Source organism: Tepidisphaeraceae bacterium (assembly GCA_035998445.1).
Lineage (GTDB): Bacteria > Planctomycetota > Phycisphaerae > Tepidisphaerales > Tepidisphaeraceae > DASYHQ01.
Map to the genome: position 1 here is coordinate 1 of DASYHQ010000056.1, position 57,671 is coordinate 57,671.

The 57,671-nt window shown below is 64.4% G+C and carries 48 protein-coding genes (1 of these 48 running past the window's edge); 21 read left to right on the forward strand and 27 right to left on the reverse strand.

All coding sequences use genetic code 11. From position 1 onward, the window contains the following. The 4 genes from VGN72_21385 to VGN72_21400 all read right to left on the reverse strand — a co-directional run. A partial coding sequence (locus VGN72_21385; GenBank protein ID HEV7301902.1) for a hypothetical protein occupies nucleotides 1-210 on the reverse strand: 210 nt, incomplete at its 3' end. Nucleotides 211-314: 104 nt separating this feature from the next. Further along, nucleotides 315-653: a hypothetical protein gene (locus tag VGN72_21390; GenBank protein ID HEV7301903.1), complete on the reverse strand. Its 339-nt coding sequence runs from the start codon at nucleotides 651-653 to the stop codon at nucleotides 315-317. Between the two features lie 276 nt (nucleotides 654-929). Then, the gene (locus VGN72_21395; protein HEV7301904.1) at nucleotides 930-1,262 is read right to left on the reverse strand and encodes a hypothetical protein; all 333 of its coding nucleotides are present in this window, start codon (nucleotides 1,260-1,262) and stop codon (nucleotides 930-932) included. Between the two features lie 112 nt (nucleotides 1,263-1,374). Next, nucleotides 1,375-1,767, reverse strand: a complete 393-nt coding sequence (locus VGN72_21400) for a hypothetical protein (protein ID HEV7301905.1) — start codon at nucleotides 1,765-1,767, stop codon at nucleotides 1,375-1,377. Nucleotides 1,768-2,307: 540 nt separating this feature from the next. Between VGN72_21400 and VGN72_21405 the strand changes: the two genes are divergently transcribed. Further along, nucleotides 2,308-2,547 (forward strand): hypothetical protein, encoded by a 240-nt coding sequence (locus VGN72_21405; protein HEV7301906.1) that lies wholly within the window; start codon nucleotides 2,308-2,310, stop codon nucleotides 2,545-2,547. A 142-nt stretch (nucleotides 2,548-2,689) separates the two neighbouring features. Here VGN72_21405 and VGN72_21410 read toward each other — a convergent pair whose 3' ends face one another. The 4 genes from VGN72_21410 to VGN72_21425 form a co-directional block, all read right to left on the reverse strand. Next, nucleotides 2,690-2,905 carry a hypothetical protein gene (locus VGN72_21410; GenBank protein HEV7301907.1) on the reverse strand — a complete coding sequence of 72 codons (216 nt, stop codon included), beginning with the start codon at nucleotides 2,903-2,905 and terminating at the stop codon, nucleotides 2,690-2,692. Nucleotides 2,906-3,068: 163 nt separating this feature from the next. Continuing rightward, complete coding sequence (locus VGN72_21415; protein HEV7301908.1) at nucleotides 3,069-3,437, reverse strand: hypothetical protein; 369 nt, start codon at nucleotides 3,435-3,437, stop codon at nucleotides 3,069-3,071. A gap of 294 nt (nucleotides 3,438-3,731) precedes the next feature. Further along, complete coding sequence (locus tag VGN72_21420) at nucleotides 3,732-4,022, reverse strand: hypothetical protein (protein HEV7301909.1); 291 nt, start codon at nucleotides 4,020-4,022, stop codon at nucleotides 3,732-3,734. Between the two features lie 56 nt (nucleotides 4,023-4,078). Next, entirely contained in the window at nucleotides 4,079-5,260 is a 1,182-nt protein-coding gene (locus VGN72_21425) for a phosphoglycerate kinase (GenBank protein HEV7301910.1), read from the reverse strand. A 184-nt stretch (nucleotides 5,261-5,444) separates the two neighbouring features. On the opposite strand from VGN72_21425, the gene VGN72_21430 reads away from it, so the two are divergent. The 3 genes from VGN72_21430 to VGN72_21440 all read left to right on the forward strand — a co-directional run bounded on the left by VGN72_21430 (nucleotide 5,445) and on the right by VGN72_21440 (nucleotide 7,931). Further along, entirely contained in the window at nucleotides 5,445-5,651 is a 207-nt protein-coding gene (locus tag VGN72_21430; protein ID HEV7301911.1) for a hypothetical protein, read from the forward strand. Between the two features lie 476 nt (nucleotides 5,652-6,127). Further along, the gene (gene hisI, locus VGN72_21435) at nucleotides 6,128-6,514 is read left to right on the forward strand and encodes a phosphoribosyl-AMP cyclohydrolase (GenBank protein ID HEV7301912.1); all 387 of its coding nucleotides are present in this window, start codon (nucleotides 6,128-6,130) and stop codon (nucleotides 6,512-6,514) included. A 223-nt stretch (nucleotides 6,515-6,737) separates the two neighbouring features. Beyond that, the gene (locus tag VGN72_21440; protein HEV7301913.1) at nucleotides 6,738-7,931 is read left to right on the forward strand and encodes a hypothetical protein; all 1,194 of its coding nucleotides are present in this window, start codon (nucleotides 6,738-6,740) and stop codon (nucleotides 7,929-7,931) included. Nucleotides 7,932-8,124: 193 nt separating this feature from the next. Here the strand turns inward: VGN72_21440 and VGN72_21445 are convergent, their stop codons facing one another. Continuing rightward, nucleotides 8,125-9,978, reverse strand: a complete 1,854-nt coding sequence (locus tag VGN72_21445) for a DUF6798 domain-containing protein (GenBank protein ID HEV7301914.1) — start codon at nucleotides 9,976-9,978, stop codon at nucleotides 8,125-8,127. 207 nt (nucleotides 9,979-10,185) lie between these two features. Between VGN72_21445 and VGN72_21450 the strand changes: the two genes are divergently transcribed. After that, nucleotides 10,186-10,530 carry an ATP-dependent Clp protease adaptor ClpS gene (locus VGN72_21450; protein ID HEV7301915.1) on the forward strand — a complete coding sequence of 115 codons (345 nt, stop codon included), beginning with the start codon at nucleotides 10,186-10,188 and terminating at the stop codon, nucleotides 10,528-10,530. A gap of 317 nt (nucleotides 10,531-10,847) precedes the next feature. After that, nucleotides 10,848-11,708: a UTP--glucose-1-phosphate uridylyltransferase GalU gene (gene galU / locus VGN72_21455; protein HEV7301916.1), complete on the forward strand. Its 861-nt coding sequence runs from the start codon at nucleotides 10,848-10,850 to the stop codon at nucleotides 11,706-11,708. Nucleotides 11,709-12,710: 1,002 nt separating this feature from the next. Here the strand turns inward: galU and VGN72_21460 are convergent. Beyond that, nucleotides 12,711-13,670: a trypsin-like peptidase domain-containing protein gene (locus tag VGN72_21460; protein HEV7301917.1), complete on the reverse strand. Its 960-nt coding sequence runs from the start codon at nucleotides 13,668-13,670 to the stop codon at nucleotides 12,711-12,713. A 149-nt stretch (nucleotides 13,671-13,819) separates the two neighbouring features. Further along, nucleotides 13,820-15,592: a DNA polymerase/3'-5' exonuclease PolX gene (gene polX / locus VGN72_21465; protein HEV7301918.1), complete on the reverse strand. Its 1,773-nt coding sequence runs from the start codon at nucleotides 15,590-15,592 to the stop codon at nucleotides 13,820-13,822. A gap of 23 nt (nucleotides 15,593-15,615) precedes the next feature. Here polX and VGN72_21470 point away from each other — a divergent pair, with 23 nt between their 5' ends. Then, nucleotides 15,616-16,722: a Nif3-like dinuclear metal center hexameric protein gene (locus VGN72_21470; protein HEV7301919.1), complete on the forward strand. Its 1,107-nt coding sequence runs from the start codon at nucleotides 15,616-15,618 to the stop codon at nucleotides 16,720-16,722. A gap of 200 nt (nucleotides 16,723-16,922) precedes the next feature. Further along, complete coding sequence (gene hflX / locus VGN72_21475; protein ID HEV7301920.1) at nucleotides 16,923-18,284, forward strand: GTPase HflX; 1,362 nt, start codon at nucleotides 16,923-16,925, stop codon at nucleotides 18,282-18,284. A gap of 596 nt (nucleotides 18,285-18,880) precedes the next feature. Here hflX and VGN72_21480 read toward each other — a convergent pair. Further along, on the reverse strand, nucleotides 18,881-19,849 hold the full coding sequence (locus tag VGN72_21480) for a hypothetical protein (GenBank protein HEV7301921.1): 969 nt from the start codon (nucleotides 19,847-19,849) through the stop codon (nucleotides 18,881-18,883). Nucleotides 19,850-19,967: 118 nt separating this feature from the next. Here VGN72_21480 and VGN72_21485 point away from each other — a divergent pair, with 118 nt between their 5' ends. The 3 genes from VGN72_21485 (at nucleotide 19,968) to VGN72_21495 (ending at nucleotide 23,228) form a co-directional block, all read left to right on the forward strand. Then, nucleotides 19,968-20,990, forward strand: a complete 1,023-nt coding sequence (locus VGN72_21485) for a methyltransferase (GenBank protein HEV7301922.1) — start codon at nucleotides 19,968-19,970, stop codon at nucleotides 20,988-20,990. A 264-nt stretch (nucleotides 20,991-21,254) separates the two neighbouring features. Then, nucleotides 21,255-22,889 carry a glucose-6-phosphate isomerase gene (gene pgi / locus VGN72_21490; GenBank protein ID HEV7301923.1) on the forward strand — a complete coding sequence of 545 codons (1,635 nt, stop codon included), beginning with the start codon at nucleotides 21,255-21,257 and terminating at the stop codon, nucleotides 22,887-22,889. Between the two features lie 114 nt (nucleotides 22,890-23,003). After that, a complete protein-coding gene (locus tag VGN72_21495; GenBank protein HEV7301924.1) occupies nucleotides 23,004-23,228 on the forward strand; it encodes a hypothetical protein in 225 nt (74 codons plus the stop codon). Between the two features lie 525 nt (nucleotides 23,229-23,753). On the opposite strand, the gene VGN72_21500 is transcribed toward VGN72_21495, so the two are convergent. Further along, nucleotides 23,754-24,488, reverse strand: a complete 735-nt coding sequence (locus VGN72_21500; GenBank protein ID HEV7301925.1) for a hypothetical protein — start codon at nucleotides 24,486-24,488, stop codon at nucleotides 23,754-23,756. A 944-nt stretch (nucleotides 24,489-25,432) separates the two neighbouring features. Between VGN72_21500 and VGN72_21505 the strand changes: the two genes are divergently transcribed. Next, on the forward strand, nucleotides 25,433-26,722 hold the full coding sequence (locus tag VGN72_21505; GenBank protein ID HEV7301926.1) for an SMI1/KNR4 family protein: 1,290 nt from the start codon (nucleotides 25,433-25,435) through the stop codon (nucleotides 26,720-26,722). Nucleotides 26,723-26,736: 14 nt separating this feature from the next. Here VGN72_21505 and VGN72_21510 read toward each other — a convergent pair whose 3' ends face one another. The 3 genes from VGN72_21510 to VGN72_21520 all read right to left on the reverse strand — a co-directional run bounded on the left by VGN72_21510 (nucleotide 26,737) and on the right by VGN72_21520 (nucleotide 28,072). Further along, nucleotides 26,737-26,874 (reverse strand): hypothetical protein, encoded by a 138-nt coding sequence (locus VGN72_21510; protein ID HEV7301927.1) that lies wholly within the window; start codon nucleotides 26,872-26,874, stop codon nucleotides 26,737-26,739. A 214-nt stretch (nucleotides 26,875-27,088) separates the two neighbouring features. Next, nucleotides 27,089-27,658, reverse strand: coding sequence for a transposase (locus tag VGN72_21515; protein ID HEV7301928.1), 570 nt, complete (start codon nucleotides 27,656-27,658; stop codon nucleotides 27,089-27,091). A 195-nt stretch (nucleotides 27,659-27,853) separates the two neighbouring features. Next, nucleotides 27,854-28,072, reverse strand: coding sequence for a hypothetical protein (locus VGN72_21520; GenBank protein ID HEV7301929.1), 219 nt, complete (start codon nucleotides 28,070-28,072; stop codon nucleotides 27,854-27,856). On the opposite strand from VGN72_21520, the gene VGN72_21525 reads away from it, so the two are divergent. Beyond that, a complete protein-coding gene (locus VGN72_21525) occupies nucleotides 28,065-28,379 on the forward strand; it encodes a hypothetical protein (GenBank protein HEV7301930.1) in 315 nt (104 codons plus the stop codon). The genes VGN72_21520 and VGN72_21525 overlap by 8 nt on opposite strands. After that, nucleotides 28,369-28,503: a hypothetical protein gene (locus VGN72_21530; GenBank protein ID HEV7301931.1), complete on the forward strand. Its 135-nt coding sequence runs from the start codon at nucleotides 28,369-28,371 to the stop codon at nucleotides 28,501-28,503. Before VGN72_21525 ends, VGN72_21530 begins: the two co-directional genes overlap by 11 nt. Before the next feature lie 313 nt (nucleotides 28,504-28,816). Here VGN72_21530 and VGN72_21535 read toward each other — a convergent pair whose 3' ends face one another. Continuing rightward, nucleotides 28,817-29,548, reverse strand: coding sequence for a PEP-CTERM sorting domain-containing protein (locus VGN72_21535; protein ID HEV7301932.1), 732 nt, complete (start codon nucleotides 29,546-29,548; stop codon nucleotides 28,817-28,819). Nucleotides 29,549-30,166: 618 nt separating this feature from the next. On the opposite strand from VGN72_21535, the gene VGN72_21540 reads away from it, so the two are divergent. Both VGN72_21540 and VGN72_21545 read left to right on the forward strand, forming a co-directional pair. Next, a complete protein-coding gene (locus tag VGN72_21540; protein HEV7301933.1) occupies nucleotides 30,167-31,354 on the forward strand; it encodes a hypothetical protein in 1,188 nt (395 codons plus the stop codon). Between the two features lie 223 nt (nucleotides 31,355-31,577). Next, nucleotides 31,578-32,825 carry a hypothetical protein gene (locus VGN72_21545; protein HEV7301934.1) on the forward strand — a complete coding sequence of 416 codons (1,248 nt, stop codon included), beginning with the start codon at nucleotides 31,578-31,580 and terminating at the stop codon, nucleotides 32,823-32,825. Between the two features lie 204 nt (nucleotides 32,826-33,029). Here the strand turns inward: VGN72_21545 and VGN72_21550 are convergent, their stop codons facing one another. The 8 genes from VGN72_21550 to VGN72_21585 all read right to left on the reverse strand — a co-directional run bounded on the left by VGN72_21550 (nucleotide 33,030) and on the right by VGN72_21585 (nucleotide 43,164). Continuing rightward, nucleotides 33,030-35,357, reverse strand: a complete 2,328-nt coding sequence (locus VGN72_21550) for a glycosyl hydrolase (GenBank protein ID HEV7301935.1) — start codon at nucleotides 35,355-35,357, stop codon at nucleotides 33,030-33,032. Between the two features lie 50 nt (nucleotides 35,358-35,407). Next, nucleotides 35,408-36,289: a prepilin-type N-terminal cleavage/methylation domain-containing protein gene (locus tag VGN72_21555; protein ID HEV7301936.1), complete on the reverse strand. Its 882-nt coding sequence runs from the start codon at nucleotides 36,287-36,289 to the stop codon at nucleotides 35,408-35,410. Between the two features lie 95 nt (nucleotides 36,290-36,384). Beyond that, nucleotides 36,385-38,199 (reverse strand): glycoside hydrolase family 2 TIM barrel-domain containing protein, encoded by a 1,815-nt coding sequence (locus VGN72_21560; protein ID HEV7301937.1) that lies wholly within the window; start codon nucleotides 38,197-38,199, stop codon nucleotides 36,385-36,387. 92 nt (nucleotides 38,200-38,291) lie between these two features. Beyond that, nucleotides 38,292-39,101: a type II secretion system protein gene (locus VGN72_21565; GenBank protein HEV7301938.1), complete on the reverse strand. Its 810-nt coding sequence runs from the start codon at nucleotides 39,099-39,101 to the stop codon at nucleotides 38,292-38,294. Between the two features lie 82 nt (nucleotides 39,102-39,183). Then, nucleotides 39,184-39,939: a PEP-CTERM sorting domain-containing protein gene (locus tag VGN72_21570; GenBank protein HEV7301939.1), complete on the reverse strand. Its 756-nt coding sequence runs from the start codon at nucleotides 39,937-39,939 to the stop codon at nucleotides 39,184-39,186. Nucleotides 39,940-40,029: 90 nt separating this feature from the next. Further along, on the reverse strand, nucleotides 40,030-41,043 hold the full coding sequence (locus tag VGN72_21575) for a LacI family DNA-binding transcriptional regulator (GenBank protein ID HEV7301940.1): 1,014 nt from the start codon (nucleotides 41,041-41,043) through the stop codon (nucleotides 40,030-40,032). Between the two features lie 306 nt (nucleotides 41,044-41,349). Then, the gene (locus tag VGN72_21580) at nucleotides 41,350-41,814 is read right to left on the reverse strand and encodes a hypothetical protein (GenBank protein ID HEV7301941.1); all 465 of its coding nucleotides are present in this window, start codon (nucleotides 41,812-41,814) and stop codon (nucleotides 41,350-41,352) included. Nucleotides 41,815-41,958: 144 nt separating this feature from the next. Continuing rightward, nucleotides 41,959-43,164, reverse strand: coding sequence for a pyridoxal phosphate-dependent aminotransferase (locus VGN72_21585; GenBank protein HEV7301942.1), 1,206 nt, complete (start codon nucleotides 43,162-43,164; stop codon nucleotides 41,959-41,961). A gap of 288 nt (nucleotides 43,165-43,452) precedes the next feature. Between VGN72_21585 and VGN72_21590 the strand changes: the two genes are divergently transcribed. Then, entirely contained in the window at nucleotides 43,453-44,022 is a 570-nt protein-coding gene (locus tag VGN72_21590) for a phospholipase D family protein (GenBank protein ID HEV7301943.1), read from the forward strand. A gap of 806 nt (nucleotides 44,023-44,828) precedes the next feature. Here VGN72_21590 and VGN72_21595 read toward each other — a convergent pair. Together VGN72_21595 and VGN72_21600 are read right to left on the reverse strand one after the other, a co-directional pair. Next, nucleotides 44,829-45,404: a hypothetical protein gene (locus tag VGN72_21595; protein HEV7301944.1), complete on the reverse strand. Its 576-nt coding sequence runs from the start codon at nucleotides 45,402-45,404 to the stop codon at nucleotides 44,829-44,831. Between the two features lie 773 nt (nucleotides 45,405-46,177). Next, nucleotides 46,178-48,568 (reverse strand): cache domain-containing protein, encoded by a 2,391-nt coding sequence (locus VGN72_21600; protein ID HEV7301945.1) that lies wholly within the window; start codon nucleotides 48,566-48,568, stop codon nucleotides 46,178-46,180. A gap of 475 nt (nucleotides 48,569-49,043) precedes the next feature. On the opposite strand from VGN72_21600, the gene VGN72_21605 reads away from it, so the two are divergent. The 4 genes from VGN72_21605 to VGN72_21620 all read left to right on the forward strand — a co-directional run. Further along, complete coding sequence (locus VGN72_21605; GenBank protein ID HEV7301946.1) at nucleotides 49,044-50,036, forward strand: hypothetical protein; 993 nt, start codon at nucleotides 49,044-49,046, stop codon at nucleotides 50,034-50,036. A gap of 155 nt (nucleotides 50,037-50,191) precedes the next feature. After that, on the forward strand, nucleotides 50,192-51,460 hold the full coding sequence (locus VGN72_21610) for a PilT/PilU family type 4a pilus ATPase (GenBank protein HEV7301947.1): 1,269 nt from the start codon (nucleotides 50,192-50,194) through the stop codon (nucleotides 51,458-51,460). A gap of 324 nt (nucleotides 51,461-51,784) precedes the next feature. Beyond that, entirely contained in the window at nucleotides 51,785-54,688 is a 2,904-nt protein-coding gene (locus VGN72_21615; protein ID HEV7301948.1) for a family 16 glycoside hydrolase, read from the forward strand. 374 nt (nucleotides 54,689-55,062) lie between these two features. Continuing rightward, on the forward strand, nucleotides 55,063-57,671 hold the 5' portion of the coding sequence (locus VGN72_21620; GenBank protein ID HEV7301949.1) for a DUF6537 domain-containing protein. 1,333 nt of this gene lie beyond the right edge of the window; 2,609 of the gene's 3,942 nt are visible here — the first part of the coding sequence; the start codon lies at nucleotides 55,063-55,065; the stop codon falls past the right edge of the window.

Here is a 57,671-nt window from a genome sequence, read left to right on the forward strand (position 1 = left end):
TTCCCGCGCTACCTTCGGATCTCGCGGCTCCATTCGGATCTGCACGCACACGTATGGGAACGTGAAGATGAAGACGCTTGCAATGCCGATCGCCAGCCCCAGCACACCCCCGACCAGTGCCCACCCGATGCCGTATTGCCATCCCGTCGCGGCTCCGACCACAGAGCCGAGCGCCGTGCAGACGAGGATGCTGGCATAGAACAGGTTCATCGCCCCCGCAGCATAACGGACCGACGTTCAATGGCCGGCCCGGCACCGACCAAACCTAAGACAACGAGGACCGTTCCGCCGGGCCGGTCCATTCCAGCGGCTGGTTATTCGGCTGCCGAGCGGCCGTCGACTTTGAGCAGAAATGGTTTGCCAGATTCGCGCGGCCGCCAACCATAGGACAACGCGGCTCGGACCAGTCGTTCTGCATCTTTCGGGCTAACGGGCCGCTTCAGCGTTCGGCCCATGTAGAACTTCGACTCCTGCTCGGGAACTCGCTCGCCGAACAATCCGGTGACACAAAGGCGCGAGCCGTTCTTCTCGGCATGCTGGACGATGAGGGACAGCGCGACGCGACCATTCGTATCGCTCGCGGCTTCGGAAACGACGTACCGGAACCGTTCGCCGTCGATCGTGAGGTTGTTACTGCCCGTGTGTTTGAGCACCGATGCCTCAGCCGACTAACGGACAGACATTCACTGGCCGGCCCGGCGCCGACCACGCTTGCGGATCACGAGGACCGTTCTGCCGGGCCGGTCCAGTGCAATAGGCGAGGAAAAGGGACATCCAGAATATCCACACAGGATCGTTGACGGGCCAACACCGCGAACGGATATTCTGGATGTCCCCTTTTCTGGTCCGTCCGAATCAAAGACTCCCGACCCCTTATCTATCACCCGACCCCTTATCTATCACCCCTCACCCTGGATGTCCCCTTTTCCTCACCCTGCAGCTGGTGGCGATTCGACGACTGGGAATCCTTTGCCAGCCGACCGCCGCCGCCGCCGCAGCAATTTGATCACGAGCCAAGTGACGCAGACGATGATTGAAACTGCCATCGGGAAGACGATGGATACGCCGTTGAGGATGAAGTTGTACCGGCCCACGAGCAGCGTGACTTCAGGCGTTTGATCCCCGTACGAGATGTCGAACGAGAACCATTTCGGTTGCCCCGCGTCCCATTCAACCGACGGGCGCAATACCCAGACCGCGACCAGCAGCAGAAACAGAACGGCGGCTATGGCCGCAATTGCATCCAAGGCGCGACGGAGCATCGGAGCTTCCCTCTGCAAGCTAACGGATCGACGTTCAGCGGCCGGGCGGGCACCGGACGCACTATCAAACCACGAGGACCGCGACGCCCGCCCGGTCCGCTGCAATGGGTGGTTATCTGCCGGCCGGGCCGCCGAAAGTCTGGTTGAACGAGCCTGCCATGACCATGTCTCTTGTGAGCAGAAGACAACCGAGGCCCACGCACATGACGAACAGGTGGGACAGCGTCGTCACGACGCGAGATTGGAGTCGCGTTTGAACGGCGACACAAGCCGCCGCGACGGAGATCGGCACGACCGCAAATACGAGCGCCGGGGTCGCGAGCAGCGCCCGCATGCCGAGCGGCAGCAAGTGTGTCTTGCCCCGTGTCAGCATCTCTACGCGGCCCTGAGACTGCCACAGCTGCCAGCACACGGCGCAGGCAATTATTGTTGCAGCCACCAGCGCTGCCCAACTCAGCCAATGGAGAAACCGCTCTTCCACTTCAGTAACACGTTCGATGCTCACAGGCCTCCCCGGCAGATAACTAGTGATTGACCTGACCGGCGCGCGCCGAACATCGTGCCGCGGTCGGCTATTAGGCGCACGCGGCAACTGGCGGTCAAGCGGGGGGTTAGGGGCGGGTGGCATGGCCACGCAGTGGGGGGTCGCGGGAGCGTCGGGTCGAGGTCCCGCGTGGCCATGTCCTTCCTGCTGACCTCAGGCATGGCCACGCTCGGACGGCCTCGTCCGACTGACGCCAAACGCAGGCGTGGCCATGGCACCCGGCGGTCACGCCAGTTCCGCCTCCGGTAAGACGAAGGTGACGCACATCGAATCCGAGTAATCGATCTGCGTCACCTTTTCCCTCCGCGTCACCTTTTCCGTCTCCGACGATCTCCCGAGCGCGTGGCCATGCCACCCGCCGACTAGACGTCCGTCATCGGAGACGGCGCGTCCGTCATCGGAGACGGCGCGTCCGTCATGGGGGTTATTCGGACGTGGGGTGCGGCGGATCAGGCGTGATGTGCGAATAATGCGGGTGGGACGTGGACGCGGGGCGGCGGGGTGTGCGGGCGAGGAAAAGGGGACATCCAGGGCGAGACGTACTCGAGCGATCCGGGCGACTGGGAATTCGCCGGCGCCGCCACGCGGGCGAACTTCACGTTCACGCTGCCCGAGGGCATCGCGCCCGGCACGACCGTGTGGACGTGCGCCGCATGGGTGAGCCGCCGCCAGCAGGCGGGGATGCTCAGTTTGCCGGCATCCACCCGCGTGCAGTTCGGCGGCGTGCAGAAGGCGGCGTGAGGGCGTGACGATTACCGTGCCACCGTGACGCGTGAGCCAGTTGCCACAGGTCGCGGTACGCCGAGACCTGTGGCCTTCGTCTTTGTCCGGCGAATTAGCCACAGGTCTGCGAGTACGCCGACCTGTGGCACCCGGCTGGAAGCTAGCGGTCGCGCAAGAGCAATGGCAGCACAATCGCACCAAGCCCAAAAAAGACGAGGGCGAAGCAATCGATATCCTCTTGGAACTTCATGGCGTCCCCGGCAAACGTTGCGGAGATGCCCGCGCATGAGAAGAAGACCGCGTAGGGCAAGAAGTTGATCCGACTTCGGGAAGGTCGCGGGTTCGGCGATTCGTAATCGAGCGGGTTACGCTGCATAACAGACATCTCGTGCGCACAGTAAACGCTTTCCACGGCGAGCGGCCGGGTGCCACGGTACGGTACTCCGTGCCGTGCTTGGGGTCGATGGCACGTCGCGCACGGCACGGCGAGTACGCCGTACCGTGGCACCCGGCCGAGACCTGTGGCACCTGGCAGGCGGTCACTGGTCGGCGTTGGCGATGGGGTGGACGTTCTGCACCTCAAACGCCCGGCGCTCCGCGACGGGCGGGCGGTCCACGAAGACGGCTGCGACGAGGGCGCCGATCCCCATGGCGTGGAGGATCGCGAGCCCGTAAGAGACCATCACAACCGTCTGGCCTTGGATGCCGGCAACGGTGCTCAAGTACGCGCTCAGGGCCGGGCCCGCCCATCCGCATACGAGCATCAGCCCCAGCCCAATCGCGGCAAGGGCCGCCGCGCGCGGCGCACGCCGCCGCCACCTCGCTGCGAGAATGATCCCGCCGATGAGGACGACGAGTTGAAGCGCGATCGCCAGGTATGCCAGGATGGCGAACAGGTACGATTGCATGAGGACCCGTCCGATCAGCGAGAGGGTTGACGCATCTGCGCCGCACCGCCGTTGATTATCCCGTGCGCGTTCCATGCGACGGAAGGCACGGGCGGGCAAGCCGCCCGTGGCACCCAGGTTGAACGCGTTCCGGTGCTGGTTAATCCAGCAGGTTCAGCGTGCTGAACTCGCCGCTTTCGAGGAACTCCAAGGACGCCCCGCCGCCGGGAGGCATAAAGGGGTCGGGAGTCATTGTTCCACCGCATTAAAGACTCCCGCCCCCTTTATCTCCCCGTGCCGACTTGTGGCACCCGGCTACTTGACCATAAGTCGGTACCAAGCCACGTACAACCCGCGCGCCACGATCAAGCCGAGACCGATGCAGAACAAGAACGCAGCCCACCAAACCGCAGTAAATGTGGTGACGCGAATCGTCGCGATTTGGCCGCCGTGCTTCAGGTGGCGGGCCACATCGGGGAAAATCATGGTGGCGACCACATCGGCAAAGTCGCGGCCAACGTAGCAGAAGACCACCATAGACAGGATGAGGAACGCAAAGCCGACGACGTCGTCGGAGGACTTGGTTGGTTCGGGAGTACGTTCCATCACATCAACCCTGCAAATCAAGGCGATAGGCGAGGACGCCACGTCGCCCGGCTTCACTAGTCCAGTAAATTCAACGTGCTGAACTCGCCGCTTTCGAGGAACTCCAGGCTCGCCCCGCCGCCGGTCGAGACGTGGCTGACTTTTTCGCTGAGGCCCAGTTGTTCGACGGCGGCGGCGGAATCGCCGCCACCGATGATGGTGATGGCGCCGTTCTTCGTCGCGGCGGCGCAGGCTTGGGCGACGGCCTTGGTGCCGGCGGCGAAGGGCTTTTTCTCGAAGACGCCCATGGGGCCGTTCCAGATGACCGTCTTGGCGCGGGCGATCTCGGCGGCGTACAGGGCGGCGGTCTTGGGGCCGATGTCGAAGCCTTCCATGTCAGAGGGGATGTTGCCCTCGACGATGCGCGTGACGGCGTCGTCGGACATCTTGTCGGAAATGACGGTGTCGACGGGGAGCTTGATCTTGCCGGCGGCCTTGGCGAGCAGTTCCTTGGCGAGGTCGACTTTGTCCTTCTCGACGAGGCTCTTGCCGACTTCCTTGCCCTGGGCCAGGAAGAAGGTGTAGGCCATCGCGCCGCCAATGAGCAGCGTGTCGGCCTTGGACAACAGGTTTTCGATGACGGCGATCTTATCGCTGACCTTGGCGCCGCCCATGATGGCGACGAAGGGCTTTTGCGGGGTGGTGATGGCTTCGCCGAGGAACTTGAGTTCCTTTTGGATGAGGAAGCCGATGACGCGCGGGCGGCCGGTGAGGGCCTGGGGGACGCCGAACGTGCTGGCGTGCTCGCGGTGGGCGGTGCCGAAGGCGTCGTTGACGTAGACGTCGGCCAGCTTGGCCAACTGGGCGGCGAACTCGGGGTCGTTCTTCTCTTCCTGCTTGTAGAAGCGCAAATTCTCGAGCAGCGCGACCTCGCCATCGCCTAGGCCGGCGACGGTCTTCTCGACGTCGGCGCCGATGCAATCATTGGTGAAGTGGACGGGCTTGCCCAGCAGCTTGGCCAATCGCTCGGCGGCGGGCTTCAGGGAGAACTTGGGCTCGGGGCCACCCTTGGGCCGGCCGAGGTGGCTCATCAGAATGAGGCGGCCGCCGCGGTCGAGGACGTTCTTAATGGTCGGCAGCGCCTGGGCGATGCGGCGATCGTCGGTGATCTGGCCGTTCTCCAGCGGGACGTTGAAGTCCACCCGCATCAGCACCCGCTTGCCCTTCACATCCACATCCGCAACAGTTTTCTTTGCCATTTTGATATCTCCGAGAGTGTTTTACCTAAGCGCGGCGATGCTACGGGGCGGGCGGGGCAAGTCAAGTTAAGGCGGGGTGAGGATGGGGTGAAGGGGTGAAAGTGGAAATCGCCTTGTCACCGCTTCACCTTGCCCCTATCTCTCCGCGACGCGCTGAACGACAATGGTCGCAACAGGAGCAGACATGGCGACTCTCGATGAATTGCTGCCGTTGATCGATGCGCTGTCGGCCGATGAGAAGCGGGCGCTGGCGGAACATTTGTCGCGCACGGCCGCGGGAAAGCCGGCGGAGAAGGCGCCGGCGAAGAAACGCGTCATTACGCATCCCAGCGGGCGGGGTGGTGCGCCGATGGCGCGGATCGTGATGCCGAACAAGCGGCCGGGGAAGTAACAGGTTGGGGCGGCTTCATCGGGTTCCCTCTCCCTCCGGGCGAAGGTCAGGGTGAGGGCGGGTGTTGCGGGAGAGCGTCGACTAAGCACGCGTTGTCCCACGTTCGGGTCCTCACCCCGGCCCTCTCCCGGCGGGATAGGGAGAGACTTGCGGACCAAGTAAAAGTTCACCTGCATTCCTTCGTGTCCGCCTTTGCGTTCTTCGCGCCTTTGTGGCTCCCTGTAATTGGGTCGCGGCTCCGCCGCGTGGCAAAGACAGAAGACAGAAGAGACACAGGCAAGAATGCCTGTGCCACAGAAGAGAGGCAGAGAGAATACGGGGGAAACGAAGACGGGGGGAGAGACAGGCAGGAATGCCTGTCCTACAGAAGAGGTGGTTCGACAGGGTCGGACCGCCTTCCCCCTCCGCACTCCGCAATCCCCCCTCCACTTCCACCGTTCCTTCCCCTCCGCCGCCGTCGGGCTTAAACTTCAGGCATGGACCCCCTGCTAGACACGCTGAAGTACGATGCGAACGGCCTGATCCCCGCGATCATCCAGGATCACGCGACCGGCCAGGTGCTGATGTTCGCGTTTATGAACCGCGTTTCGCTCGAGAAGACGATCGAGACCGGCCAGACGCACTTCTTCTCGCGCAGCCGAAACAAGCTGTGGCTGAAGGGCGAAAGCAGCGGCCACACGCAGGACGTGAAGTCGATCGCGACCGATTGCGATAAGGACGTCGTCCTGATTAAGGTCGAACAGCACGGGGCGGCGTGCCACGACGGGTACTACTCCTGCTTCTATCGCCAGCATGAGAAAGAGGGCGATTGGAAGATCATTGGCACGAAGGTGTTCGACCCGGAGAAGGTGTATACGAAGTAAGGGCGCGACCCTCCGGCCCCTCTCCCGGTACTCCGGGAGAGGCTGGGTGAGGGTGATTCGAATGACTAGCGAAACAAGAATGACCAATGACAAAATCCGAATGACCAATGAATGACCAAGCACCAATGTCCAGATGAAAACCGCGTTCATCGGTCATTGGTCATTGGGGCTTGATTGGTCATTCGGGTTTGGTCATTGGTCATTTATCGGCACCCCCTCACCCATGTCTTCCTCCGCCGATTCCAACCACGACCTGCCGCTTGCCGCCGGCCGCGATGGGGCGTCGCTGGTGTTGCCGTGGCTGACGGCGGCGTGGTTGGTGTCAATCGTGTTCGGCGCGGTGCTGCTGCCGCTCGTCGGTTCGCCGGCGGGCAACGAGATGACGCTCGACCGGGCGTTGTTCGTCGCCACCAACGCCGCCACGCTGACCGGGTTCGGTGGCGCGGGGATGGATACGCTGAACGTCATCGGCCGCAACGTGCTGCTGATGCTGACGGCCGGGGGCACGATCTACACGCTGACCGTCGGTGGCACGCTGCTGTCTCGCATCCTGCGCCTGCCGTACACCGCGTGGGACCTCTTCTGGGTCGCCGCGATGGCGGTTGGGGCGATCTTCCTGCTGGTGACGATCGCCACCCCCAGCCGATCGGTCGAGCTGATGCAACAGCTGTCGCTCGGCGGTTTAGGTAACTCTGGATTGATCGTCGGTGGGCGGCCACCCGCGGTCGACCGGCCGATCGTTCACCTTATCGTATTGCCGCTGGCGGTACTTGGCGGCCTTGGTTTGCCGGTGCTGCTGAACTTATGGCACGCACTGCGCCGCCGCGAGGCGGTTCACCCGTACGTAAGTCTCGTGTTGCGCCTGACGGCCGGCGCGTACCTGCTGGGCTTTGCGATCATCTTCGCCTGCCACCTGCTCGACGGGCGGATGGGCACGTCGATGGTCGTGTCGTCGTCGGTGGCGTCGCTGGACGCGCGATCGCTGGGGATGGGGTTCGAGTCGATCTCGAATTGGCCGCGGACGGTGCCATGGGTGCTCATGCCACTGATGATCCTCGGCGCAGCGCCCGGCGGCACCGCCGGTGGCATCACGCTGCTGGCGCCGGTGCTGCTGTGGATTGGCCTGCGTCGCACGTTCTCCGGCGAGTCAGCCGGGCGAGCATTCGGCATCGCCTGCGTGTGGCTGGTGATCTATACCGTCGCCCTCAGTCTGACGACGCTCGGCCTGGTCGCGACCACGCCGCAGGTCGGGGGCGATCGATTGCTGTTCATGGCCGTCAGCGCCGTGGGCACGGTTGGGCTGTCACACGAACCGGTTTCGATCGTCGGCCCGCCGCTGCACGTGCTGACCCTGGCGATGCTGTTCGGACGATTGGCGCCGTTAGCGGTGATGGCTTGGCTGGATGATCGCGATTGATGTGCGGCTTGGGGTCGCGGCGTACGCCCTCCACCCGTGGCATGGGCGTCTCGCCCATGCATGTGGCTGGAACGAGTGTCGCTATTGATAGCAAATAGCGCCAACGAAGCGGCAACTAACTAAACAAGTCTTTCGGCCTCAACGCGGTCATGGGCGAGACGCCCATGCTACGTTCGGATGCGGATCAACCGATCTACTCGCGGGGCGACAGGTCGTACACGAAGTACGCATCGCCCGGGGCCGTGAAGACCGGCTTCCCACCCAACGCTTCATCGAACGATCGCGTCGTCACGATATACCGCGCGCCCCATTTCTCCGCGGTCGCCCGCAGATATTCCGGCGGCAGGTCGTTGTAGATCCGCCGGATCTCACGCAGCGTCGCGGGCATGGGCGTGGACAGCGTGCGCAAATCGTCCAGATCCAGCACGCTTTCCAGCCGATCGCGCCATTGCGGCAGTTCGGTCGACAGTTGCGGCACGCCCTTGAAGTTCACCACGATCGCCCGCCGGGCAGCCAGGCGGAACGTCTCCTCGTCCGGCGGCACCAGGAAGACCGCATCGGGTGGCGTGCGCTTACGCGCCCAAGCCGTCACGGCGTTCATGCCCGCGTCGGGCCGGGGAATCAGCAGGCCATAATTCTCCGGCGACCAGCCGAACAGCGTCAGCGATCCCAGCGCCAGCAACGCCGCCCCGTACACTTGCTGCCGGCGATAGATGTAGCGGTCGACCAAGATGGTGAGGAACGGGATAAGCGACAGCCCACACGCGATCACCATCGGCCGGGCGTTCAGCGTCTGGAAGAACGGATCGTCGATCAGGAACCGCTGGCCGTCGGTGAACCGCAGCGTCGCGTAGATCAGTCCCGCCGGCAGCGCCAGCGCGACGAGCGGCCGCGACAGTGCCCACAGCGGGCGCACGTGGCTGATCCAGATCGCCACCGCGATGCACAAAAACAGCTGCGGGTAGATGCTGAAGCGGAAGAGGCTCATCTGCACTAGCCGCTCGTCGATGAACGTCCAACCGGCGAAGTAGAACGCCGCGCCCAAGATCGCCAGGAACAAAATCGTCAACCGCGTGCCGCGCAGCCAGGTAATCGGCACCACCCCGACCGCCCGCCCCACCTGTGTCGCGCGCCACGCCGCCCACATCGCCGGCAGGATCGGCCAGGCGCAGGCGATCCACATCGCCTTTGGCCAGCTTAGCGGGTCGTAGTGATGCGGGTGGCGCAGGTGGACGTACAGGTCCAGGAACTCCTGCAGCGGCAGCTTCGCGCCCGTCTGCGGCATCGCCCGCAGAGCCAGCAGGATGCTGACGCCCGCCGGGACCAGCGCGACGAGGGTGGAGAAGATCTTCGTCCAGTTCAACGATTGGAAGACGACCGGATCGTGTACCGGTTCCAGCCGGCCGCGGAGGGTGTCCCAGGCGTCCCAGAACAGAATGGCGAGCCAGATCACCGGCGCGACCACCGCATAGTTCAGGTGAAACGCCGCCGCGATGCCAAACCCCACCGCTGCGGCCATAGGCCGGTTCAGCAGCCACAGCAGGATGCCCCACAGCAGCGCGACGCTGGAGATGTTGCTCGGCAGAAACGCGCTGTCCTGCAAAAACCCGTACGCCCCCAACGCCGCCCCACCGCCCGAAGCGTAAACGAACAGCACCGACAGCATGTACGCGAATCGCCCACCCCCTGCCCGGCGGGTCAGCAGGAACCACGCCGTGTGCAATAGCACGACCAGCCCGAGGTAGCCGAGGAGGAACGCCGTCTGAATGTTCGACCACAGCAGGCGCGTCAGCAGGCCGAACAGCGCATGGTATTGAAACGTCTCGGTGGTGAACCAGTCGTTGGCCAGCGTCGACCGGTTCATCTTGTGCAGGCCGTCGAGCAGGTAGACCGTGTGATTGCTCAGCCCGAACTGGTAGTACCCCAGCACCAGCGTCACCACGACACCGTACGCGATAGCGAACCCATCGGCCCAGCTGAACCCCCGCCGCTCGCGCAACGGGTCGTCGACCAAGGAAATCTGCGGATTGAGATAATGTGATTCCAAGCGGGGCGAACAATAAAGGCTCGCCCCGCACGCCGCAACGTTCGCGATGAGTGGGAACAGGCTTGGTAACGGAACTCAACGGAGGATGAACCGCTGCCGACCACGGTCCACCGACAAATAACATTTCAAAGTCCGATAAATACCTTTGCAATCGCACGGCCGATTCGCTTTGCTAGGGGTTAACCCACTTCGGCAGGGAAGGTGAGCATGTCACACGCGGATACACCCACAACGCAAGTGAAGTCGTCGACGCAGGCGAAGCAGACGCCCAAGTCGTTGCCGCCGTACAAGGTGGTGTTGTTGGACGACAACGACCACACCGTGGAGTACGTGATGGTGATGCTGAAGCAGCTGTTCGGCATTCCGCAGGAGGCCGGTTACCTGCTGGCGATGGAGGTCGACGCCAACGGCTGGGCGGTGGTGGTGACGACGCACAAGGAGCGCGCCGAGCTGAAGCGCGAGCAGATCCACGCCTACGGCCCCGACCACGCCGTCGCGACGTGCAAGGGCAGCATGAGCGCCTACATCGAACCGGCCGACGCGGGCGCGTGAGGGAAAGCGTGAGGACGTCGCGTCTCTTGCGGCCGCCTTGACCGTGGCATGGGCGTCTCGCCCATGCTCGAAAAAAGGTGAGAAAGTTCATTTGTGGCCTACGACTCCGTCGGCAACGTCTGCCACAAATAGTGACACCCGTGCTGGCCACACGCATGGGCTCTGGCGCCCATGCCACGGGCATGCCTCGGCGTCCGGATCGGCCAACCTTGCGGTTTATGACGACGGCGTGACGCGCGCATTTCACCACTCAACCCGCCGCCGATCGGCAATACCCATCGCATCACGGCGGTGTCGCGGGTAGATTCCCACCACGTATGAACATCACGAAAGCCGTCATCCCCGCTGCCGGGTTCGGAACCCGCATGTTGCCCGCCGCCAAGGCGGTGCCGAAAGAGCTGTTGCCGATCCTCGATCGCCCGACCATCCAGTTCGTCGTCGAAGAGGCGGCCGCCGGTGGCATCGACGACGTGCTGCTCATCACCTCGCGCGACAAGCGCGCCGTCGAAGATCACTTCGACCGCAACAAGGAACTCGAGGACCGCTTGAAGGCCGGCGGCAAGGAAGCGCTGCTCGCATCGCTGGCGAAACTGGCCAGCGTGAAGGTGCACTCGGTGCGCCAGCCCGACCAGCGCGGCTTGGGCGACGCCGTCTACCAGGCCAAGCGCCACGTCGGCAACGAGCCGTTCCTCTGCCTGCTGGGCGACACGATCTTCAGCGGCGACGTCGGCCCGGCATCGCAGTTGGTCGAGGCGTACAAGGAGTTCGGCACGAGCGTGATCGGCGTCGAAGAGGTGCCGCCGGAGAAGGTGGACCGCTACGGCATCGTGGGCGGCGAGATGGTGCGCGACGGCGTGCTGCGGTTGAACGCGCTCGTGGAGAAGCCGTCGAAGGAGAACGCGCCGAGCCGTTACGCGATCGCGGCGCGCTACGTGCTGTCGCCGCGCATCTTCGACGCGCTGGAACGCACTCCTGCGGGCAAGGGTGGCGAAATTCAACTGACCGACGCGATGAAGTTGCTGCTCGCCGACGAGCCGATTCACGCGGTGGTGCTGAAGGGCAAGCGCCACGACATCGGCAACCCGGTCGACTGGCTGAAGACCAACCTGCTCTACGCGTGGCGCGACGCGAAGCTGCGCGAGCAGATCGAACCGATGCTGCGCGAACTCCTGCGATAGCGCGGCGTACTGAATAAGAGATTGCGCCGAACGCAAAAGAAAGTGTTGACCGATTGAGAAACCATTCTATGCTGTAATGCATAGTTGTTTCGAACGGATCGAGAGCGGTGGCTCCCCTCGATCCGTTTTTTTATGCGCCGCGCGAACGACGTGCGCGCCCGCCGACACGATGCACGTCACGTCTTGCTGCTTCGCACGTCTCGTTGTGAAGCCCACGTGACGAAAAGATAATCGTCTTCTCGCAACCGTCATTCACCCCATCGTCATCCTGAGGTACTCCGGAGGATCTCCCCCCGTATTCACTTTGAACAGGAAGAGATCCTTCGGAGTACCTCAGAGGGTATTTATTCAGTTTGGTCCCCTCTCCTGGTACTCCGGGAGAGGGTTAGGGTGAGGGTGATTTCGATCGACGGAACTCGTCAGCAGTTCGAAAGCACCCTCACCTAGCCTCTCCCGGAGTACCAGGAGAGGGACCGGAGCGAGCTCGCCGCTCTTGATAAACACCCTCTCAGGATGACGCACGTGGCTCCTTCGGGGCGGGATGCGCCGCTCCGGCCGTGGCATGGGCGCCAGAGCCCATGCATGTGGATTGGAAGAGGAAGTACGATTTGGTTGTTGCCGCGCCGACCAAACCGTTGAAACAAAGTAACTCTTCCGGCCTCACCACACGCATGGGCGAGACGCCCATGCCACGGTCGGAGCGGACGCGGCGTCGTTATTTAACACCCTCTGAGGTACACCGAAGGATCTCTTCGTCTCACGTAGCACGGGCGGCCCGCCCGTGGAGCCGCGGTACCCCGCGGTGTCGGACGGTACGCCGTCCGAAGCAAAGCGCGTGAGCGATCTCCTATCCGGTCTTCTCTGAAATCCGTTCGCTGGCGCGATTGCTTATTCGGATGGAGTACCATCCGACGCGTCGGCGTACCGACGCCATGGGCGGGCCGCCCATGCTACGGTGAAGTCCGCGCCGAAGCGGCGGCGGCTCCGGCGAGTAGCATGCCGTTACTCCTGCGGGCGTTCATGTTGTGCGTTCAACTGCATCGCGCTTTGGGCTGGGTCGGTCTCGCCGGGGGGCTTGGCGTAATCTTTGCCGAGGAACTGGCGGAGTTGTTCCAGCGTGACGGCCGGCACGCGATGGATCGCAGAGTTTCGCTCGGCCAGTTGCACGCCGATCACCTGGTTGCCGAACAGCACGGGACCGCCGGGCGTTGCGGGGTGCTTGGTCGCCTCGATCGTCCAGGGTGCCTTGGCGGACGGGCGCTCGGCCTTGCAGTCGGCGAACTCCAGCGTCACCTCGAACAAATTCATGCCGAAGTAGCCGCACGTGCGCATCTCGCCGCCGCTGTTGATCTTGGCCGCATCGAAGCTGTCGGCGAGACGGAGGGCCTTCATCGGTGGCCCCTTCACACGCAGCAGCGCCAGGCCCAGCTTGTCATCGGCGCGAACCAGTTCGAACGGCACGGCGTCGCCACCGCGATCGGTGAGTTGCGGGTTGATCGCATCGACCACCACGCGCGCGCTGGTGACGACGAGGTCGGGCGCGACCGGAAATGCCACCGCGCGCTCGTTGCGTAACTCGACCTGCCGACCAACGTGGGACGCGGGGTTGTGATTCTCCACCGACGCGTTCACGCCGCCCGGCGTTGCATCCACCGGCGCGGTCGCGGCGTCCGTGGGCTCGGTCGTGGTGTCGGTGGGTTCCTCGGTGGGCGCCTCGAACTTCAACTCTCCGAGCGGCGTGGTAAAGGGCTCGGCCTCAGTCTGCCCGGCGATCCACTCGGCGACCTCGGTGTCGGGGATGCTCGTGCGCTTGCCCTCGTGTTCAACGATGTAGACGCCGTCCCCCTCCTCCACCTTCCCGTTCACCCGGCGGCCATCCTTCAACACGAGCGTATCCGCCAGCGCCACACTGGCGCATGCGACAACCACGGCAACAAACGACATCAACGAACGGCGGTACATAACGGCATCCTTCCCGAACAACGGGCAACGCGGTCGGGAGTTCATCAGGCGTCCCCAGTGCAGCGCGCGGCAGGCTCCCCAACCCGTACTACATGGGAAGACGCCCGGCGTTGCAAGTCGTTACGTTAAGGATGCGTTAAGACGGCCAATTACCGCTTTTTAGCGATGAACGACATTAAATCATGAACTTCCATGCAATTGATTACGCTGCCCACCGTCGTGCCCGCTCGGCGGGCGACGTTGATGCCGTAGATCATCTCGGTCAAGCCGCTCACGCTGTGCGCGTCGGTGTTGATCGACAGCATCACGCCCGTCTCCAGCGCGGCCCGCGCGTTCACCTCGTTCAGGTCCAACCGCGGATAGCCGGCGTTAATCTCCATGGCCGTTCCGTTCTTGGCGGCCACCGGGAACAGCTGCGCGAAGTCCAACGGCAACCCCTCACGGCTGTTGATCAACCGGCCGGTCGGATGGCCGATGATGTTCACGTAGCGCGTGTCGATCGCCCGCTTGATGCGGTCGGTCGCCTTCTTCGAATCCTGCTTCAGCGACACGTGCGGGCTGGCCACCACGATGTCCAGTTCCTTCAGCACGGCGTCGTCGAAATCCAGCCGCCCGTCGACCAGAATATCGACCTCGCAGCCGGCTAGCAGCTTGATGCCCTTGATCTTGTCGGCCACCTTGCGAATGGCGGCGACGTGCTTCAACAAGCGATCAGCGGTTAAACCGTTGGCGATCACCTGACTCTTGGAATGGTCGGTGATCGCCAGGAACGCGTATCCCATCGCCTTGGCAGCCTCGGCCATTTCTTCGATGCTGTTGGTGCCGTCGGACGCCGTCGTATGCGTATGAAGGTCGCCGCGAATGTCGGCCAGCTGAATCAGCTTCGGCAGCGTGCCGGCCTCGGCCAGCGCCACCTCGCCGCGGTCTTCGCGCAGTTCCGGTTCGACGTACGCCAGGCCCAGCGCCGCGTACACGTCGGCTTCGGTCCTGCTCGCGATCGGCGCGAGCTTCGGCGCCTCGGCCGTCTTCTTGGCAGCCTTTTCGTACTTCGCCAAATCGTACAGTCCCCACTCGCTAAGGGTCATGCCCTTGTCGAGCGCCCGGCCACGGATGCGCACGTTGTGGTCCTTGCTGCCGGTGAAGTAGAGCAGCGCGGCACCGAAGTTTTCTTCGGGCACCATGCGCAGATCGACCTGCAACCCACCGGCCGTCAGCACACTGGCCTTGCTGGCCCCTTGCCCGAGGATGTGCTGTACCTCCGGGAACGCCACGAATAGCGCCGCGATGGCGACCGGGTCGGCCTTGTCGGTCAGCGCAGCGACGATGTCGACGTCGCCGATCGTCTCTTTCCGCCGCCTTAGGCTTCCCGCGACCTCGGCCCGGGCAATGCCCTTCAGCGCCCGCACGCGCTCGATCAGGCTCTCGCCCATCGGCAGCGCCTCCACGATGCCCACGCGCCCCTTCGCCTGGGCCCGCAGCGCGATGCCCTGCTTAATCGAGTCGATCTTCTTGGCGCCAATGCCCTTCAGCCCGTCCAGCTTGCCCTCGTCGATCGCCCGCACCAGTTCTTCCTGGTTGGTGATGCCGCGCTCCTTCCAGAGCAGCGAGATCGTCTTCGGCCCCAGGCCCGGAATCTCCAGCATCGGCAACAGGCCGGCCGGCACGCTGGTCGAGACTTCCTCGAAGTCGACACTGCGGCCGTTGCGGATGTAGTCTTCAATGATCTTCCGGCTGGCCGGGCCGATGCCCTCCAGGTCCTTCAGGGTGCCGTCGTCGTGGGCCTTCTTGATGTCGAAGGTCATGTCGTTCAGGATGCGCGACACCTTCGAGAACGCGATCGCCTTGAAGACGCTTTCCCCTTTGATCTCCATAACGGCGGCCATGATGCGGAAGATTTCGGCTAGGTCGTGGTTCAGGGCCATAACTCCAGTGTACAGTCTGTCGCATGCGCCTCCACGACCTCGTCATCACGCTAGACGAAATCGCCCCGATTCGCTTTGCCGAAACGTGGGACAACGTCGGCCTGCTCGCCGGCGATCCGCAGCAGAGCGTCAGCAAGGCGATCCTGACGATCGACTACACCCCCGCCGTCGCCGCTGAAGCGACCGCGATCGGGGCGGACGTGGTGATCGCGTATCACCCGCCGATCTTTACACCAGTAAAGCGACTGACGGCCAACTCGTCGTCCGGCCTGGTCTTCGATGCCATCCGACGAGGCGTGGCGATCTACTCGCCGCACACCGCGATCGACGTGGCGCCCGGTGGCACCAACGACATGCTGGCCGACGCGCTCGGACTGCCCGCGGACGACCGCCAGCCGCTGCGCATCGTTCAACCGAAGGCCAATCAGTACAAGCTGGTGACGTTCGTGCCGAAGGATGCGCTCCCGCGCGTTAGCGAGGCCCTTTTCGCCGCTGGCGCGGGGCATATTGGCAATTACAGCCACTGCAGCTTTCAGATCGACGGCCGAGGCACGTTCGTGGGTGAAGAAGGGACGAACCCGACCGTCGGCCAGTCCGGCCGATTGGAAACGACCGCCGAGGTGCGGCTGGAGACCGTCCTGCCCATCGCGCGCCTGAACGATGCCCTGACCGCCCTTCGCGCCAGCCATCCCTACGAGGAACCCGCGTTCGACCTCGTGCAGTTGGCCGCACCACCGGAGAAGACCGGGCAGGGCCGGATCGGCAACCTTAAACAGCCCGTTGCGCGCCGCGAGCTGATCGAGCGCATCAAGACCGCCTTAAACCTCGATCACCTGCTGATCGCCGGCCCGACCGATGGCGACGCGACCCGGCTGGCCTGTTGCGCCGGCAGTTGTGGCGACCTGCTCGACGACGCGATCGCCCAGCACGCCGACCTCTACCTCACCGGTGAGATGAAGCACCACGAAGCCCTCCGCGCCGCCGCAAGCGGCATGACGGTCATCTGCACCCTGCACAGCAACAGCGAGCGGGCGGTGCTGCGGCGTATCCAAGCCAAGTTGCGCGACGCGCTGCCCAACTTCCCCACGCACGTCAGCGAACACGACCGCGACCCGTTCGTGATTGTGTGATTCTCTTACCCCTCTCCCGGTACTCCGGGGGAGGCTGGGTGGGGGTGATTTCCGATTCCATTGAAACAGATCCTTCGCTCCAATTTTTGCCCGCTAGCCCATCCGTCGCGCATCCGCATACAATACCCACCAACGATCGACCGCCGTCGCACCTGCGCGTGCGACGAACGGCCGACGAGCAACGAAGGAACCACGAAACCTTGGCTGAACTGAAACGTACCGATCTCTCCGTCCGCCAGGAGCGGGCGATCCTCGTCGGCGTCATCCTGCCCGGCACGACCGCCGACCCGCGCGATCCGCTGGGCGAGCTGGCCTCGCTCGCCAAGACCGCCGGCGCCAAGCCCGTCGCCACGCTGCTGCAGCGGCGCCAGCGCGTTGACCCCGGCACCTATCTCGGCAGTGGCAAGGCCCTCGAGATCGCGCACCTGGCGATGGAACACAAGGCCAACGTCGTCCTGTTCGACAACGAGCTTACCCCCAGCCAGATCGGCGCCCTCGAGAAGATCATCAACGAGGAGGCCAAAAGCCCGCGCAACCAAGGCATCAAGGTCCTGGACCGCAGCGAGCTGATCCTCGACATCTTCGCCACCCGCGCGCAAACGCACGAGGCCAAGCTGCAGGTGGAACTGGCGCAGCTGCAGTACACCTTCCCGCGCCTGGCCAAGATGTGGGGCCACTTGGAACGCATCGCCGGCAGCGGCGCGGGCATGGGCATCGGCGCGCGCGGTCCGGGTGAAACGCAGCTGGAAACCGACCGCCGAATCGTGCGCAAGCGCATCGCCGATTTGCGCGACGACATCGGGCAGATCCAGGAGCGCAAGACGCGGCTGGTGTCGGAGCGCACGCGGCACCACTTCACGGTCTGCGTCGTCGGCTACACGAACGCCGGCAAGAGCACCCTCTTCAACACGCTGACCGCCGCCGGCACTTACGCCGACGACAAGCTGTTCGCCACGTTGGACACGAAGACGCGCGCCTGGAAGCTGGAGAAGGGCACCGAGGTGCTGTTGAGCGACACGGTCGGCTTCGTGCGCGACCTGCCGCACAACCTCGTCGCGTCGTTCAAGGCGACGCTGGAAGAGGCCGTGAACGCCGACCTGCTGCTGCACGTCTTAGACGTCGGCCATCCGCACGCCGAGCAGCAGTTCAAGAGCGTGCACGACGTGCTCGACGAGATCGGCGCCAAGGGCAAGCCCGAGGTTCTGCTGCTGAACAAGATCGACACGCCCGAGGGCGAAGAGGCCATGTCGTTCTGGCGCGCGCTGCACAGCGACGCGATCGCCATCAGCGCCAAGACCGGCGCCGGCCTCGACAAGCTGCACGAGGCCGTCTACCAGTTCGTGCGCGGCCAGCAGGTCGACGTGACGCTGGAGGCCGACGTGACCAACGGCAAGCTGCTGGCCTTCCTGGAGAGCAACACGCGCATAAGCGACCGCCAGTTCATCGACGGCGACGGCCGCGTGCAGGTCCGCACCATCATGGGCCGCCAAACCCTCGCCGACCTCGCCCGCAACGGCCAGATCGACATCAAGACCGTCGAACCCGCCGGTGAGGTTCGGTAAGGCGCGTTGTCTCGCGGCTGACAGTCTCCCTCTTCTGTAGGACAGGCATTCCTGCCTGTCTCTCCCCCCGTCTTCTGTGGCACAGGCATTCTTGCCTGTGTCTCTTCTGTCTTCTGTCTTTGCATTGGTGGGGCAGACATTCTTGTCTGCCCCGCGGCGGCAGCCGTGATCCACTGATGAGGAGAGGGAGCCACGAAGGCGCGAAGGACGCGAAGGCGGGCACGAAGAGATGCAGGTAAAATTGAGGTGGGCCAGTAATCCTCCCCCTCTCCCTCCGGGAGAGGGCAGGGGTGAGGGCCCGAAGGTGGGATGAACTTGTGCTTAGCCGAAGCTCGCTCGCCTAACCGCCGTCACCCTAGGCACTGTCTGACGGATCGCGCACTGGCGAAAGGTATGTCATCCCGACGGGAGCCTTGGCGACCTGAGGGATCTCCCACTGGCGTGAATTGCTCGTCCATCGAGATCCCTCAGGTCGCCTTAGGCTCCCTTCGGGATGACAACCACACGTATGGGCGCTCACTATGATCCGTCAGACAGTGCCTAACGCTCTCCCCGGAGAGAGACGGAACCAGCCCGCATCCCGCAAATCCCACCCTTCACCCCGGCGGCCGCCACAGCGTCCACGTCACCGTCAGGCTTCCCGCCGCCAATTGCTTTGCATCCCAGATCGGCGTGATGAACTCCAGTTCGACATACCCGCTGCCCGCCGGTTCGTCCGGCTGCGTGTAGAGCTGCGCTCGCTCGGCGGGATCAAGCGGCCCCTCCTTTGGCGAGAACGCCGCCTGCTGCATAAAGAACGTATCGCCGATCTTCACGCGCATCTTGTCGGCTTCAATCCCCACCTTCGCCGACGTCGGCGGGCGCGTGAAGATCACGTCGCCCAGCCCGATGGGCGACGGTTGCGGCGCCGGCCAACGGCCTTTGAATTCCTCAAACGCTTTCGGATAAACCGCGCTGTTGAGCCCCCCCGGCGACCGCGCGAAGAGCGGCGTGACGATCACCTCGTCCACCACGGGCAACTGCGTCACCGTCCACAGCCCCACGCCGTGGGCCTTGGCGGGGTCCACCACTTCCACCCGGTTGACGACCGTCATGCGCGGCTGCCCCTGCACCAGCGACAGTTCCCGCACGATGCGCACGCCGTACGCGTCGATCACCGGCGACGTCATCACCAGCCCGTCCTTCGTCGTTCGCACCGTGTACGGTTCCTTCGGTGGATCGCCCGGCGGTGGCCACGCCTTGCCGTTGCGCTTCTCCCAATCCGCCTGCGGCCACAGCCACACCTTGTCGCCGCCCCAGTTCTTCCACGCGTCCTTGCTCAGGTCCGATTGCGGGTTCACCCACAGCACGTTCGGCCCGCCGATAAAGCGGAACTCGGTGATGCGCCCCTTGGCCGGCTCGACGATCACCTCGATCATGTCGTTCGCCAGCCGAACCACCTGCTGGCCATCGGGGCTCGTCAACGTAGTCGTCTGCACCGCCGGGGCACGCTGTGCGCACCCCGCGCCGGTCACGGCAAGCACGGCCAGCAAGGGGATGGCGATGAAGTGGGTGAGTTGTTTCATGACGGCCGACACTATACCGGGCCCCCCATCGCTGACGCGAACCGAACAAACTGGCAGCGTCCCGACTAACGTTCGGTATCCTTCCGACACCTCTCATGCACAAGGAGCCAGAACAACGATGAGCCAGACCACCCCCGCCGACGTTCCGCCCGCCCAAGCCATGCTGCAATTGATCGGCGGCTTCTGGGTGTCGCGCGCCCTCTACGCGGCCGCCACGCTTGGGTTGGCAGACCTGCTGAAGGACGGCCCCCGGTCGGCCGACGCGCTGGCCGCCGCCACGGGCATGAAGGCCCGGCCGATGTATCGCCTGCTGCGCGCCCTGGCGAGCGTGGGCGTTTTCCGCGAGCGCGCCGACGGCACGTTCGAGCTGACCGCCGTCGCCGCCACGCTGCGGTCCGATGTGCCGGATTCGCTGCGCGCCACGGCGATGTCCGAACTGGGGCCGTCGCACTACGGCGCGTGGGGCGAGATCCTGCACAGCCTGAAGACCGGCGACCCGTCGTTCGACCACGTCCACGGGATGCCGGTCTTCGAATGGTTCGGCCAGAACCCCGACCGCGCCAAGATCTTCAACCAATCCATGACGGAATTCTCAACGATGGTCGAGGCGGCGGTCGTCGAGGCGTACGACTTCTCCGCCTGCGGCACGATCGTCGACGTCGGCGGTGGGCACGGTTCATTCCTCGCCGGCATCCTGAAGAAATGGCCGTCGCTGCGCGGCATCGTCTACGACAGCCCGCAGGTCGTCGCGGGCGCTGCGCCATTACTGGCCAGCGCCGGATTAACCGACCGCTGCACAACCGCGGCCGGCGACTTCTTCCAATCGGTGCCGGCCGGTGGCAACACCTACGTGATGAAGCACATCATCCACGACTGGTACGACGACCGCTGCCAGGCCATCTTGGGCCACTGCCGCAAGGTGATGAAGCCGGGCGACCGCGTGTTGATCGTCGACCAGGTGCTGCCAGGCGGCAACGAGCCCTCGATCGGCAAGTTCACTGACCTAGTCATGATGATCATGCCCGGCGGCATGGAGCGCACCGCCGCCGAGTTCGAATCGCTCGTCACCCGCGCCGGCCTCCGTTTCGGCCGCATCGTGCCGACGAAGTCGCCGGTCTGCGTGGTCGAGGCGTTCGCTTAACCGCGAGGGATGTCCGCTTCCTGCCGTGGCATGGGCGTCTCGCCCATGCATGTCAGCAGAAGAGGGGACTCGATTTACTTCAATTGCTCTTAAACGTCTCCTCAACCAAAAAAGACTTTCTCCTCCGGGCCAGTGCATGGGCGAGACGCCCATGCCACGGTAAGCCGATCTCGCACGCGCACCCTCGCCCCTTCGCGTCTCGGCCGCTTCGCGGTAATCTGCCTCGCTGGATCGTCAGACGAAACAACAACCACGAGGCCCGCTATGTCCATCGCCCCCTTCACGCAGCGTCCCGCTTACACGGCTTTGAAGAAGCACCACGACGCCATCAAGGGCCAGCACCTGCGCGAGCTGTTCAAGTCCGACGCCTCGCGCGGCAGCCGAATGACGCTGGACGCCTGCGGCCTCTACATCGACTACTCCAAACATCGCGCGACGGATGAAACGCTGAAGCTCCTCCTCCAACTCGCCCGCGAGAGCGACCTCGAAGCCCGCCGCGACGCGATGTTCGCTGGCGAGCGGATCAACATCACCGAGGACCGGGCCGTCCTTCACACCGCCCTTCGCGCGCCGCGCAGCGCCACGATCAACGTCGATGGGAAGAACGTCGTGCCCGATGTCCACGCCGTGCTCGATAAGATGAGCGCCTTCGCCGACAAAGTTCGTTCGGGCGACTGGAAAGGCTTTTCGGGCAAACCGATCAGGAACATCGTCAACATTGGCATCGGCGGGTCCGACCTTGGCCCCGTCATGGCGTACGAGGCCCTTCGCAAATACAGCCAGCGAAACCTGACGTTCCGCTTCGTCTCCAACGTCGACGGCACTGATTTGCACGAGGCCACCATCGACCTCGATCCGGCTGAAACGCTCTTCATCATCGCCAGCAAGACCTTCACGACTCAAGAGACCATGGCCAACGCGCAATCTGCCCGCGCGAAGTTCCTGAACACCGCTAAGGACGAATCTGCCGTCGCCAAGCACTTCGTCGCCCTCTCAACCAACGCCGCCGAAGTGAAGAAGTTCGGCATCGACACCGCCAACATGTTCGAGTTCTGGGATTGGGTCGGCGGGCGCTACTCGATGGAATCCGCCATCGGCCTCTCCACCATGCTCGCGGTCGGCCCCGACAACTTCCGTCGGATGCTCTTCGGCTTCCATCAGATGGACGAACACTTCCGCACCGCGCCGCTCGAGAAGAACGCCCCCGTGCTGCTCGCGTTGCTCGGCGTGTGGTACGTGAACTTCTTCAACGCCCAGACGGTCGCCGTCCTGCCGTACGACCAGTACCTGAAGCGCTTCCCCGCGTATCTGCAACAGCTGACCATGGAGAGCAACGGCAAGAGCACCAGGCTCGATGGCCAGCGCGTGAACTACGAGACCGCCCCCATCTACTGGGGCGAACCCGGCACCAACGGCCAGCACTCGTTCTACCAACTGATCCACCAGGGCACGAAGCTCATCCCCTGCGACTTCATCGGCTTCGCCAACACCCTCAACCCGCTCGGCAACCACCACGACCTGCTGATGGCCAACATCTTCGCCCAGGCCGAAGCCCTCGCCTTCGGCAAGACCGCCGACGAACTGAAGGCCGAGCAGACGCCCGCCGATCTCATCCCCCACAAAACCTTCGAAGGCAACCGCCCGTCCACGGTCATCCTCGCCGACCGCCTCACCCCCGAAATCCTCGGCTCGCTGATCGCCCTCTACGAGCACATCACCTTCACGCAAGGCATCCTCTGGTCCATCGACTCCTTCGACCAATGGGGCGTCGAACTCGGCAAGGTACTGGCCAAGCGCATCGTCCCCGAACTGGAATCGAAGGAAGCGCCCAAGCTGGAACACGACAGCTCGACGAACACCCTCATCTCCCGCTACCGCAAACTGCGCGGGCGGGCGTAGTTCGCCTATCCACGGAGAAAGCGAACGCGAAGGCGCGATGGCGCGAAGAATGCCGCGAAGGGTGGGCAACGCGGCATCCGTCGTCGCAAGTGGCAGAAGCGGGAGAAGTGAACAGTGCGTCCCACCCGAATCCTTTACTTCGCCGTGGCAGGCGTCTGGGCCTTCGCCGTTGGCTTCTTAGCGTGGATCGTGGTGGCCGTGCTCACGTCACAAATGTTCAAAGAGGTGGAAGGCTGGCAGAGCGCCGCGCCGCTACTACTTCAACTCGCGGTATTTCTTGCCACATCCATCTGGGCGTTCCGAAACTACACGAAGGGAATGCGCCCGCCCATGACTTAAAGCAATTCCGCTCCGGCCCCCGTTAACCTAGCCACCTTGGCTAATCGCCAAACTTGCGTTCTTGCCCGTCTCTCTTCTGTAGGACAGGCATTCCTGCCTGTCTCTCCCCCCGTATTCTCGCTGCCTCTCTTCTGTGGCACAGACATTCCTGTCTGTGTCTCCCCCCGGGCTTCTCGTCTGTCTCCTGCATCGGACGGGGCGGACATTCTTGTCTGCCGCGCGGCGCTAGGCGCGATCACACAAGGGGAGCCACGAAGGCGCGAAGGCGGACACGCAGAATAAGGTTCAACCCCAGAGGACACAGAGAGCACAGAGGCAGACACAGAGCCAAGCCCTCTTCATTGGGATTTGGGCCCTGGTCATTTGTTTGGCATTGGGGCTTGGGAGTTTGAATTCGTGAATACGGGGGGACAGAAGACGGGGGGAGAGACAGGCAGGAATGCCTGTCCTACAGAAGAATCCCGCACACCCCTTCGCGGCCGCCTTCGCGTCATCGCGCCTTCGCGTTCTCCGCCGCCCCCTCCCTCATGCCGCGCTTTGAAACCGCGGCGCCTGGTCGAACCGGATCGGTGTCTCGCAGGCGAAGACCGTGCTGACCGGGTTGCTGAAGGCGCCCGTTTCGCCGCGGCGGGTGACCCAGCGGGCGACGAAGGTCATGCGGTCGCCGAACGATTGGGCGCGGGCGGGCACGGTAAAGCGGTGCCGCGTGAACGTGCCGACCAGCCGCCAGTTCAATTCGATGTCGCCCGGCGGATCGCCGGCGGCCGTGCCGAGGGGCTGGATGAACTCGAACAGCTGCAGGCCCACCGTGTCGCGCGGGCGGGCCGTGCGATGGCGGTGGCCCGAGTGGACCGCCGTCAGCGTCGTCTCGCCATGTCGCCCCGTGACGACCGTCAGCACCGGTTTGCCATCGGGTGGACCGACGTGGCGCACGCGCCGCTTCGCTGGCCGCAGTCCCAGGTTCACCTTGAGCGCCGGCGCCAGCTCTGAATCGCTTCGCAACCGCTGGGCCATCGGTCGCACGATGCGCTCGGCCGCCCGGCGGGCGATCGTTTTCGTCAGCACCATGGCCCGCGTGCGCGTGATCGGCTCCCGGGCCGCCACCAGCGCTAGCCGGTACGTTCGCACCCGGTCCGCGACCTCGTCGGCCCCGGCCTGCGACACGCGATAGGCCGCTAAATCGCGCAGCAGTTGTCGCGCGAAGCTCTTCATCCAGATCGCCGCGTGCAGGTCCTGTTCCGGAATGTAATCGGCACCCATTCGACTCGCTCCCATCCGCGCCCGCGCGCACCGGCCACCGCCAATCGGTAGTGGGCCAGCCAGGCGTGGCACGGGCTTTCAACCCGTGTCTTCAATCGCCCCATGGATTGAAAACCCATGCCACCTCAAACCGATCCACCGGCCAGCGGCCACGGTTGTCTTATCGTCGCAATTCCTTGTTTAGTGCAGTTTTCGAGATGAAAACCCCGGTTCGCTCGCCGCCCCACCCCCGCGGCTGATCGTCCGCGCCCCGTGCGAATGTCCGCCGACGCCTCGGCCAGTTGTCGCAAACGCCCGCGGACATTCGCCGCACCCGCGTCCAATCTCCCGAGCCCCCGGCGGACCTCCGCCCGCGCTCCGTCCAACTTCCCGCCACTCGCGTCCAACTTCCCCAACCTTGTGCGGACATTCGCCCGCCCCCCATCCAACTTCCCCCCACCCCCGCGGATATCCGCCCGCCCCCCGTCCAACCGCCCAACATCTCCGCGCACATCCGCGGACCTCTCCACCAGTCCGCCGCGCGGCCCGTCCATCCCGCCTCGATCGCCAGCCGTTCTGCTCCCGAGACGCCCCACCCTGTCGGCCCGCCGATCCAACCGCAATTCCCTCCGATCCCCTCTCCCGCGTCCCCGCGCGGGAGGGCCAGGGATGCGGCCCCACCGCACGCCCCCACGCGTCTCCACAATTGTCGCCCCTCCCGCCCCCCGCTACAGTCGCGACACCCAACGCGCGACAGCGGCGACTACATCGGGTTCTGGGACTTGAAATCCGACCCGACGTACCACGAGCGAATGGCTGATAAACAAGCTATCTACGCGAAGCATGGGTTGAGGTTGATCGAGTTGGTATACGGGGAGATCGAACGGCTGGAGGATGTGCCGCCGTGGATATTGTTGAGGTATGGTATTGAGAGTGCGTGACAACGTGCGTAGCTGGGCGCGAGCATGAACCACTTCGACTGGAAGACATTCCTACAGCAATGGAGCACGTACATGCTCGCCTCGTCGTGGGCGGACGAGCTGACTGCGGACGTGCGCTTCTCCAACTGGCTAGGGGTCGCAGGAGCGACGGAGCAGGAGTTGGCCGAGATCGAAGGCCGGCTGAAGATACCCCTTCCACCCTCCTACCGATCGTTCCTGCAAACGTCGGACGGCTGGCGCCGAACGTCCCATGCCATTCAGCGAATGCGCCCGGCGCAGGAGCTGCATTGGTTTCGTAAGGAGAACAAGGATTGGATCGCCGCGTACACCGCGCCGTCAGTCTATGGTGAGGCCGAGCCGACCCCCGATGCAGAATACTTTTCGTACGAGACCCCGCAGGACTTCCGCCCGAAACACCTGCGGGAAACGCTTCAGATCAGCGACGTCGGTGATGCAGCCGTCTACCTGCTGAACCCGCAGGTGATCGACAAGGATGGCGAATGGGAAGCGTGGTTCTTCGCGAACTGGCTGCCGGGCGTACATCGCTATCGCTCGTTCCTCGAGATGATGCAGGCCGAGTACCACGGTTTCGCTGGCATCGAATGGAAACAACCCGTTGGCATTCTCGATGGGATGCCGGACGAGTTCGTCGGTTCGCCCGGCGCGCCCAAGCGAAAGAAGAAGCTGCGCCGCGCGACACGCGAGCCGAAGGTATTGGGCAAGCGGCTGTCGGAATGGACCACCGAAGAGTTGGTGCAGATGCTGGCGATCGACGAGCCGCACGTTCAAGAAGACGCTGCCGAAGCGCTGGGTAAGCTGGGTGACCCGACGGCGGTGGGACCGCTTTTGACCTTGGCCAAAGGGGACACGAGCAACGCGAGCATCCACGCGCTTCACGCAGCGGTGAAGCTGGCCCCCGACGAAACGCGGGACGTCCTGCTTGATGCGATTCGGCAGCGTTCCTTTTTCACGCTCTTCTCCGCGGCCACCCTTTGCGCCGAGCTACGAGAGAACCGTGCGCTGCCTCTCTTGATCGATATCCTCCGTGATCCGGATTCCCGCGCAACGCATCAGACGGAAATAGCAGGCCAACTGATTGCAGAGTTCGGAGAAGATGGGATGCGCGCGCTCTCTGAACTACTGGCTGACGACGCGCCATACGTGCGTCGCCGTGCCGCGGGTGGCCTGCGTTACACCAACAACGCGAACGCAAGGACGCACCTGAGCGGCGTGCTGCAGGATCCCGATCCTCAGGTACGCGAGATAGCCGAGACAGGGTTGAAGGTGCTCCCGCCGCTACGTGGCGGGCGCTAAGGACATGCCTTGGTTTACCCCATCTCCTCCGGCAGCGGCCCCGCCCTCGCCAATCGATACGCCGCGACCCCCTTCTGCCGCACGAATTCCGGCGTGAGGTTCACGCCCGCCGAGAAGCGGACGATCGGGAAGCTGGCGTGGCCGGGTGCCACGGTACGGTGCTCCGTGCCGTGTCTTGCCCCGCCCGCGGAAGGCACGGCTTGGAGTACCAAACCGTGGCACCCAGAAAGGCGTCGCGGGCACGGGGTCGGGTGCCACGGTACGGTACTCCGTGCCGTGTCTTGCCCCCCCGCGGAAGGCACGGCTTGGAGTACCAAACCGTGGCACCCGGAAAGGCGTCCCGGGCGGTGAGCTACTGAAGTTCGGTCAGAACAGCGAACGGTCGCCGCGTGGTACGAGGTCGAACGCGATCGGGGGATGCCCCGGCTCGTCCTGATCTGCGTAGGCCCGGGCGCTCGACCACACCCATGAGACCGAATCGGTCGTCAACCCACGCCGGATCGGGTTGCGGTGGACGTAGGCGATCTTCTCGATCAACTCGACGCCGAGGACATTCCGATCGTACCCGCCGCCCGGCTGCCAGAAGTGGGCGCGGCGGCCGTCAGGCGCCTGGAGCTTCGAAAGGATCGGCGCGTTCAGCGCTCGCCAGCGGGCGAACACCTCGGCCGCCAGGGGGCGTTTCAACGCCTGAAGGAACGGCGTCAACGGCTGGCCGCTTGGTTGGCAGACGATCAGGTGGAGGTGGTCCGGCATCACCACCCACGCGATGAGCCGAACCTCGTGCCGCAGCGTGGCGGCACCGAGGTGGGCGACGAGGCGGTCTTTGATGCGGCCATTACTGAACAGGGGCAAGCGGCGGTAACACGAGAAGGTGAGGAACCGGGCCGTGCCTGGGACGTCGCGGCGGCGCATCGTCTTTCGCGGTGGCAGGTCCATGAAGTCCTGAGCATCATACCGGAGGCTGGAAATATCAAACCACGACGGGGTGCCACGGTACGGTACGCCGTGCCGTGTCTTGCCCCCCCGCGGAAGGCACGGCTTGGCGTACCAAACCGTGGCACCCGGAAAGGCGTCGCGGGCAGGGGGCCGGGTGCCACGGTACGGTACGCCGTGCCGTGTCTTTTCCGTCGATCAGAGCACGGCTTGGAGTACCAAACCGTGGCACCCGGCGCAGTTCACCTTCTTCACGATCGCCCGCATCAGCACGTTGGCGACGATTTTCTCGGTCTCGGTCCAGAAGCGGTCGACCCAGCCTGCCCGGGCGATGGCCGATAAACGGCGGCGGTAAGATCGACTGGCGAACAATGGCGAACGGGCGGCGCGGTGGCCGATAGTTGCGGGTATGGGCACGCGATCAAACAAGCGGGACCGCAAGGGGCACGTCGATCCGTTTCACGCACGGCGGACGCGCTTTCGCGCGGCGCTGGGGGCGGTCGGGCTGTGGGACGCGTTCGCGGCCATGCCGTGGTTGGCGCAAGAGCAGTTGATGAAGATGAAGTTCGCCGACCCGGTGGTGGAGTTCGACGCGAGCGTGCCGGCCGACGACGCGACGGCGATGCGGCCGGCCATGGAAGCCAGGCTGCGCGCGGCGGCGGTCGCCAACCCGTACCTCCGCAAGGCGATCGACCGCGATCGGCGGGAGCTTTATGCGGCTTGAGGCGGCCAAGCTGCTCGAGGACATCCGCGTGGCCGCGTCCGACGCGTCGGCGTACCGACGCCATGGGCAAGTTGCCCATGCCACCGTCGAAGCGGTCACCGCCTTGTTCCCAAACACCCTCTGAGGGTTTCCGCACGGCACGGTGGGTGACGTGGGTGGGTGACACGGGTGGGTACGCCGACCTGTGTCGTAAGGCTAGCGGACAAAACCTCGGCGGGATGCGTCGCGCCTGTCATCCCGATGGGAGCCTTGGCGACCTGAGGGATCTCCCACGGCCCGCACCCTCAGTCGGTCGAGATCCCTCAGGTCGCCTTAGGCTCCCTTCGGGATGACACGGGTGCACCGTCGCGCAACGGGGTTTTGTCCGCTAGCCTTTAGCATTCCCCGCTCGCCTCGCCGGTTGGAGTACCCGCCTGTGCCGCCCGATCCGGTTGGATTTACGCGGTGGGCACCTCACCGGTGGGAACGACGACGGCGCCCGGTTGCCGGCGGCGCAGCAGCGCGAGGCTGGACAGGGCGGCGAGGGCGAGCGCGGCGGGTTCGGGGACGGGCGCGGCGGCGAAGTGGGCGGTGAAGACGGCGTCGGCCTTGAAGTCGCGCGGGCTGTCGGACCAGGCGGTGGTCGTGAGCGCGGCGAGGTCGCTGCCGTTGATGGCGAAGACGTGCCGCCCGCCCTCGTAGGTGTTGCCGGCGGTGGCGGCCATGGCGCCGTAGTCCTCGATGCCGTCCAGCACGGCCGACGAGCTGAGGAACGCGACGTACTCGTTCACCGGCGTTAGCGCCAGCGCCCCGACGCTGGCGACGTAGGTGGCCGGCGCGCCGGAGTGGGTGACCTCGAGGGTGCCGCTTTCGTACAGCACGCTGCCGCTGGCCTTCTCGCCGTCCCACGCCATCAGGTAAAAGCGGAAGTAGCTGCGCCCGGGCCGAGGGGCGGCCGGGTCGAGGCGGAGGTCGAACGAGAAGTCGGTCAGCACGCTGTCGGCGGGCGCGATGAACGTCTGGCCCATCGTCTGGACGTCCCCCTCGCCCCAGTACCCGAAGTAATCGAACGGCGCTGCGGCGATCGGCCCCGTATCGATGGTCGTGGCCGCCCCCGCGCGTTGCTGCGCCACAACGCCACCCAACACCGCCGCTGCGACGAGGGTCGTCCGTAAGAACTGCTGCTTCATCTGAGTCTCCCGGAGAGAAATGCACCCGCCGAAACCGGCTGCCTCCCCACGTGTGGGCAGCCGCCGTGAGAATAACAAGGGCGCGACGGAGACTCCAAGGAATATCTGAGAGGAGATGGATTATCGCTCGTGGTGATTCGTTGAACGCGCGAGCCCGGATGCATCGGCACCGCGCGGCAGCGCGACCCCGGCCGCCGTCGGGCGGGATGGAGATTCCGCCATGAGGCTCGAGGGTCGACGCGACGGCGAGACGGGATCGGAATGCCGCCGGGAGTGGGACCGGGGCGGCATCGGCAGGATTGCGATCCGGGCGGCGCGACGCGGCGGCGCGACGCGGTGCGGTGGAATCCTCATCCCGCCCTACGGAACCATTACGGGCATCGAAACGCCCGCATCAGCACGTTCGCAGCGATTTTCTCGGTCTCGGTGCAGCGCGAGCGCGGGGGACGGCGGCCTTTGGGCACGTCGCGCGATGGACCCCCGTCCTGCCAAACGGGGCGTTCAACCGGCGGCCGACGGTTGACCCGGCCTGCCCGGGCGGTGGCCGATAAACGGCGGCAGGCAGATCGACTGGTGAACAATGGTGAACGGGCGAGGCGGTGGCCGATAGTTGCGTGTATGGGCGCGCGATCAAACAAGCGGGACAGGAAGGGACACGTCGACCCGTTTTACGACCGGCGGGTGCGCTTTCGCGCGGCGCTGGGGGCGGTCGGGTTGTGGGACGCGTTCGCGGCCATGCCGCGGCTGGCGCAAGAGCAGTTGATGCAGCGGAAGTTCGCCGACCCGGTCGTCGAGTTCGACGCGAGCGTGCCTGAGGAGGACGCGACCGCGATTCGGCCGGCCATCGAAGCCAGGCTGCGCGAGGCGGCGGTCGACGCGACGGCGGGATCGCTGAAGGTGCGCGACTATTACGCGATCCTCACCCTATGTCGACTGTTGGCGGAGCAACCGCTGAATCCCAGGACGCCGGACGAGGTGCGGCGCTTCTTCGCGCAAGCCCTGCCGGTGCTGCAGGAGGTCGAACGCACGCAGCACCTGCCAATCGCCCGCGCGATGTTCGAAGCGGTTCACGCCCCGGTCGTCGGCCGCAGCCGATTGGACGGGCGGCTGTTCACGGCGCCGCTGGAGTTCAGGACGACGCCCGCCGGCAAACGGCAGGTTCGCATCGTCGTGCGCGCGACGGACCCCCAGATGCGCTACGTGACGCTGGACGGCGAGCGCCGGCCAATGTATCGCGTGACGACGGCGAGCCCGCACGACCACTTGCAGTGGCTCTCGTGGACGGCCGAGCAGTTCGGCAAATCGCCCGGCGCGCCCGAACGCCCGGTGTACGTGCAGTCGCACGCGCTGCGCGCCCTGCAGCAGCGCGCCAACCTGCCGGCCATCGCGCCTTACCTGCACGCGTGGTTGTGCCACGCGATGGAGGAAGCGAAGGTGATCGATCGCATCGGCGACGACCTGCTCGTGGAACTGCGCGTGGACAAGTACCGCTTCGGCTACTTCGTCGTCTCCGTGCTGCCCGACCTGATCGCGGTGCGCACGTTCCTGTTCCTGACGATGGAGGGCACGCCCGAAGCCCGCAACCTGCGGCGCGAACTGAACCTGTCGCGCCGCGATGTGGACTGGCTCGGGCTGGACAACCTGAACGCGTTCACGCAGACCGACCTGCGCAACGATCAGGAACTGCGCCGGATGCTAAAGCGGTGCGGCTGCGGGCACTTGTTCAAAATGGATGAGGAACACTTCTCGCCCGAACCCAAACCGTTCGCCACGGAAATGCGAAAGTACCTGCGATTGGCGGCGTAAGGGGGTGGCGGAGCGCCCGACCACGCTCGCCGCTTGCATCGGTCGTTCCGCCGGATTGACGCCCGCGTCACGTCATTTATGATGACGCGCACGGCGATTCAGGGCGCCGCCTGTCCGCGGGAAGGACCGAGTCCACCTGGCTGCACAATCTAACGACGGTTCGCGCGAACCTTCTTTCAGCCCACGCATGCGGATAACGGGCAGCACTTGAAAGGAGATCGCCATGGCCGCTCGTCATTTTCCCGTTCGTCCGAATCTGGATCAGCTGAAACATCAGGCGAAGGACCTGCTGCGCGACGCGCTCGCCGGTGAACCGGCCGCGACGGCGGATTTTACGGCGTTTCACCCGCGGAGCATCAAGGCAAGCGAGGCGAAGCTGGCGGATGCGCAGCTCGTGTTGGCGCGGGCGTACGGCATCGCATCGTGGCCGCGGCTGGTGCTGGCGTGCCAGATGACCGCTGCGATTCAGCGCGATGATGCGGACGCCGTTCGCGCGTTGATCGTGAGCAATCCCGAGTTGCTGCACGAGGACGCGCGCGGCACGCCGGGCAACTGGGGCCCGCCGATGTCGTACGCGGCCAACCTGGGGCGCGATCGCATCGTGCAGATGCTGGCCGACATGAACGCGACCGACCTGCAGCACGCCTTCGACCGCGCGTGTCTTCAGGGCAAGATTCAGACCGCCCGCTGGCTGTTGAACCGCGGGGCCAGAATAGAGCGCGGCATCGCGATGGGACCATGCGAGACGCAGAACGCAGCGGGACTGAAGCTGCTGATCGAACTGGGCGCGGAGATCTGCGATGGGGATGGCGACCGGTTGGCGCCGGTTGCGTTGCTGCTGCAAACGTACAGCCGCAACCCCGCCGGCAAGCACGAGTGCCTGGAACTGCTGGCCCGCAATGGCTTCGAGCTTCCCGACACGCCGGTGATGGCGCTGCATCGCGGGCGGATTGATCTGCTGGAAGCCCATCTGCAGCGCGATTCGCAGTTGCCGCATCGGCGGTTCGGGTATCGCGACGTGTACCCGCTGGAGCTCGGCTGTCACGCGGACACGTCACTTGGCCTGCACGGCACGCCGTTGGACGGCACCACGCTGCTGCACATGTGCGTGGACTTCGACGAGATGGAGATCGCCCAATGGCTGATCGCCAATGGTGCCGACGTGAACGCGGCCGCCTCCGAAGACGCCGACGGCTTCGGCGGTCACACGCCGTTGTTTAACGCGACCGTCTGCCAGTCCTACCGCGTCGGCCGCAGGAAGGACGACGCATTCGCGGCGCTGCTGCTGTCGCACGGCGCGGCCCCCAACGTTCGCGCGTCGCTCCGCAAGCGGCTGCGCTTCGTGAAGGACGAATCGACTCACACGTTCCGAGACGTCACCCCGCTGGCCTACGGCCAACAGTTCCACGACCAGGACTGGGTGAACAAGGCGGCGATGAAGACGATCGCGGAACGAGGGGGAGGGGTCTGAGGTTCATCTGAAAGAGCGAGGCGCCCGCTCCGACCGTGGCATGGGCGTCCCGCCCATGCTCGTCATGAGGCTGACGACAGAATTAGTTGCAGCGGCATGGTCGGCGCAGCAACCCGCAAATGAAATCGCTCGTTCCAATCGACACGCATGGGCGAGACGCCCATGCCACGGTCAGAGCGGGCGCGACACCGCCGTCCCACACCTTCACTTCACAACAGCCGACGTCAGCGCCTGCGGCTTGGCGGTGATCTCGCCGATGGGCTTGCCGTTCTCGTAGACGGTGACCGATTGCTCGGCGGCGTGCGGGTTCCAGACGACGGCGGTGCGGGTGTTGGTCTCTTTGTTTAGGAAGACCATGGACGTGGGAGACGACGTGTGGCAGGCCCAATCGACCAAGCCTAGGCCGCGCATGGAGTGGGCCATGTAGTACATGATGGCCATCTCCTTGGCGTCGCGGGCGATCTTGTCGCCGGGCTCGTTCCAGAGGTCGTCCAGTTGCGCCGCGGCCCAGGCGGGGTCGTACATCAGCACGTAGCCGAGCATGACGCTGCCGAGCGCGGGGCCGAACGACTTGATCGTGGTCTCCTTGTCCTGCTTGCGCACGTCGGCGTGCATGTGGTCGTACATCTGCCGCGCGAAGGCGGGATCGCGCACGAGGTACGACAGCGCGGGCGACGCGGGGATCCACTGGATGGCATAGACCCACGAGGCGTCGCCGGTGAAGTAGGTGCCGAAGACCTTCCCGCCGCCCCAGACCATGCCGGTGGCCTTGTGCGGCCACTCGGGCGGGAAGACGTCGCCGTGCGGGTCGAACCAGTATTCCATGAGAGCGCGCGACTCGGTGGCGTAGCCCATCGCGCCGGCGGCGAGCATGTCCTTGTCGCCCAGGGCTTGGCCGAGCATGATGAGGCCGGCGAAACTTTGGGCATCTTCCGATGACGATTCCTGGTTGTTTCCCCCCGGCGAACTCGTGCCGCCCGCCCAGCCGTGGCCGGCCCAGAGGTCGAAGTTGCGCATGAAGGGAAAGCGCGTGTCGGCGCGGTCCCAGTTGGCGTATTCCTTGGCCACCAGCGTGGCCATGGGGCCGTAGTCCTTGGCGAACTGCGGGTCGTGCGCCGCCAGCAGCGCGGCGGCCTGCGTGAAGTAGCCGTAGTGGAAGTGGTGGTCGTTGAACTCTTCCGATCCGTAGCTGAAGTTCTTGCCGACCAGCCCGCGCCACTTGGGATACCACATGAAGTAATGTGCCGTCTCGCCGGGCTCGTAGGTGAACCAATCGACCATGGCGGCGCGCAGGTTGGCGATGAACTTCTGCTGAAGATCCGCGTCGCCGATCTGCTGCGACATGAGGATGTCCTGCCCCATGCGCAGGATGTCCTTGCCGCCCCAGTAAGTGTCCTCGCCGTACTTCGGGTTGGCGGCCAGCGTGTCGAGGTACCACTTCATGCGGGCGGGGTCGTACGGGTTCGCCTCGTCGCGCACCTGCGGCGCCGGCAGGTTGGGGACGATGCCGTTGAACGGATAATCGATCGTAAACGTGCTGCCGATGCCGCACTTCAGCGGCCCGCGTGGGCTGAGGTACGTGAAGGCGGGCGACAACTTCAGGTCGTTGGTCGTGTTGCGCCAGTGGTGCGGCAGCCAGCCTTGAATGACCTGCGTGTTCGTGCCCTTCAGCGCTTCGGCCTCAATCGTCCACGTCGTCTTCACCGTGGCCTTCTCAGGGCTGTACTCCCACGAGACGGCCGTCTTGCGTGGAATGGCGAAGGCGTGCTGCGCGACGACCGCGATGTCCTCCGCCGCCAGCAGCGGGCAGACGACAAGGTATGAGCCGTTGCCGCCGGCGAACTGAATTTGCGGGCCATCGGGCGTCAGCGTGAACGACGTGCCATCGGGCGCGAAGATGCCGAACCGTCTGCCGCCGATCTCGAAGCCGACGCAGTCGCCCTTGACGTTGCCGGTGATCGGCTTGCCGGTGCGGTCGAAGTACTTTGCCTGCCCGGCATTGCGCAGCGACAGCGTCGGTTGCAGCCCGGCGAACTCGAACCAGGCGCACGGCATGCCCTCGCCAAGCGTCACATCGATGTACTGCGACGCGTCGTCACCGGCCATTCGGAACGAGACGAGCCAGTCGCTCCAGTCCTTCGCCTTGGCGGCGGTGGGCTTGAAGTTCGCGGCGCTCACCAGCAGGGGAAACTCGCTGGCGGGATCATTGCCCGGCGGCTGCCAGCGCGTGGGGAAGAACAAATCGATCCCCTGATCGCTCGTGTCCACCTTCATCGGGTACGCCCACAGCGACCGCGCAAACGGCGTGACGAGCAGCTGCGTCCACCACTTGTTCGTCGGCAGCGCGCGGTCGCCCTGCTCGACGACGAACAGCTCCCGCCCTTCCATCTTTTTGGCGCCATCTAGCGCATCGGCCGGTGGCGCGACGGCGTACGAGCCGGCGCCCACTTGGACGGCCTCTTGCGCGTGAAGGTTGCTGGCGGTGGCGCTGATCAACATGACGAGGACAACAAGGCGGGATAGACGGGCCATGGACAACCGATACCTTTGTTCGAGCCAGACGAAGTTGGGTTTACCTGCAGCTACTTGTACGACAGCGTGGTGTTGACGTTGCTCTTCAAGAGGTCGCACTGGCCACCGACGCCGCCGACGCTCGCCTTCTTCAGCTTGCGCGATTCGGCGTGGCCGTCCACAAAGAGGAAGTTGGCGCTGTTGTTGGCCATGTGGCGCCAGCGGATTGAGCCCGCGGCGTCGTTGTTCCATATCGTGGCGGCCTCAACATTTGGGCCGGGATCGATCGACTGAGCATTGTTGGCGTTCGGACTGTCTTCCAGCAGCAGACTGGCGTTGGCTACTCCAATGCCATATCCATCGTATTGGTGGCCGTCGATGCACCAAGCAGTGGAAATCGACCGCCATTCGTTCTCGGCCACCTGTGCGCTATCCATGATCAGCACGATCTCAGCAGAACGCTTTACCCTCGTGATCTTCGAGGGCACGCGAACGCCGCCTGGTGGGCCTGCTACTGCGGGGTCAGGCGTCAAAGGCCCGGTTGGCATGAGTCGCGGGTGAGCTGCGTAATGCACCGTCATACCGATGGAGGCAGGTACGTCGATCGTGTCTTTGTCGATGAACAGTTTCCGCGTCCCCGCGTCCCTTTCCTGATCAATGTACCGGTTGCCCTTGCCGTTCAGGGTATTCAACAACAGCACGGTCCAGTCGGTGCTCAGATCGCCGGGATTAGTTGCTTCGTAGTAGTAGCTCCAGGGCAGCGAGCCCTTGTTGGCGTTCGTGTACATCGCCATGGCCAGGCCCATCTGCTTCATGTTCGACAGGCACGCCACGTTGTTGGCCGCCCGGCGGGCGCGGTTCAGCGAGGGCAACAGGATGCTGATCAGCACGGCGATGATCCCGATCACCACCAACAGCTCGACCAGCGTAAATCCGCGATTGCGCTTGTCCATGTCCAACCTCGCTGCGTAAGAGATGAAAAGGCGGCGGCCACGACCTCCCACAGTCGATGTGCCGCCGCCTACTTCCTCGGTCGTCTCGGTTTCGTTTACTCGAACCGAATGTCATCCAGGTAGAACGTGACCGGCTTGCCCTGCCCGGCCAGCGTCCAGACGAATCCCGTCTTGATCGTCGACAGGTCCTTGCCGGTCAGATCGATCTCGTATTCCTTCCAATCCTTGGTCAGCGTGACCGGCGCGATGCCCGACTCGCTCGAGTCGTTGAAGGGCTTGTCCTTGAGGATGCCGAGCTTGAACTCGACCTTCTCGCCGCCCTCTTCGCCGCGCGCCCAGAAGCTCAGGCGCTTGGCGCCGGTCAGGTTGAATCCGCCGGGCAGGTCGCCCCAGTCGTTGGCGGGGCTCTGCCAGACGACGCCACCGAAGTTGTCGGAAGCGCGGTACGTGAACTTCATGCTCGTCGTGCCGCTGTGCGGATTGTTCGTGTTGCGCTCCTCCATGGCGATCGCGTCGGTGTTGCCCATCCAGCCCGAGGGGATGTAAGGCACCGTCGGCTGGCTGTCGGCATAAACCACCAGCGGCAGGTTGGCCTTGGCCGCGGCGGGCTTGGCAGCGTCGCCGTTGACGTACAGCGACGTGTTGGCGACGGCGGCGCCGTTGTGGTCGTCGTGCACGACGGCGTACAGCCAGTAGGCGCCGCCGTCGGTGGGCATCTTCAGTTCCACCTCGCGCTCGCCGTTCTTCACGATCGCATCCGGGAACGACGGCGGCGAGACCTGCGCGTCGCCACCGGTCTGATACTCGCCGTAGTCTTTCGTTAGCCGCCACTCGATCTTCAGCGGGTCGCCTTCGGGGTCGGTCACGTCAACCTTCGCCTTGATCGTCTCGCCCGGTTCCACGCGGGCGGCCCCAACCACCTCCACCGGTTTGATCTGCGGACACCGGTTAGCGGGCTTGTTGCCGCCCCACAGTTCCGTCATCGTGTCGGTGGCTTCCAGCCGGCTGCCATCGGGCATGAACAGGCCAAACCAGGTGGCGCTGGCCTCCTGCTTGTTTCCCCAGGTGAAGGCGTACCCGCCGAGGCAGAGCTTGTCCTTCTCGGCCAGGATGGTCTTCTCGTAGGTGGCGCGGTACTGATCGGCCTTGGCGGTGCTGGTGAGCTCCTGCGGTGCGCCCCACTCGTTCTTGCCGACTTCCCACGTGCCCGCCGGGCCGTACTCGGTCATGATGAATGGCTTGGTACCGCCAGCGGCACGGTAGCGCTCGGCGATGGATGGGCCACCGCCGTACGAGTTGATGCCCATCACGTCCACGCTCGGGCAAAGCTTGTGGAACAGCGGCACCCGCTTGCCGCCGACTTCGGCGAACACCGACATCGTCGGGTGGTTCGGGTCGAGCTCCTTGATCATCTTGGCGATGTCCTCGACCGCCTCGTAAATTAGTTCGTTGTCCGCCTCGGCATACCCTTCCATCTCGTTGCCGATCGCCCACATCAGCACCGCCGGGTGATCCTTGTACTTCATCACCGCCTGACGGGCGCGCTCCTTCTGCTCGCGCACTTGCTTGACGCTGTTGTAGTCAAACCCGTGGCGCTCGTGCCCCAGCCAGATGCCGACGGTAACGGTGAGGCCGAGTTTCTGCGCCTCATCGAGCTTGGCGTCGATATCCTCGGCCCCCCACGTGCGGAACGAATTCCCGCCGCACTCTTTGAGGAAGGGTTTGGAGGCATCGCCACCCGCGCCTTCGATGAAGTAGGGTTGGCCTTCGCGGATGAGCTGGTAGTTGTCGCCGGACTTCTTCAGTTCCACCTTCGTGGCGGCGGCGTCGGCGGTACCACAGGCGGCTAGCGCGGCCAACCAAGCGGCGTGGGTCAGGATCGTTCGACTGATACGTTTGGACTGATTCATGTAGTGACTTCCAAAGGTGATTGTTTCAGATGCTGGAATAGAATCCGCTTCAGCGGATGAGACGGTTGTGCGGCCAAGCGCCGTTAACGCGTTTAGTAGTACGACGAGATGTTCCGCCACCGCAGCGAATCATTCGTGGCTGTCGTTGGCCGGGGGAAGCTGCTGGCGTGGCCATCGACGAAGAGGACGTTGGTGAAGCCAGCCTTAAGGCTCCCGTGGCGGTAGCGAAGTTTGTACGTCGTGGTGTTGTCGGAGTCGCTCCAGAACGGCAATCCAACGCCGTGGGCGCCACCCGAAGTGGGATCGGTGACTACCCGGTTGGCATTGGCTGGGTTATCGATGATGCCGCCATAGGTGTACTTGTCCGTGTACTCCAAGAACCCCGACGCCGTCAGGTCCGGCGGCGGCTGGCTGCTGTCCCCGATCGCGATCACCTCGGCCGACCGCTTGATCTGCGACACCTTGCGAAGGCGTTCGTTTGCCGGCGTTGGCGGGGTCAGCGACAGGTGAACCCCGCGGTTCGCGCCATAGCTGCGTGGGAACTGAACGCTGACACGAGGCGAGGCGCCACAAGTCCAGACCGTGCTGTTCTCCTGATTTGGGAGGTACTTCTTCAGGATGCCCTCCATTCGATCTGCCTGCTGGCCGGAAGGGTCATAGTTGCCCTTCGAGTCCACCCGGTAACCCGGCGCAAAGCAAGGGAACAGGTAGCCCTTGTTATCGCTCGAGTACAAAGCAGATGCTTGGCCGATCTGCCGCAGCTGGCTCAGACAACTGACCGTGACGGCCGCCGCGCGCGCCTTGTTGAGGGCCGGCAACAGCATCGAGATCAACAGCGCGATGATTCCGATCACCACGAGAAGTTCAACGAGCGTGAACGCGTAACGTTTGGTGCGTGACATGACGGCTCCGACTGCGAGAGGTGTACTGCTAAGACAAGGCCGGCGGCCCGCGGTTGGCGGGCCGCCGACGGAAGAGGGACGCTTAGTGAGCGGCACGCTTGCGACGCAGGGCGGCCAGGGCGCCAAGGCCCAAGACCGACAAAGCGGCGGGCTCGGGGACGGCGGCGACGCCGTCATCAAAGACCACGTTGTCGAAGTTGAAGGTCGACGTGAACGTCGAGTTGGCACCGACCACCGTGTACAACACCAGTTGCGCCGCCGTTACGGTATTACCGAAATCGGTGCCGGTCGGCACTGCGGCGGTGGTGAAGCTGACGGTTTGGTACTCGGCATTCTTCGAAAGAGTCAGGAAACCGCCTTCCTGTACGGCTCCACCGGCACCGTTCACGAACCGATATCGAAGCTGCGCAAGTCCTGACGTGAACGTGTCGACGGGAACTTGGATATCGAGACCGAACGTGTAGGTAGAGCCAGCGACCGCGGGAATGTTGAACTCGGACGAACGGATTTCGCGGATTGTGCCAGCGCCATCTCCGCCCGACAATTGCACGCTGAGCGCGGCAGTGGTCGATGGGTTTCCGCCCGTCGCTGTCCGTCCGATTGAACCCGTCCCTGGGCCACCGGCGGCCGTGACCGTGTAGCCAGCAGCGCTGGTCTGCCCGGTCGCCGTATTCAGCAACGGCGCTGAACCGTCAGCCGTCTCGAAGCCAGCATTTGCGGCATAGTTTGCCGCCGACACCGGTATGGCCATAGCGACAACCGAAAGCGACGCGAACAGAATCGTGCTGCGAACCATATGTTTCTCCTCCTGCGGACTTCGCGTGTCGATGACACGCACTTGATGTGGACCATGGTCACAACGGACCATCGTTGGACTGCCCGCCCTGCCGCTCTAACGGCCGGGCCGACCTCATTGTCTTCGGGTCTGTTAGTTTGTTGAGCCTGCGCCAGGCGGCGCCGTCGAACCGTGTACTTCCAGCCAAGTGCGCATCGCCTTTTGGACGACGGGCATATCACCGGCGCTGGTGGCCAGCAGGTGACAGGCCGCGAACGCCTCGCGGCCGAGGGCCTCGGCGTCCTGGCAGACGGCCGTCAGCTCGGGGGTTAAGCCGTAGCGCATCTGCGTGTCGTCGAACCCGACGATCGACAGGTCTTCCGGCACGCGCACGCCCGTGCGACGCGCCTCGCTCAGCAAACCGACGACGGCGGCGGCGTCGGTCATGAAGACGGCGGTCGGCGCATCGGGCAGCGTGCGCAGCCGCCGCAGGGCCTGGGCTCCGGGCTCGCGGTGGGCCGGCACGCGTAGCACCAGCTTCGGGTCGAACTCGATTCCGGCGTCCTGCAGGGCCTGCGTGTAGCCGGCGACGCGGTCGGCGTGGTCGGAGTCGTCGACGATGTTGATGCAGATCGCGATCCGGCGATGGCCGAGATGAATCAAATGCTCGACGGCCTCGCGGCTGCTGTCGCGCGAACAGGCATAGATGTAGTTGACCTTCGGGTTCTCGAACCGGTCGGCGACGACGACGGCGGGAAAGCCCTCTTCGGCGATCGCCTCGCAGACCGTGCGGGTCGCGAGCGTCGTTCGCAACACCGCGCCGCGCACACCCTTGCGCAGGAACATCTGCGTGTACGTCTCGCCCGGCAGGCGCGCCCGGCGGGCGTCGAGGATCAGCAGGTCGTAGCCGTGTTCTTCCATCCCGCACGACATGCCGTACATCAGCGCCGCGTCGAACGGGGAGCCGAGCGACGATTCACCCGTGTGGACGAACGCGATGTTGCTGGTCGACTTGCGACCGACGTTGGCGACGTATCCGGCCTCGTTGCTGGCGGCAACCACGCGTTCGCGGACGTCCTTGCTGACCATCGGGTGATTGTTCAGCACCCGCGACACCGTGGCCGCTGAGACGCCCGCCCGCTTCGCGATGATTCTTACGTTTGCCACAGATTTGCCTTCGGAACGGGACGGATATGAAACTGTTTCTGTGACAACATACACCGGCTTTTCACGAAGGCAAATCAGAATTTTTGTTTTGCGGTGGGGTATAAGCCTTCGCGAGCGCAACCGTATTTTTTACCGATATTTGGCGATTTTTAGCACTTGGCGCGAGAAATATCAGGTTGTGGCCGTGTGATAACGATGGGTAAAGAGGAATGAAAGAGGCCACGATTCACTGAAACATGTTTCAGTGAATCGTGGCCTGTCAGGGCGTGTATCGGTATCGCGATCGGCGCGTGGCCGGTCGGGAGGTTAGATGGCGATCTTTGACGGCACGTCGTAGATCGCGCCGTTACGCAGGATCTGGACGCTCTGGATGCGCGGCTGGCCGTTCACGGACTTCGGAATCGTGTTGCCACGGCCATCGTAGAACATCTTGAAGTTCAGCGTGCGCAGGCGGCCAGCCTCGATCTTCGGGACGTACACGACGTACTTGCCGTTCACCCAGACCTCCACCTCGTCCCACTGCTCGCTCGACAGGTTGGTCAGCTGGACGACCTCCAGCGTGTAGTCGAGCCGAGCCACCCCGTCGGCGGCGCCGGCCTTGGGCAGGTCGGCCTTGAACGGGTGACGGTTGGCGGCGTCGGCGCTGAACTCGGCGGGCTTGCGGTTGAGCGCCGGGTCCGAATTGGCGAAGAACGTCGCCTGCTTCGTGCAACCCACCATCGCCACCGACAACCCGACGAACGTCAACGCGACCTGCAACATACGGCTCATTGTGAATCTCCTGCGAGTACAACCATCCAATAACATGGGCCGGTAGACCAACCCATTTATGTTATCGGACGCAGGCGACCCGAATCTTCAATCCACTGGCGGCGCGAATGGAAAACCGTTTGGGCGCTGTCATTCGGCACTCCCCTACCCGAGGGTCTTCAACCACGCTTCGATGCGGTCGATGCCCTTGTCGATGTTCTCCATGCTGGTCGCGAAGCTCAGGCGGACGTGCGTCTCGAAGCCGCTGTCGTTGCCGGGAACGACGGCGACGTGGGCCTGCTCCAGCAGCGCCGCGCTGAAGCTGACGGCGTCGGTGATCTCGGCGTTGCCCGCCTTCTTACCGAAGTAGGCCGAGACGTTCGGAAAGCAGTAGAACGCCCCTTGCGGCCGCACGCAGGTGACGTTGGGCAGCTTGCTTAAGCGCTCCCACATGTGCCGGCCACGCTTCTCGAACTGCACGCGCATCTGCTCGACGCTTTCAGCGGCCCGGGGGTCGGTGAGCGCCAGGGCGGCGGGCATCTGCGTGAAGCTGGTGATGTGGCTGGTCATCTGGCTTTGCAGCTTGTTGATCGCGTCGATGATCGGCTTCGGTCCGCCGATATAGCCGATGCGCCAGCCGGTCATCGCAAAGCTCTTGCTGTGGCAGTTGAAGGTCAGCGTCTGGTCGAGCAGGCGATCGTCCAACGCGGCAAAACTGACGAATTTCAAGCCGTCGTAGACCAGCTTTTCGTAAATTTCGTCTGAAAAGACGACGACGTTCGGGTGCTTCACCATCACGTCGGCCAGCGCCTTCAGTTCGTCGGGCGTGTAGGCATGACCGGCCGGATTACTAGGGGAATTGATCACGACCACCTTCGTCCGCGGCCCGATCGCGCGCTCCAGTTGCTGCGGTGTGATCTTGAAACCGTTCGCCTCCTCGCCGCGCACGACCTTCGGTGTGCCACCGGCCAGCTTCACCTGTTCGGGATAGCTGACCCAGAACGGCGACAGGATGACGACCTCGTCGCCGGGGTTCAGGATCGCCATGAACGCCATGTACAGGCAGTGCTTGCCCCCGGCACCCACGGTCACGTTCTCGGGCTTGTACGGCAGCCCGTTCTCCTTCTGGAACTTGTCGGCAATCGCGGACTTCAGTTCGGGGAACGAGGGGGTCGGCGTGTACTTGGTCTGTCCCTTATCCAGCGCGGCCTTGGCGGCCTCCTTGATGAACGCGGGCGTGTCGAAGTCCGGCTCGCCGGCACCGAACCCGACGACGTCCACCCCCGCTTTCTTCAACGCGTTCGCCTTGGCGGTGACGGCCAGGGTGATCGATTCGGACACCAGCTTCATACGCTCTGCAAGGGCAACCATTTGAGGCTCCAATGTTGGGAAATCAGCGGCGGGAAACGGTATCGGGGGGGCGGGAAGAAGGCAAATGACCAGGCCCGGTAGTATGTCCGTTTGAATTGAGACGGGTCTTTACCCCCTCTCCCGGTACACCGGGGGAGGGCTGGGGAGGGGGCCTGTTCTCTTCTCTTACCATGACACGTGCGACGGCGCAGCCCTCTGACCGTTTGGGATTTGGAGCTTGGTCATTTGTTGGTCATTGGGCTTGGGATTTTGCATTCCGATCCTTCCAATCCAGCCGATACCACCCCAATGCCCCTGCGCCTCTCACTGAGCCCGGAAACCGTCGCCGGTCAGGCGGAACTGATCTTCGATGGTGACCACCTCCAACGGGTCGTGCTGGAGGGGATCTTGACCGCGAAGGTCAGCCTGGCGATCGCGACGGCGGACTTCAAGGCGATGCTGATCCCGCGGCCGCGCGAACGGCGGGCGAAGTCGATCGTGCAGCACCTGCGCGCCCTGGCCGACCGTGGCGTCGAGATCCGCCTGCTGCATGCCGGCACGCCATCGTCGGCGGCGCTGCGCGAGCTGAAGGTCGCGCTGCCGCACAACCTCACGATCCGCCGCTGCCCGCGCCTGCACGCCAAGACGGTCGTCGTCGACTGCAGCGCGATGTACCTCGGCAGCGCCAACCTCACCGGCGCCGGCCTAGGCGCCAAGGCCGACGGCCGACGCAACTTCGAGTGGGGCGTGTGGACGAGAAGCGGGTCGATGATCGACGCCGTGCTGGCGCAGTTCGACGCGTTGTGGGAAGGCCACCACTGCGAAACCTGCAAGCGCCGCGACGTCTGCCCCGTGCCGCTGGAAGAGCCGGATCTGTAGGACCTGCGAGTAGTCTCGCGTTGCAGTTCTTCTGTAGGACAGGCATTCCTGCCTGTCTTTCCCTCGTCTTCCTCTCTCCCCGTATTCCTACTTCTGTGGCACAGGCATTCTTGCCTGTGTCTCCCCCTGTCTTCTGTCTTGGGCGGGACGGACATTCCTGTCTGACTCTCTTTGCGTTGCGCTCCCCTAAAGAAAACGTAAGAGACGCGAAGTCTCGAAGGCACGAAGGAAGCGCGAAGGAAACCGCAACCCGATGCCCTGGCGGCGGTTTGGGCAAGCGAAAACGCGAACTTGTGCACCATTGTGCACCATTCTGCACCATCGGGTGATGGGAATGGGGTCTGGCCACGTCCTCGGCACGTCTATTCATATGTCAAAGAGCACACTATCCATCTCTACGCCCGCGCTGCGCGATTAAGTCGAGTTTGGCGCAACGCCCTCTGTTTTCTTCGTGTCTATCTTTGCGTCTTCGTGCCTTTGTGGCTCCCCATATTGGGTCGTGGCTCCGCCGCGTGGCAGGCAAGAATGTCCGCGCCACCAAAGACAGAAAATAGGCAGAGAGAATACGGAGGGATAGGAAGACGGGGGGAGAGACAGGCAGGAATGCCTGTCCTACAGAAGATTGGAGAACGTGTGGAGTGGAAAAGCTGATACCGCTCCACCGTTATTATACGGTAGAGGGGACTGGACGCGTGCGCCGAACAAATCGTAGCAATGTTAGAAAGAACGACGGCCCTCCCGTTGTGGGAGGGCCGTCGTTTGTCGGTGTTCGTTCGCGGGTACGCGTGTCGCACCCTTAGCGAAGCTTACATTCCCGGAGCCGTCACGCCGCCACCGGCCTTGGCGGTGTTGTACATGGTCTTCAGCTGCTGATAGCGGGGCTTCAGGGCCTCAGGCATCTGGGCCTGCATGCCCTCCAGCTTGGCCATGGCTTGGTCGGCCATTTCCATCTTGTTTTCACGAACATACTGCGTGGCCTGCGTGATGAGGGTCTCGGCCTCGTTCTGCGCGCTGGCGGCGGTGCCGGTGACGCCCGTGGAGTCGGCGGGGCTGTCGGCGGCGGCGTCCTTGGCTTCGCTGCCGGCGTTACGCACCTCGGTGCCGGCGTTGATGATCGCCTGACCAGCACGGTCGGCGGCATTGCCCGCGGCATCGACGGCGCCCGACGCCGTGTTCGCCGCGCCCTCGCCGGCATTCTCCACCGCATTTCCGGTCGCGTTGGCGGCGTTGTTCATGTCATTGGTGGTGTTCTCGGCCGCAGGCGCCGGTGCAGGCGTGGTCGGCGTCGCGGGAGTTACCGTATCGGTGGTCTCCGATCGATCACAGCCAACAATAGCGGCCAACGACAACGCTGCGGCAACGGCAAGATAATTCTGACGCATAAGGTCCTCCAAGGGAGTTTGAGGGTTTCGTTCGTCCTGTTCCCAATAGGCTATGTCGCTCGGGCAGATCTGGGCAACGGGAAATCCCGTAAATTGCGGAAATGGAGTCCTGGCAGCGGACACATGTAGGATTCGCCGCGGAGACCGTGAAATACGCGGAGACAGAGGAGAAGGCGGAGATCTTGCCTCCCTGTCGAGGCACAGGCATTGAGCGGCTCTGTTGAAAAGAGGGTTGAACGCCAAGACGCCAAGGACGCCAAGCGAAGAAGCGCGAAGAGAATCCTCTTCTCTCTTCTTTCCTACCTTGGCGTTCTTAGCGTCTTGGCGTTCAACGACGAATGTTTTCCACAGAGCGCGTTGAGCCCATCATGCTGAGAGATTTCTCATTTCATCTGTAGCGGGCGCAGGAAACGTTGTTTTCCCGAAGAGAGCGGTAGCGACCTGACCCATCTCGACAGGACGAGCACTTATCCTCATGCCGATCCCTCAGGTCGCTACCGCTCCCGTTCGGGATGACAGTGCCTTGATCCCCGACGAATGAAGTGAAAGTGCTCTGGGTGCGGGTGATTTCGTTCTTCCCGAGTCGACAGCCGCTCAAAATCACCCTCACCTAGCCTCTCCCGAAGCATGCGGGAGAGGGACCGGAGCGGTGTCGCCCAACGGCTGGACGTCGAAGCGCCTCCACCTTCTCCACCCCTCTCCGCGTCCTCCGCATCTCCGCGGTTCGTGTTCTCCCAACCCCGGTGGACGATCGGCGTGCCTGCGCAACAGAACTAGTCACTGACCGGCGTGGGGCGCAGGTGCTGATGGATGGTTTCCACCAGCTTCGCGGGATCGAGCGGCTTGGTGAGAAAGTCGGAACAACCGGCCGCCAGGCAGGCGGCGCGGTCGGAATCGCGGGCGTGGGCGGTGAGCGCGATGATCGCCGTGCGCACGCCGGCGGCGCGCAGTTGCGCGGTGGCTTGGTAGCCGTCAACGCCGGGCATCTGCATGTCCATCAGCACGAGGTCGAACGGTTCGACCGACGCCGCGGCGGCGTTGAACGCGTCGATCGCAGCAGCGCCGTCCCCCACCGCCGTCACCGTGGCGCCGAGCCGCTGGAGGATCATCTTGAACATCAACTGGTTGGCCGGCACGTCCTCGGCCAGCAGGAGGCGCAGGCCCTTCAGGTCTTGCTGTACCTGCGGCGCGGCCGTCGCGCAGGGCATGGGATCGGTCATCATCGCCACGCCGTTCAGTGAACCGGGATCGATCGTGACGCTGAAGGTCGATCCCCGGCCGGCCTCGCTGGTAACGGTGATGTCACCCCCGAGCATGCGCGCCAGTCGCTGCGAGATCGCCAGCCCCAGCCCGGTGCCCTCGTAGCGGCGCGACGGCGAGGTATCGACCTGCCCGAACCGCTGGAACAGGCCATCGATCTGCACGGGCGTCATGCCGATGCCGGTGTCGGTCACGTCAAACCGCAACTGCGAAGGTAGTGACGACGGCGCGTCCTCACCGTCATTGGACGACTGCCCGGCGGGCGACTGCACAGTGGGCGACGGCTCTGTGGGCGGTGTTGCGGCAGGTGACGATGTGAGGCGCACGCGCAGCGTGATGCCGCCAACCTCGGTGAACTTGATCGCGTTGCCGACCAGGTTGATCAGGATCTGCCGCAGGCGCATCGGGTCGGACTGGATGAACCGGGGCACGGGCGCGTCGCACGCGACCGTGAGCGACAGCCCCTTCTCGGCCGCGCGCGGGTGCAGTTCGGAGACGACCTCGTCCAGCGTGCGGGCGACGTCGACGTCGCCCATGCGGATCGTCAGCCGGCCGGCCTCGATGCTGGCCAGGTCCAGCACCTCGTTGATGATCGACAGCAGGTGCCGCGCGCTGCGATGGATGACGCCGAGGTGCTGCTGCCGTTTGCTTGCCGGCAGTTCGGGGTCGGACAGCACGTCGGCGTAGCCGAGGATGGTCGTCAGCGGCGTGCGCAGCTCGTGGGACATATTGGCCAGGAACTCGTCCTTGGCGCGGCTGTGGGCGTAGGCGGTCTCGCGGGCGGCGCGCAGTTCGGTGTTGCTCTTGCGCAGCTGCTGCGTGCGCTGCGCAACGCGGTCCTCGATCGTGCGGTAGGCCTTCTGCAGGTTGGCGGCCATGCGGTTAAACGCGCTGGCGAGCGTGCCGATCTCGTCGCGGCGCCCCTCGGCGACGGGGACGTCCCAGCGGCCCTCGGCGAGCGCTACGGCGGCGTTGGCGATGTTCAGCACCGGGCGCGTCACCCGCGTCGCCAGCACCCAGGTGAGCGCCGCCACCGTCGCGCTGGCCAGCACCGCCGCGATCAGCCCGAACATGCGGATGCGGTTGCCCGCCGCCAGCACCTCGTCCTCGCGCTGCATGCTGACCACGCCCCACCCGTTGCTCGCGCGGGCCGCCTGCGACAGCCATCGCACGCCCTGCGAATCGGTAAAGGCCAGCGCGCCGTCGCGCTGCGTTTCCAGCATGGCGGCAACGGGTGGAAACTCGGCGTAGTCGGTCAGTTGGTCCTGCGGCGCCAGTTGCGGGTGCGCGACCAGCAGGCCTTGGTCGTCGACGACGAACGAGTACCCGGTCTCGCCGACCGTCGCCGTCCCCACCTGCTGGCCGAGGCGCTCGAGCGACACGCCGATCACCGCAACGCCGACCACCTGCCCCTGGGCGTTGCGGATCGGCGCGGCGAGCGTCATGCCTGGCAGATCGGTCGTGCGGCTGATCACCGCCTGGCGCGTCACCCGGTTGCCCTCGGCGGCGCCGCGGAACCAGGCGCGGTCGTGGTAGTTGCGCGGCGACAGGTCGTCGGCGCGCACGAAGTCGCGCCCGTTCAGGTCGACGATCGCGATCAGGTAGAACCAGCTGTAGACCCGCTTCACGCGCAACAGCACCGACCGCTGCTGCTCGGGGTCCATCGTCATGATGGCCGGGTTGGACGCCAGCATCTGCAGCACGCTGATGGTCGCCTCGTCCCACATCTCCACGTTTTCCGACAATCGCTGGGCCACCTGGGCCAGTTCGGCGTGGGCCTTGTCGCGCAGCGTGCGACCGGCGAGCCAGCTCGGTACCAGGATGCCCGCCGCCATCACCGGCACCGTCGCCAGCAGGATGAGCGCCACAAGGCGGGACCGAAGGCTGATGGGCGTGAACGTCATGATTGAAGGCCGTGGACGGTGCGGGGGTTACGGCGTCCCATTGTACATCGGATGAGCCGAATGCCGCAGGTGAATCGGCGGAGGTTAAATGCAGGATTGAACCGCGGAGGACGCGGAGATGGAGGGAGGAGAAAGATCGCAATTTGAACATCAATACGAGGCGCCCTGCTCTGGTCCCCTCTCCCGCGTACTCGCGGGGGAGGGTTAGGGAGGGGGCCGCTTTTGGACAGGTCCACGATCAGTCCCCCTCCCTAGCCCTCCCCCGGAGTACCGGGAGAGGGGACCGGAGGGCAACGCGTTTGCTCGAGCGTGCGTCGCGTACGGTGATTACCCCTCACTCCGCCTCTTCTCCCTCCATCTCCGCGTCCTCCGCGCCTCCGCGGTTATCCGAACGTTGCGTCCAGAGGCCTTGGTCAATGGGCCTGCGTGCTCCGTTGGTCGTTGGCCGTCGCGCGGCTATCATCGGCGGCGCGTGTTGTCCCAACTGTCTCACAAGCTCTTGCCGTTGCTTCAGCTGACGCGCATGGCGTTGGTCTTCACCGCCATCGCGGACGCGGCCTGTTCGTTTCTGCTGTTGCATCGGTTTCACCTCGATACGCTGCCGTGGCGCGAGCTGGCGTGCGTGGTGGGGATTTCGGTCGGGTTGTACGGGTTCGGGATGAGCCTGAACGACATCATCGACCGCCGGCGCGACGGCACGGTGGCGCCGCACCGGCCGCTACCGAGCAACCGCATGGGATTGACGACCGCCCACCTCGTGTGCGGCGGGCTCTTCACGCTGGCGATCGCGTCGGCGGCGGCGTACTCGCAGTTCACCGGGATCTGGCTCAGCCTGGGCCTGGCCATCTGGACCGGTCTGCTGATCTACTTCTACGACGTGGCCGGTAAGTATCTTGTTGCACCGGGGTTGCTGAGCCTTGGGTTGATCCGGTTCTTCCACTGCCTGATTCCGGCGCCGCAACTGCCGGTGTTGTGGCATCCGTTGCTGTTGCTGAACCACGTCGCGGTGCTGTCGGCGATCGCGTATCACTTGGAAGAAAAGCGGCCGGCCCTGACGCGGGCGCACTGGTGGACCGCGTTGGGCGGCCTTGCGGTGCTGAACGTCGCGGTGATCGCGCTCGTCGCCACCCGCCGGGCCGAGCGGTTTGGGAGCTGGATGGGGGCCTTGAACCTGACACCGGGGCTGCTCATACCCGCCGGCGCCGTGGTCGCGTTCGGTCTGCTGGCGGTTTGGACGGTTCGGCGTTGCGCGACGGGTCGTGAGGCGGGGCAGCAACTGATGCTGTACGGCCTGCTCTGGCTGATCGTCTACGACGCCGCGTTTACCGGCGCGTACGTCAGCTGGCAGGCCGCGATTGCGATCGCGCTGTTGCTGCCGGTGGCGTACCTGTCGGTGCAACTAATGCGCTGGTGGTCGGCCGTCGTCGCGATCAGCCAGCGTCCGGCGTACAAGCGGGCCGAAAGCTAGGGAAGTGGACTTTCGGCATGTTTGCTGAAGCCCATCCTGCCTGCGTACGGCGTGGGCAATCTCCGTCTCACTTGCCTACGATTAGTGTTGTGCGTCCGGCCCGCGCGCGGGTACGATGAACGCCCCGTTTTTCGCACCCTGAGGAGTAATCACCGATGTCCACCGCCGCCTCCCCCACCGCCGGGTTGCCGACCAGCAGCGTAACGGCCCACCAGGGCAACGTCACCGATGCCGTCAGCGCACCGGCCAACCCCAGCAGTGGCACGCAGCCGGCCGACGGCGCGTCGGCTGAGGGGTCGTCCACGATTCACGTTGAGGAACGCAAGCTCTCCCTGCACGACTTCCTGAAGACCGCCGTGAAGATCGGCGGTTCGGATATCCACCTGCAGGCCAGCAGCGTCCCGATGATCCGCGTCGACGGCCACGCCAAGTTTTTGGACGTGCCCAAGCTCACCGACGAGGTCATAACCGAGTACGTCGACCAGATCCTCAACGCGCAGGGCGAGCCCAAGGAGAAGCGCGACCTGCTGGAACACAAGGGCAGCGTCGACGTGGCCTACAGCTTGGGCATCGGCCAGCCTCGCTTCCGTACGAACATCTTCCACAGCCGCCAGCAGTACGCGATCGTCATGCGTCGCATCGTGACGAAGATCCCGAACTTCGAAGAGCTGAACCTGCCGCCGCAGATCGAGACGATGTCCGACTACCGCCGCGGCATCGTGATCGTGTCGGGCACGACCGGTTCGGGTAAGTCGACCTCGCTGGCGGCCGTCATCGGCAAGATCAACCGGACGCGCAACGAACGCATCATCACGGTTGAGGACCCGATCGAGTTCGAGCACCAGAACGCCAAGTCGCTGGTGAGCCAGGTGGAGGTGGGCCAGGATTCGGAAAGCTTCGATTACGCGCTCCGCGCCATGATGCGTCAGGACCCGGACGTGATCCTGATCGGTGAAATTCGCGACAGCTTCTCGCTGACGACCGCCCTTCGCGCCGCCGACACGGGCCACTTGGTCTTCACGACGATCCACGCGACGAACGCCCCGATGACGATCGGCCGCATCAGCTCGCTGTTCATCCCCGAACAGCGCGAGCTGCAGCAGGAACAGCTGGCGATGAACCTGAACGCGGTGGTCTGTCAGCGCCTGGCCAAGCGGCGCGACGGCAAGGGCCGCGTGCCGGTGAACGAGATCATGATGGCCACGCCGCTCGTGCGCAAATACATCCTGGAAGGCGAGTTCGACAAGCTCAAGGGCTGCGTGGGCAACCGCGAGAGCGGCAGCCAGAGCTTCGACCAGCACCTGACCGAGCTGTTCCACAAGCAAATCATCGACGTCGGCGAAGCCACCCGCCTGGCCAGCAACGTCGACGCGCTGAAGCTGGCCCTCCGCGGCATTAGCAACAGCGATACGCGCTTGCGATAGCTGCCTGGAGCGTGCTGCAATAGGCACGCGGGCTAACCGTAATGACAAGGGCCTCTGAACCGAAGGAAGCTTTCCCTTGAAAGCTTCTTGCGGTTCAGAGGCCCTTGTCATTGAAGGCGCGCAGAACGTCGATCTCACCTGGGTTTGCTGCCGAAGTATCACCGCCGAAGTCGTGAGCGCCGGTGCAGCAGCGTCATAACCCGCACATTTGAATTCGAAGGTACGCGCGCGCGACAGAAGATATTTTAGGAACGGGTTTTATTGTTGAACCTGCTGGACAGCCGATGAAGATGGCTCAGCCCCCTTGCAGGAGAGACCTTCTCGATGGATTTTCGTCGTAGCCCCAAGCGTCGTACCGCCCGCCCGACCACCGTCAACATGATCGAACAGCTGGAGCGGCGCACGCTGATGTGTTCCGACCTGCACGACGCCTACCAGTTGCCCGCCACACATTTCAACGTGAATGGCGCAGTGCTGGCCGCGTCGGCGACCGCGACCGCCGTCGCGGCGGTGGAGTCGCGCGATATTGGGAACGTCGGCGCAGCGGGGAGCACGTCGGAGTCGAACGGCACCTACACGATCGCCGGCAGTGGCCACGACATCTGGGGAAACAACGACGGCCTCCGCTTGACATCGCAATCGCTCACCGGTGATGGCTCGATCGTCGCCCGCGTCACCAGTCAGCAGAACACCGACCCCTGGGCGCGCTCCGGCATCATGATGCGCGAGTCGCTCGCCTCGAACAGCAAGTTCACGATGGTCGCCGTCACACCGAGTAACGGCACCTTCTTCAGCGGGCGAGGCTCGACCGGTGGCTACGCTTGGCGCAGCGCCAACCCGTCCTACGCCAACCCGCTGTGGTTGAAGCTGACGCGGGCCGGGAACACGTTCATCGGCTACCGCTCGACCAACGGCACCTCGTGGACCGAATCGGGCCGGACGACGATCAGCATGAGCGCGACGATCCACGTCGGCCTGGCCGTCAGCAGCCACAAGGTAGGCACGCTGTCGGTCGCCAGGTTCGACAACGTCCAGTTCCCCACCCCGCTGCCGGGCGACACCGAGAGCGCCCCGACCGCCCCGTCGCAGCTATCGGCACGGCCCGATGCAACGCCGAGCGTCAGCCTGACCTGGACCGACAACTCGTCGAACGAGACGCTGTTCCGCATCCAACGCAGCACCAACGGCGGCTCGACCTGGTTCGACCTGGCCACCACGGGCCCCAACGCCACCAGCTACAACCATAGTTCCGTGCTGCCCGGTCAGTCCTACGCCTACCGCGTGCGTGCCGAGGGCACCGCCGGCGTCTCGAATTACAGCGCGATGGTCAGCGGCACGATCCCACAGCCCAACCTCGGCGACTGGACGAGCGGCGACATCGGCAACGTTGGAGCGGGTGGCGGCAATGCCGTGGCCAACGGTGTGCACAGCGTCGCCGGCAGTGGTCACGACATCTGGGGCAACAACGACGCGTTCCGCTTCGTCCACCAGCAACTGACCGGCGACGGGTCGATCGTCGCCCGCGTCACCAGCCAGCAGAACACCGACCCCTGGGCGCGCTCCGGCATCATGATCCGCGAGTCGCTTGCGTCGAACAGCAAGTTCACCATGGCCGCGGTTACGCCAAGCAACGGCACGTTCTTCAGTGCGCGCAATTCGACCGGCGGCTACGCCTGGCGCAGCGCCAACCCGTCTTACGCGCTCCCGCTGTGGTTGAAACTGACGCGCACGGGCGACACGGTCGTGGGGTACCGTTCGACCAACGGCACCACCTGGACCGAGACCGGCCGCACGACGATCAGCATGAACCGCACGGTCTACGTCGGCCTGGCCACCACCAGCCACCGCACCGGCACGCTCTCGACCGCGAAGTTCGACAACGTCGCCGTGGACAACGACACCACGGTCCCGACACCCGGCGGCTTCACGCCGTTGTTCAACGGTCAGAACCTCAGCGGCTTCTACACCTGGACGCCCTCGCAGGGAAAGAACAACGACACCGCCGGCTATTTTGAGGTCGAGAACGGCATGATCCACGTGCTGGGCATTCCCAACACGGGCGCGCAGCAGGAGTTCGGCTACCTCTCGACCAACGCGTCGTACGCGAACTATCACCTGCGGTTCCAGTACAAGTGGGGCGTGACCAAGTTTGCCCCCCGCGCCGGCAGCAGCACGCCGCGCGACTCGGGCGTGCTGTACCACGTCAACGGGCCCGACCAGCTGTGGCCCCTGTCGGTGGAAACGCAGGTACAGGAAGGCGACACCGGCGACTTCTGGATGCTGGGCACGGGCGGCAGGGAGACGACGATCGACACGACGATCGTCAACGGGTCGTATCCGAAGAAGTACGCCGTCGGTGGCGTCGCGGCATCGCAGCGTGGCGGGCGAGTCGTGAAGGGCACGACGGCCGAATCGCTGACCGACTGGAACACCGTCGAGGTGATCGCCGACGGCAACGTGCTGACGGTGATGGTCAACGGCGTCGTCGTGAACCGCGCGACCAACGTGCGCATGCCCGACCCGAACGACCCGACGAAGACCATCTCCCTCACCAGTGGCCGGATCGCCTTCCAGGCCGAGGGCGCCGAGGTCTGGTATCGCAACATCGAGATCCGCAACCTCGGTTCGACTCCCGCGCCCGCCGGCGCCACCGTGCTGCTGAGCGGCAGCACCGGCACCGGCAAGTTCGAGAAGCGCAGCGGAGGCGGCGCCGTCGGCTGGACCTACACCGGTGGCGCAATGACGGTCGCCAGCGGCACTGGCGACATCCGCACGAAGGACCGCTTCGCCGATTACAAGCTGCACATCGAGTTCAAGACCAATCCCAAGCCCCACAACGTCGCCGAGCAGGACCGCGGCAACAGTGGCATCGCGCTGGCGGGCAGCTACGAGCTTCAGGTGCTCGACTCGTACGAGCGCGCCCTTGCCGACACGAACGACCTGGGCGCGATCTACGGCGTGAAGAACGCCGCGGTCAACGCCGCCCTTCCCGCCGGGGTGTGGCAGGCCTACGACATCGACTTCACCAATGCCCGCTGGAACGGCAGCACGAAGATCGCCAACGCGCGCGTCACCGTGCGTCTCAACGGTGTCCTGATTCACGACAACGTCGAGATTCCCACGAGCACCCTGACGTTCGAAAGCGAAACGCCCGGCCTGCGCCCGATCATCCTGCAGGACCACGCCAACGCCGTTCAATACCGTAACATCTGGCTTATCAACGGCTAACGAGCGATAGGCCTATGGCTCTCGAATGGTTTAGCCAGAAATGAAAACTTCCGAAACCCCTTCCCTCCCCCATCCGTACTGGTACAATGGGAAGCCCTTCGCGACGGATCAGTCCGTCGAATAGAAGGCTGAACGGTCGAGTCGGCCTTTCTCCCGATTCGATCAAGAGTCTCTTACTCGCGGTGCCACCCGAGCGTCTCCTGCGGCCTTTTTGGCCGTAAGCCACGCTCCCGAGGGTCGCGGGAAGAACAGACTGCCGAGCGATTCACGCTTGCCACCGGCTGGGCCTTCCGCCCCGTCGTGTCATGCCGTGGCCGTCCCGCCGCCTGCTTTTCCCCGTTCTCCCTCATCACCGCTGAAAAGGTTGGCCGAACATGGCGGTAGATCCTCGTTTTCTCGTCGAATCTGGTCCGGAAGTCTTCACCGGCAACGAACTTCTGGTGAAGGGCTGCCTCGAAGTTGAAGGTGGCCTGAACCTCATGACCGGCTATCCCGGTTCCCCGGTCGCAGGCTTTTTCGACACGATGGGCGACCTCGCCCCCCTGCTGCAGAAGCACGGCGTTCGCGCCTTCCAAGCCAACAACGAAGCCCTCGCGGCCGCGGCACTGAACGGCAGCCAGATGGCGCCGATCCGCGGCATCATCGCGATGAAGAACGTCGGCCTGCACGTCGCCGCCGACGCGCTGGCGCTGGGCAACCTCGCCGGGGCGCACCCGCAGGGTGGCGCGGTCGTGGTGTGCGGTGAAGACCCCTGGTGCGACAGCACGCAGGTGCCGGCCGACAGCCGATTCCTGTGCGAACATTTGCGCATGCCCGTCGTGGAACCGGGCAACGGCCAGCAGGTGAAGGACTGGATCAACCTGTCGTTCAAGTTGTCGCAGAGCGCCGGCCTGTTCATCGGTTACATCATCACCACCGCCCACGCCGACGGCGGCGGCACCGCCTACTGCAAGCCCAACCAGTGGCCGACGCTGAACACGAACGACAAGGTCGCGCTGGAGACGCCGAAGATCGATCTGAACAAGCTCCTGCTGCCGCCGCGCACGTGGCAGGAAGAACTGAAGGTGCCCGCCCGCTTCGAAACGACCATGAAGGTCGCGCGGGAACTGGGCATCAACCGGATTGAGTATGCCAACCGTGGCATGGGCGTCTCGCCCATGCGTGCAAATAGGCCGGATGATTCAATTGGTAGCAGCGGCGCGGCCGAAGCGACTGGCGACAATAACGATTCTCCTACTGCTGACATGCATGGGCGAGACGCCCATGCCACGGTAAAAGCCCCGCTGGGCTTCATCGTCACCGGCATGGGCGGGCCATATCTCCGCCATATCCTGGCCGACATTGGCCTGGGTGGGCACTTCCCCATCCTGCAGATGGGCATGAGCTACCCGGTCGACGTGAAGCTGGTGGCCGAGTTCAGCCAGTTGTGCGACAAGATGATCGTGATCGAGGAACGCCGCAGCTTCCTCGAAAAGGGCATTCGCGACGAGGCGTTCCACAAGCTGTCGAACGCCGATGCCATGGACCTCGTCGGCCGGTTGTACGGCAAGACGTTCCCGCACGATCTGGCCGGCATTCCCGACTCGCGCGGCCTGAACCCCAGTGTGCTGGCGCAGTACATCATCCCGCTCATCAAGGCGACCGAAGAGGTGCCGCCGGAACTGCGCAACGGCAAGCTGAGCGCCGAGTTGCTTCGCCTGCGCACCGCCAGCAAACCCAAACTGAACGTGCTGGGCGCCAGCGTGGCGGATCACATCGTCCCCCGCACGCCCACCTTCTGCCCCGGTTGCCCCCACCGCGATAGCTCGGCCGCCTTGCTGGAAATTCGCAAGAACTTCCAGGACCCCGAGTACATGCTGAAAAACCACGGCACCGGCCCGGTCGACATGGTCGCCCACGGCGACACCGGCTGCTACACGATGCTGATGTTCGCCCCCACCGAACAGCTCATGCACAACTACAGTGGCATGGGCCTCGGCGCCGGCACGGGCAGCGGCATCGACCCGTTCATCACCAACAAGCAGATCGTCTTCATGGGCGATGGCACGTTCTTCCATAGCGGCCAGATCGCCATCAGCAACGCGATCAAGGCCGGGCAGGACATCACCTTCATCATCCTGGAGAATGGCACCACCGCGATGACCGGCCACCAGGAACACGCCGGCACCGAGATCGACATGCTCGGCAACCGCAGCTACCTGCAGAACATCGAGGAGATCTGCCGCGGCCTCGCCGGCACGTCGCCGTTGACGGTCGTCAAGCTGCGCCCCGAGCGCCGCTCGCAGTACAAGAGCGTGCTGGAGAAGACGATCATCAGCGACGGCGTGAAGGTGATCATCGCCGACAAGGAGTGCGGCATCACCTACAACCGCACGCAGCTGAAGGAAGAGCGCAAGACGATCAAGAAGCACGGGTATCTTCCCAAGAAGACCCACATGAACGTGACGCCCGAGGTGTGCGAGCACTGCCTTGAATGCACCAAGGCGACCGCTTGCCCCGGTTTGACGACCGTGGAGACCGACTACGGGCGCAAGATCGACACCGATCTTACCTGGTGCACGAACGACGGCGCCTGCGAGCGCGTGACGACCAGCAACGACTACGGCGACAGCGTGAAACCCTGCCCGAGCTTCGAGCAGATCACCGTCGTGCGCCAGCGCCGCCGGCGATACACGCTGCCGCACATGGCGCTCGACAAGCTGCCCGACCCGGTCGCGATCCACGACCTGTCGGCCCCCGGCTCTGCCTGGCGCGCCCACATGGCGGGCGTGGGCGGCATGGGCATCGGCGTCGTCAACGCGATCCTCGTCCGCGCCGGTCATAAGCAGGGCTACCGCGTTTTGTTCCAGGACAAGAAGGGCCTGGCCATCCGCAACGGTGGCGTGTACAGCCAGATCACGTTCATGAACGATGACGCGGCAGCTCGTTCCACGGGCGGCCCGCCCGTGTCTTCGCCGGCCTCGTCAGACCAGGACAATCACGG

Excerpts from the sequence above, each read along its gene's own strand:
- VGN72_21585 (HEV7301942.1), bottom strand. The coding sequence starts at position 43,164 with ATGGTTGCCCTTGCAGAGCGTATGAAGCTGGTGTCCGAATCGATCACC.
- VGN72_21500 (HEV7301925.1), bottom strand. The coding sequence starts at position 24,488 with ATGGGTGCCGATTACATTCCGGAACAGGACCTGCACGCGGCGATCTGG.
- VGN72_21525 (HEV7301930.1), top strand. The coding sequence starts at position 28,065 with ATGGGCACGCGATCAAACAAGCGGGACCGCAAGGGGCACGTCGATCCG.
- VGN72_21535 (HEV7301932.1), bottom strand. The coding sequence starts at position 29,548 with ATGAAGCAGCAGTTCTTACGGACGACCCTCGTCGCAGCGGCGGTGTTG.
- VGN72_21425 (HEV7301910.1), bottom strand. The coding sequence starts at position 5,260 with ATGGCAAAGAAAACTGTTGCGGATGTGGATGTGAAGGGCAAGCGGGTG.
- VGN72_21395 (HEV7301904.1), bottom strand. The coding sequence starts at position 1,262 with ATGCTCCGTCGCGCCTTGGATGCAATTGCGGCCATAGCCGCCGTTCTG.
- VGN72_21565 (HEV7301938.1), bottom strand. The coding sequence starts at position 39,101 with ATGTCACGCACCAAACGTTACGCGTTCACGCTCGTTGAACTTCTCGTG.
- VGN72_21560 (HEV7301937.1), bottom strand. The coding sequence starts at position 38,199 with ATGAATCAGTCCAAACGTATCAGTCGAACGATCCTGACCCACGCCGCT.
- VGN72_21430 (HEV7301911.1), top strand. The coding sequence starts at position 5,445 with ATGGCGACTCTCGATGAATTGCTGCCGTTGATCGATGCGCTGTCGGCC.
- VGN72_21590 (HEV7301943.1), top strand. The coding sequence starts at position 43,453 with ATGCCCCTGCGCCTCTCACTGAGCCCGGAAACCGTCGCCGGTCAGGCG.
- VGN72_21610 (HEV7301947.1), top strand. The coding sequence starts at position 50,192 with ATGTCCACCGCCGCCTCCCCCACCGCCGGGTTGCCGACCAGCAGCGTA.
- VGN72_21615 (HEV7301948.1), top strand. The coding sequence starts at position 51,785 with ATGGATTTTCGTCGTAGCCCCAAGCGTCGTACCGCCCGCCCGACCACC.
- VGN72_21415 (HEV7301908.1), bottom strand. The coding sequence starts at position 3,437 with ATGCAATCGTACCTGTTCGCCATCCTGGCATACCTGGCGATCGCGCTT.
- hisI (HEV7301912.1), top strand. The coding sequence starts at position 6,128 with ATGGACCCCCTGCTAGACACGCTGAAGTACGATGCGAACGGCCTGATC.
- VGN72_21440 (HEV7301913.1), top strand. The coding sequence starts at position 6,738 with ATGTCTTCCTCCGCCGATTCCAACCACGACCTGCCGCTTGCCGCCGGC.
- pgi (HEV7301923.1), top strand. The coding sequence starts at position 21,255 with ATGTCCATCGCCCCCTTCACGCAGCGTCCCGCTTACACGGCTTTGAAG.
- VGN72_21485 (HEV7301922.1), top strand. The coding sequence starts at position 19,968 with ATGAGCCAGACCACCCCCGCCGACGTTCCGCCCGCCCAAGCCATGCTG.
- VGN72_21480 (HEV7301921.1), bottom strand. The coding sequence starts at position 19,849 with ATGAAACAACTCACCCACTTCATCGCCATCCCCTTGCTGGCCGTGCTT.
- VGN72_21515 (HEV7301928.1), bottom strand. The coding sequence starts at position 27,658 with ATGGACCTGCCACCGCGAAAGACGATGCGCCGCCGCGACGTCCCAGGC.
- polX (HEV7301918.1), bottom strand. The coding sequence starts at position 15,592 with ATGGCCCTGAACCACGACCTAGCCGAAATCTTCCGCATCATGGCCGCC.
- VGN72_21470 (HEV7301919.1), top strand. The coding sequence starts at position 15,616 with ATGCGCCTCCACGACCTCGTCATCACGCTAGACGAAATCGCCCCGATT.
- VGN72_21545 (HEV7301934.1), top strand. The coding sequence starts at position 31,578 with ATGGCCGCTCGTCATTTTCCCGTTCGTCCGAATCTGGATCAGCTGAAA.
- VGN72_21595 (HEV7301944.1), bottom strand. The coding sequence starts at position 45,404 with ATGCGTCAGAATTATCTTGCCGTTGCCGCAGCGTTGTCGTTGGCCGCT.
- VGN72_21420 (HEV7301909.1), bottom strand. The coding sequence starts at position 4,022 with ATGGAACGTACTCCCGAACCAACCAAGTCCTCCGACGACGTCGTCGGC.
- VGN72_21410 (HEV7301907.1), bottom strand. The coding sequence starts at position 2,905 with ATGCAGCGTAACCCGCTCGATTACGAATCGCCGAACCCGCGACCTTCC.
- VGN72_21580 (HEV7301941.1), bottom strand. The coding sequence starts at position 41,814 with ATGAGCCGTATGTTGCAGGTCGCGTTGACGTTCGTCGGGTTGTCGGTG.
- VGN72_21460 (HEV7301917.1), bottom strand. The coding sequence starts at position 13,670 with ATGTACCGCCGTTCGTTGATGTCGTTTGTTGCCGTGGTTGTCGCATGC.
- VGN72_21540 (HEV7301933.1), top strand. The coding sequence starts at position 30,167 with ATGGGCGCGCGATCAAACAAGCGGGACAGGAAGGGACACGTCGACCCG.
- VGN72_21450 (HEV7301915.1), top strand. The coding sequence starts at position 10,186 with ATGTCACACGCGGATACACCCACAACGCAAGTGAAGTCGTCGACGCAG.
- galU (HEV7301916.1), top strand. The coding sequence starts at position 10,848 with ATGAACATCACGAAAGCCGTCATCCCCGCTGCCGGGTTCGGAACCCGC.
- VGN72_21530 (HEV7301931.1), top strand. The coding sequence starts at position 28,369 with ATGCGGCTTGAGGCGGCCAAGCTGCTCGAGGACATCCGCGTGGCCGCG.
- VGN72_21555 (HEV7301936.1), bottom strand. The coding sequence starts at position 36,289 with ATGGACAAGCGCAATCGCGGATTTACGCTGGTCGAGCTGTTGGTGGTG.
- VGN72_21550 (HEV7301935.1), bottom strand. The coding sequence starts at position 35,357 with ATGGCCCGTCTATCCCGCCTTGTTGTCCTCGTCATGTTGATCAGCGCC.
- VGN72_21505 (HEV7301926.1), top strand. The coding sequence starts at position 25,433 with ATGAACCACTTCGACTGGAAGACATTCCTACAGCAATGGAGCACGTAC.
- VGN72_21600 (HEV7301945.1), bottom strand. The coding sequence starts at position 48,568 with ATGACGTTCACGCCCATCAGCCTTCGGTCCCGCCTTGTGGCGCTCATC.